The following is a 57,148-nucleotide window of genomic DNA, read 5'->3' as shown; positions in this document are numbered from 1 at the left end:
CTTCGACTCCAACTGGCGCGACCACCTGAGCTCGCTCGATTACCTGCGCCAGGGCATCCACCTGCGCGGCTACGCGCAAAAGCAGCCCAAGCAGGAATACAAGCGCGAAGCTTTCGAGCTGTTCCGCCAACTGATCGACCAGGTCAAGAACGAAGTCACCAAGGTGCTGATGACCGTGCAGGTGCAGTCGCAGGCCCAGCTGGACCAGGCCGCCCAGGACATGGAAAGCCGTGCTGAAAGCATTGCCAACGTGACCTACACGGCGCCCACCGAAACCGGCGATGTGGAAACCACGTTGGAGCAGCGCCAGGCCGCAGGTGCCCAGGAGTTGCCTTTGCCCGAAGGCATGCGCGTGTCGCGCAACGACCCCTGCCCTTGCGGCAGCGGCAAAAAATACAAGGCATGCCACGGCAAGCTGGCTTGATCTTCTGACGATTGCAACACGGGCTTCGGCCCGTGTTTTCATTGGCGCGCCACGGTTTTCCGCATAATCGGACGCAGTTTTTCACGAAAGAGCCTCCTCCCATGCCTGTCCATCTTCTTGCCCCCGTTGCCGCCGATCTGCATGCGATTGCCGGTGTCCGCATTGGTGTCGCCGAAGCCGGTGTCCGCAAGGCCCACCGCAAGGACCTCACCGTGTTCCTGCTCGACGAGGGCGCTAGCGTGGCGGGCGTGTTCACACAGAACCGCTTTTGCGCGGCGCCGGTGCAGGTCGGGCGCGAGCACCTGGCCGGCGGGCAGGGCATCCGCGCGATGGTGATCAACACCGGCAATGCCAACGCCGGCACCGGTGCCGACGGTCTTGCGCGTGCGCGTGCCACCTGCGTGGCCATGGCGCGCCAGCTGGACGTGGCGCCCGAACAGGTGCTGCCGTTCTCCACCGGCGTGATCATGGAGTCCTTGCCCGTTGACCGCATCGAGGCCGGCCTGCCCGCTGCCATTGCCGATGCGCAGCCCGACCACTGGGCGCGCGCCGCTGAAGGCATCATGACCACCGACACGCTGCCCAAGGCTTTTTCGGCCCAGGTGCAGATTGCGGGCACGACGGTGTCCATCACCGGCATCAGCAAGGGCGCCGGCATGATCCGCCCGAACATGGCGACCATGCTGGGTTTCATGGCCACGGATGCCTGCGTGCACCCCTCGGTGATGCAGCAGCTGGCGCGCGAGCTGGCCGATGGGTCGTTCAACCGCGTGACCATCGACGGCGATACCTCGACCAACGATTCCTTTGTGGTCGTGGCCACGAACAAGGCGGCGCACGCTCCGATCACCGATCTGGCCAGTGCCGAAGGCAAGTCCCTGCAGGCAGCCATGCTGCAGGTGGCGCAGAAGCTGGCCCAGGCCATCGTGCGCGATGGCGAAGGCGCCACCAAGTTCATCACCGTGCGCGTCGAAGGCGGCAAGACCGGCGACGAGTGCCGCAAGGTGGCCTACGCCATCGCCCATTCGCCCCTGGTCAAGACGGCTTTCTTCGCCAGCGACCCGAACCTGGGCCGCATCCTGGCGGCCGTGGGCTACGCCGGCATTGACGACCTGGACCAGACCGGGATCGATTTGTACCTGGACGACGTGCACGTGGCCGTGAAGGGCGGGCGCAACCCGGCCTACCGCGAGGAAGATGGCCAGCGCGTGATGAAGCAAAGCGAGATCACCGTGCGCGTGGTGCTGGGCCGGGGTGATGCGGCCGACACCGTGTGGACCTGCGATTTCAGCCACGAGTACGTGACCATCAACGCGGATTACCGCTCCTGAACACGCGAGCCTCTGGCACATGAACCAAGCACTGGAACACCTGATCGCGCGCGCGGAGCAACTGATCACCCGCATCGAGGCGGCCTTGCCGCAGCCGCTTTCCGCGCCGGACTGGACGGCCTCGATCGCCTGGCGCTACCGCAAGCGCAGCAGCGGCCATGGCACGCTGGAGCCCGTGCGCCATGTGGCGGCCATGGCCCTCAGCGAGCTCAAGGAGATCGATGGTCAAAAGGACAAGATCGAGCGCAACACGCGCCAGTTCGTGCAGGGCAAGCCGGCCAACAACGTGCTGCTCACGGGCGCGCGTGGCACGGGCAAGTCCTCGCTGATCAAGGCCTGCCTGAATGCCTACGCGCCGCAGGGCCTGCGCCTGATCGAGGTGGACAAGGCCGACCTGACAGACCTGCCCGACATCGTGGACGTGGTCTCGGCACGGCCCGAGAAGTTCATCGTCTTCTGTGACGACCTGAGCTTTGAAGAGGGCGAGCCGGGCTACAAGGCGCTCAAGTCCATCCTCGATGGATCGGTGGCCGCAGCCACGCCGAACGTGCTGATCTATGCCACCAGCAACCGCCGCCACCTGCTGCCCGAGTACATGACCGAGAACCTGACCTATACGCACAGTGAGGACGGCGAGGTACACCCCGGCGAGGTGGTCGAGGAAAAGATCTCGCTGTCGGAACGCTTTGGCCTGTGGGTGAGCTTCTACCCGTTCAGCCAGGACGAGTACCTGGCCATCGTGGCACAGTGGCTCTCGTCGCTGGGCGTGGATGCCCCGGAGATTGCAGCGGCACGCCCCCAGGCCCTGGTGTGGGCGCTGGAGCGGGGCTCGCGCAGCGGCCGCGTGGCCTACCAGTTCGCACGCGATTATGCGGGGCGCCAGGGTGGCTGAGTTCGTGGTTGGCGAGGCGGCGGTGCGCAAGCACACCGAGGTGGCGGTGGGCATCCTGGTGCGCCCGGACGGCGCGCTGCTGTTGTCCACCCGCCCACCAGGCAAGCCCTATGCGGGCTACTGGGAGTTTCCAGGCGGCAAGCTGGAAGCCGGCGAGACGGTGGAGCAGGCACTGCGGCGCGAGCTGGTCGAGGAGCTGGGCGTGAGCATCGGGCCCGCTGAGGTCTGGAAGGTCACCGAGCACGACTACCCGCACGCGCTGGTGCGGCTGCACTGGTGCAAGGTGCACGCATGGACCGGGGAATTCGAGATGCGCGAAGGCCAGGAGATGGCCTGGCAGCAGTTGCCCCTGGAGGTCAGCCCCGTGTTGCCAGGGGCCTACCCGGTGCTGCAATGGCTGTCCGAGGAGCGCGGCCTGGCGTTCGCGGCGCCGGAGCTTCCGAAAGCCTGAAGCCGAGGGCCCCTACCTGCTGCCCATACGGATTTGCCTTCAGCCGTATAACGAGGCGGGAAGCCGCAGACAGTGCTGTAGCACGGCAAGGCGGACCAACGAAGTTAGACGGCTAAAGGCAAATCCGTATTCAGTGCTGTAGCTTGGGGTCGCCGTACTGCGCGTCTGCTGGCGGCGCTTCGGCGGGCATGCGGAAGTCTTCGCTGGCCCAGGCGCCCAGGTCCACCTGCTTGCAGCGTTCGCTGCAGAACGGCCGGTAGGCGTTGGCGGGGCTGTAGATGCTGTCGCCCCCGCAGGTGGGGCAGACAACGATGCGGGCAGTGGTGCTGCCAAGGGGTGTTTTGGGGGCCATGGTGGGCGTCTCCTTCACGCGCACAGGGTCAGTTCAAACGCGGCATCCTCCGCGCAGGAGTGCAGGCGGCCATCGGCCTCCTGGCGCATGAGCCGCACTGAGACGATCAGGCGGTTGCCGCTGATCTCGGGAATGAGCCCCAGCGATGGGTCCATGCGCAAGCGCAGCAACTGGAAGGTGCGACCCTGGGGCAGGTTCTGCTGGAACTGGCCGCGCTCGGCGGCCACCTTCTGCGGCACGCCCGAGTCGCGCAGCAGCTTGAGCAGCACGTAGATGGATTCGGCCATGGGCGCGAGGGTGGAGGCCCATTCCTGCAAGGCGTTCTGGCGGTAGGCCACGTCCCGGTGCTGCCAGGCGTAGTAGGCAGGCAGATCGAACCCGCAGGTTCCGCCCGGAATCCCGACGCGGCTGCGGATGCTCATCAGCCAGTCGTTCTCGGTGAGGGCATGGCCTGACTTGCCGTTCTGGGTGTTCAGGGCGGTGAAGCAGTGGTCGAGCTGCGCGATCACGGCGTCCAGCGCCGCCTCGGAGATGGAGGGGTTGCCGCGGTAGCTGTCGAGCTGGTGCTTGTGCTTTTCGATGTCCTTGAGCACGTCCGACTTCAGGTCGGCCCGGGCGGCCACATCCATGATTTCGAAGATCGTGACCAGCGCAAAATGGTGGTCCAGGGCGTGGGAGCGCGGGATCAGTTCGCCGAGCCGGCGAAACAGCTGCTCCAGACGCAGGTACGTTCTGAGGCGCTCGTTGAAAGGGTATTCGTAAAGGATCACGCTGGCGGGTTCCCGGGGCTCTCAGGGGTATTCTGTGGCACCGTTGGCGTGCACCCTGCAGAAACAGGGCGCAACAGGCTGCGCGTGCATCATAGCCCGAACAGCTGCCCAAGCTGCGCGGCCTGGGCCTGCAATTGCGTCAATGTGCAGTGCGGGCCGTTGAACACCACGGTATCGGCCGCTGCGCGGCGCACCGGACGGCTCGCCTGGTGGGAGAGGATGGCCTGCACGGCCTCCCTGGTGAGGCCGCTGCGCTGCGCCACGCGCTCGATCTGGGTTTCGGGAGGGCAGTCGATCACCACCACGGCATCAAGCTGCCGGGCCCAGCGCCCCGACTCCACCAGCAAGGGGATGTCGTGCACGATCAGCCGCTTGCCGTCCTGCAGGGCCTGGCGGGCTTCGTCGGCGCTGCGTTGGGTCACCAGGGGGTGCACGATGGATTCCAGGCGCACCCGTGAATCGCTGTCCGAGAAGGCCAGGGCGCGCATGCGTGCCCTGTCGAGCGCTCCGTCCGCATCGACATAGTCGGCGCCGAACGCCTGCCGGATCGCTTCGATGGCCGCACCGCCGGGCCCTGTGACTCTGCGCGCAATCTGGTCGGCATCGATCAGTGCTGCGCCCAGGGCGGCCAGCAGCTGGCCGAAGGTACTCTTGCCGCTGCCGATGCCCCCGGTCAGACCGATGCGCATGGGCTACAGCCCCATCAGGCCCAGCACCGCCTGGAAGACGGCGTCGGGGGTGAACACCATGGACACCAGGCCCGCGCCGACCAGGAAGGGGCCGAAAGGAATGTAGCCACCTTCGCGCAACCGGTTTCTGAATTTCATGAACAGGCCCACGATGGCGCCGATCACCGAGGCCATGAGGATGATGGGCACCAGGGCCTGCCAGCCAAACCAGGCGCCGAGCGCGGCGAACAGCTTGAAGTCGCCATAGCCCATGCCTTCCTTGCCGGTGACGAGCTTGAAGCCCCAGTAGACGAGCCACAGGGACAGATAGCCGGCAGCAGCACCTGCCACCGAGGCAGCAGGCGGTATGCCTGTCCACCCCACAGTGGAGGCAATCAGTCCAGCCCAGAGCAAGGGCAGGGTGATGTCATCGGGCAACAGGGTCGTATCCCAGTCGATCAGGGCAAGCGCCACCATGGCAGCGGCAAAGACACACCAGACCAGGGTCGGAGCCGACAACCCTCCCCAGTGGCCCAGGAAGGCAAACAGGGCTGCGGTGCCAAGTTCCACCAAGGGGTAGCGCACACTGATGTGAGCCCCGCAGGAAGAGCATTTGCCGCGCAGGAACAGATAGCTCAGAACGGGAATGTTTTCGTACCACCGGACCATGTGCCCACAGGTTTGGCAGCGTGACCGGGGAACCATGAGATTGAATGGCTCTGCTGCGGGTGGCTGATGTCCTTCGACGGCTCTTTCCGCCTCGCTGCCAGGTGCCTGCCGCGCCGTCTGCTCTGCGGCGTATGCGGCCACTTCAGCATCCCACTGCCGCTCCATCATCTTGGGCAACCGGTAGATCACCACATTCAGGAAACTGCCGATCAACAAGCCCAGGACGCCGACCAACGCGGCGCTCCACCATGGATCCAGAAGCATTAAACGACCTGGCCGAGCTTGAAGATGGGCAGGTACATCGACACCACGATCCCGCCAATCAGTGTGCCCAGGAACACGATGATGATGGGCTCCATCAGGCTGGAAAGGCCGGCGACCATTTCATCCACTTCGGCTTCGTAGAAATCGGCGGCCTTGCCCAGCATGTGATCGATGGAGCCGGACTCTTCACCAATCGCGCACATCTGGATCACCATTGATGGAAAGATGTTGGCGTTGCCCATGGCTGCCGTGAGGCTGGTGCCGGTCGAAACTTCCTGCTGAATCTTTTCGGTGGCTACAGCGTAGACCGAGTTGCCCGAGGCGCCGCCGACGGAGTCAAGCGCTTCGACTAGCGGAACACCGGCGGCAAACATGGTGGCCAACGTCCGCGTCCAGCGGGCTACGCAGGACTTGTCAATCAACGCGCCAAAAATAGGTATCTTCAGCAGGGCGCGGTCCATGAACTTCTGCATCTTTTCGTTACGGCGCCATGCCTCCATGAAGAAATAGAAGCCGCCGCCAATAACCCCGAAGATCAGCCACCACCATTTGACAAAGACGTCGCTGATGGCCATCACGATGAGTGTGGGTGCCGGTAGCTCAGCCCCAAAGGATGAAAAGACTTCCTTGAATGCTGGGATTACAAAAATCATGATTACAGTCACCACGACAAAGGCGACGATCAGCACGGAAATCGGATACATCAATGCCGACTTGATCTTGGACTTGATGGCCTCCGTCTTTTCCATGTAGGTCGCCAAGCGATCCAGCAGCGCTTCCAGAATACCGGCGGCCTCACCGGCTTCCACCAGGTTGCAGTACAGGGTGTCGAAGTACAGGGGATGCTTGCGAAACGCTGCATTCAGCGACGTCCCTGTTTCCACATCGGTGCGGATGTCGTTGAGCAGCTTGGTGACGCTGGCATTGGTATTACCGCGGCCGACGATGTCGAACGATTGCAGCAGGGGCACGCCGGCCTTCATCATGGTGGCCAACTGGCGCGTGAACAGGGCGATGTCCTTGGGCTTGATCCTCTTGCCCGACTTCATCCGCCGTTTCTTGATCTTGGTCGGGAACACGCCCTGGCGGCGCAGCGTGGCCTGGACCTGGTTTTCGCCGCCCGCACGGATTTCGCCGCGCACGATCTTGCCGGCGCGGTCCTTGCCTTCCCACTCGAAGACGAAGTCCTTGATGTCCTTCGCTGCTGCTGCTGTCGCCATGGTATTCCCCGTCGCTATTCTGTAATGTTTATTCGTTGGTCACGGCCAACACCTCTTCAAGAGAGGTCTGCCCCAGCTTGGCCTTGTAAAGGGCTGCATCGCGCAGGGATCGCACCCCCTCCGACCGGGCCTGTTCGGCGATTTCCAGCGCACTGCCGTCGCGCAGGATGATGCGCTGGATTTCCTCGGTGATGGGCATCACCTGGTAGACCCCGACGCGGCCTTTGTATCCGTTGTTGCAGGCAGAGCAACCCACCGGACGGTAGGGGACCCAGGATCCATCCAGCTCTTCCTCGGAGTAGCCCGCATCCACAAGCGCCTCATGAGGAATGTCTGCAGGCACCTTGCACACGGGGCACAGTCGCCGTGCCAATCGCTGCGCAGTAATCAGGATCACGCTGGACGCGATATTGAAAGGTGCGATGCCCATGTTGCGCATGCGCGTGAGCGTCGTGGGGGCATCGTTGGTGTGCAGCGTGGACAGCACCAAGTGACCCGTCTGGGCCGCCTTGATCGAGATATCGGCTGTTTCCAGATCGCGGATTTCCCCCACCATGATGATGTCTGGATCCTGGCGCAGAAAGGACTTGAGCGCCACGGCAAAGGTCAGCCCGGCCTTGTCGTTGACGTTGACCTGGTTCACACCGGGCAGGTTGATTTCCGAGGGGTCTTCTGCCGTGGCGATGTTCACCCCCGGCTTGTTCAGCAGGTTCAGGCAGGTGTAGAGCGACACCGTCTTGCCCGAGCCGGTGGGACCGGTCACCAGAATCATGCCGTAAGGGCGGCTGATCGCGTCCATCAGGCGCGCCTTTTCTTCGGGTTCATAGCCCAGTGCGTCGATACCCAATTTGGCGCTGGAGGGATCGAGAATACGGATCACGATCTTTTCGCCAAACAGTGTGGGCAGGGTGCTCACCCGAAAATCGATCACCCGGTCGGGGCCGATTTTCAGTTTCATCTTTCCGTCCTGCGGCACGCGCTTTTCGGAAATATCCATGCGCGAGATCACCTTGATGCGCGAGGCCAGCTTGTCCTTGATGGCAATCGGAGGCGATGTGATTTCGCGCAATTCACCGTCAATGCGAAATCGCACGCGGTACTGGTGCTCATAGGGTTCAAAATGCAGATCGGATGCCCGCATATTGAAGGCATCGAGCAACATCTTGTGCAGGAATTTGACAACCGGGGCATCCTCGACGTCGGAGGCGCCTGCATCGGCTGGATCTGCCGCTTCTTCGATGGGGACATCGTCGAACTCAAAATCGCCCCCGCTGGTCATGCTCTCCATCGACTCACTGGTCGATTTGGTGCTACTTTCTACCAGTCGATTCAGTTTGTCATATTCGGCAATAATCCAGTCCACCCCCATCTGGGTCGTGAACTTGATTTTCTCGGCGGCTTCCTGGTCCGTGGGATCGGCCGTTGCAACGATCAGGCGGTTGTTGCGCTTGCTCAGCACCACCACCCGGTAGGACTGGCAGATTTTGGCGTCCAGCAGGTCCTTGGGCAGCCGCAGAGGGTCGATGGCTTCCAGGTCCAGCAACGGGGCGCCGAATACGGCCGATACCGTGTGGGCCAGGTCCGTCGCGGACACCACCCCCGAACCTGTCAATTCCGCAATAAAACTGGTGCGGCTGACTTGTGACTTTTTGTAAATATCTTCGGCTGCCTTTTGGGTCAGCTTTCCCGCAGACATCAACGCCCGCCCCAAGCCCGGAAGGGCTATTGCAGGTGTTTCTTTCTGAGCAGTATCTACAGCAGCCATGTAACCGGTAATGTGTTAAGGGTGGACAACGAGCCATCCTATCATCGCCTATTGGCATTGACCTGTACAGCGCTGCATATTGGCGCTGGCACCACACCTTGAGCGTGATTTTGTGCAGGCAGGAAGATGTGGTCGGGGTGAGAGGATTCGAACCTCCGGCCTCTACGTCCCGAACGTAGCGCTCTACCAGGCTAAGCTACACCCCGCATGGCGCCCGCAAGAGGCGCCGGGACCGCACGCTGCATGAGGGTGTGGCCTATGCGCGACGGTCCAGCAATTGCGATGCCAAGTGTAGCAAGCCGGCGGTGAAATCGTTGTCGGGCAAGGTCTTCAGGGCGGCGATGGCCCGGTGGGCTTCCGAGACGGCTGCGGCGCGGGTAACTTCCAGTGCGCCGGTTTCCCGGACGATGGCGACAATGGCTGGCAACTGCTCGGTGGACCCTTGCTCGATGGCTTCCCGGATGATGGTGGCCTGGGCGCTGGTGCCGCGCTGCATGGCCGCGATCAGAGGCAGGGTGGATTTGCCTTCGCGCAGGTCGTCACCGAGGTTTTTCCCCATCTCGCTGGCATCGCCATCGTAGTCGAGCACGTCGTCGATGATCTGGAACGCCGTGCCCAGCGCCTGGCCGTACATGGCGCAGGCTTCTTCGAGTTCGGGCGGGCTACCCGCCAGGATGGCGCCCAGCCGGGCGCTGGCCTCGAAGAGCTTGGCAGTCTTGGAGCGGATCACGCGCAGGTAGCCCTCTTCATCCAGCGAGGCGTCGTGCATGTTCATCAGCTGCTGCACTTCGCCCTCGGCGATCACGTTGGTGGCCTCCGAGAGGATCTCCATGACACGCATGCTGCCGGTTTCCACCATCATCTGGAAGGAGCGCGTGTGCAGGAAGTCGCCCACGAGCACGCTGGCCGGGTTGCCGAAGGCCTCGTTGGCCGTCGCGCGGCCGCGCCGCAGGGTGGATGCGTCCACTACGTCGTCATGCAGCAGCGTGGCGGTGTGGATCAGTTCCACCACGGCGGCCAGGCCAAAGCGATGCGCGCCGCGGTAGCCGAGGGCGCCACAGACCAGCAGCAGCAGCGCAGGGCGCAGACGCTTGCCGCCCGCCGCGATGATGTACTGCGAGATCTGCGCGACCAGGGGGACGGAGGAAGTGAGGCGTGCTGCAATCACCCGGTCCACCTCGTGCATGTCGGCGGCGATGAGCGTGAGTGCGGGCGTGGCGGCTGTTTGGGAATGGTCAGTCAAGATAGGAGCGCTCAGAGTGCAGCGGATTATAGGAACGGCCATGGCCTTCCCGTCCTGGCGATGTGCTGCGTACGGTGCAGATGTCGCTGGCTTGCTACGATCCATGGGCTATGCTAAACTAGCGGGCTCTGCAGAAATTCGTCTGCGGAACTCATATCAAGAGGTCAACATGTACGCGGTCATAAAAACCGGCGGCAAGCAGTATCGCGTTGCTTCCGGCGAAAAAATTAAAGTAGAACAGATTGCTGCGGACGTAGGCCAGGAAATTGTGATCGACCAGGTTCTGGCTGTCGGCAACGGCGCTGAACTGAAGGTGGGTACGCCCCTGGTGTCCGGTGCAACGGTCAAAGCCACTGTCGTGGCGCACGGCAAGCACGACAAAGTGCACATCTTCAAGATGCGCCGTCGCAAGCACTATCAGAAACGTCAAGGTCACCGTCAGCAGTTCACCGAACTGCAAATCGGCGTGATCGCTGCTTAACAGGGAGCTGATGTCATGGCACAGAAAAAAGGCGGCGGCTCTACGCGAAACGGACGTGACTCCAAGCCAAAGATGCTGGGTGTCAAGGCGTTCGGTGGTGAACTGATCAGTGCTGGCTCCATCATCGTGCGCCAGCGCGGTACCCGTTTCCACCCCGGTACCAACGTGGGCGTGGGCAAGGACCACACCCTGTTCGCATTGGTGGACGGCCACGTGTCGTTCGGCACCAAGGGTGCCCTGTCCAAGTCGACGGTCAATGTGACGGCCGCCTGAGGGTTTTCACCCCGGCAGCAAACGAAGCCCCGCCTGGTCGGGGCTTTGTTGTTTGGACAGCCTGGTACTTCCTGCCGGCGCGTCCTGTCGGCGTATTGCACGCCCCTCGAAAAGAGCAAAGCCCTGCTGCTCCTTCACCGGTGATTTTCTTGCGCAGCGCTCTTTTGTAAACTGGATACCCATGAAGTTCGTCGATGAAGCCTATATTGACATTGCCGCCGGTGATGGTGGCAATGGCTGCGTGTCGTTCCGGCACGAAAAATACAAGGAGTTCGGCGGTCCCAATGGGGGCGATGGCGGCCGGGGCGGGCATGTGTTTGCCGTAGCCGACCCGAACCTGAACACCCTGGTCGATTTCCGCTACTCGCGCCGGCACGAGGCCAAGCGCGGCGAGCATGGCATGGGCTCCGACATGTTCGGCGCCGCTGGCTCGGACATCACGCTCAAGGTGCCCGTGGGCACCATCTTCACCGACGCCGAAACCGGCGAGGTGCTGTTTGAGCTGCTCACCCCGGGCGAGGTGGTCACCATTGCCAAGGGCGGCGATGGCGGCTTCGGCAACATGCGCTTCAAGAGCGCCATCAACCGTGCGCCGCGCCAGAAGACGCCCGGCTGGCCCGGCGAGAAGAAGAACCTCAAGCTCGAACTCAAGGTGCTGGCCGACGTGGGTCTGCTGGGCATGCCCAATGCAGGCAAGTCCACCTTCATCGCCGCCGTGTCCAATGCGCGGCCCAAGATCGCGGACTACCCTTTCACGACCTTGCACCCCAACCTGGGCGTGGTGCGCGTGGCTCCCGAGCAGAGCTTCGTGATCGCCGACATCCCTGGCCTGATCGAGGGTGCCTCCGAAGGCGCGGGCCTGGGCCACCAGTTCCTGCGTCACCTGCAGCGCACCCGCCTGCTGCTGCACATCGTGGATCTGGCGCCGTTCGACGACGCGGTCGACCCGGTGGCGCAGGCCAAGGCCATCGTGGGCGAGCTCAAGAAGTACGACCAGCAACTGCACGACAAACCGCGCTGGCTGGTGCTCAACAAGCTGGACATGGTGCCGGCCGAAGAGCGCGAGGCGCGCGTGAAGGATTTCGTCAAGCGCTTCAAGTGGAAGGGCCCGGTGTTCCAGATCTCCGCGCTCACCCGCGAAGGCTGCGAGCCGCTGATCCATGCCATCTACCGGCATGTGCAGACGCAACAGCGCGTGGAAAACACGCCCGAGGAAATCGATCCGCGCTTTGCGGGCGATGCGCCCGACTGAAAAACCGGGCAGCACAGGCCCATGACCATGGGCCTGTACAGAACAATGCAGTGATGGCAGCCATCCTGGCCGCCCAGCGACAGAGGCAAAAGAAGCAAAAATGGTTTCCAGTGTGCTGCGGGATGCCCGCCGAATCGTCGTCAAGGTAGGCTCCAGCCTGGTCACCAACGAAGGCCGCGGCCTGGATGAGGCGGCCATCGGCGAGTGGAGCCGGCAACTCGCTGCGCTGGTGCGCGGCGAGGGCGGTGGGGTGCCGCGCGAGGTGATCATGGTCTCCAGCGGCGCGATTGCCGAGGGCATGAAGCGCCTGGGCTGGACCACCCGCCCGCATGAAGTGCATGAGTTGCAGGCTGCCGCCGCCGTCGGCCAGATGGGCCTGGCCCAGATGTACGAGACCAAGCTGCGCGAGCAGGGCATGGGCAGTGCCCAGGTGCTGCTCACCCATGCCGACCTGGCCGACCGTGAGCGCTACCTGAACGCGCGTTCCACCCTGCTCACCCTGCTGCGCCTGGGCGTGGTGCCGGTGATCAACGAGAACGATACAGTCGTCAACGACGAAATCAAGTTCGGCGACAACGACACCCTGGGGGCTCTGGTGGCCAACCTGGTGGAGGCCGACGCGCTCGTTATCCTCACCGACCAGAAGGGCCTGTACACGGCCGACCCGCGCCGTGACCCCGCCGCACAATTCGTGCACGAGGCCAAGGCCGGAGACCCCGCGCTTGAAGCCATGGCCGGCGGCGCCGGCTCCAGCATCGGCAAGGGCGGCATGATCACCAAGATCCTGGCGGCCAAGCGCGCGGCCGGCTCGGGCGCCTCCACCGTCATCGCCTGGGGGCGCGAGCAGGACGTGCTCGTGCGCCTGGTCAAGGGCGAGGCCCTGGGCACCCTGCTGGTGGCGCAGACGCAGAAAAAGCAGGCCCGCAAGCAGTGGATGGCCGACCACCTGCAACTGCGCGGTGCCGTGCTGGTCGATGCCGGCGCCGCTGCCAAGGTGCGCGACGAAGGCAAGAGCCTGCTGCCCATCGGCATGACGGCCGTCGAGGGAGATTTCTCGCGCGGCGACGTGATCGCCGTGCGCGACCTGGCTGGCGTGGAGATCGCCCGGGGCCTGGCCAACTATGCCAGCGCCGAGGCCCGCCTGCTGTGCCGCAAGTCTTCCTCAGAGTTCGAACGCCTGCTCGGCTACGTGGCCGAGGCCGAGATGGTGCACCGCGACAACATGGTGCTGACAATCAAGTAGGCGGTCAGTAGGCGATCCACAGCCTGCCAGGGCAATTCTGGTCAGAAAAATGTCCCGGTCGGGGCGTATCTCCCGCCAGTACGCTCGGCTGCATGGGGCAGACACCCGGTATGGCTGCCTCGGGCGCGGAGCATGGCAAGCCGCCAAGGCCTGCCTGCACACGCATCGGTGCTTGTTATTTGGGCGTGGGAGGGAAGCTGCTGCTGCTCCCCGTGTCTGAAGAAATGGCAGGCAACTCTTCCAGCGCCATGGGCCGGCTGTTTTGTGGATCGGGGTCGAAACTCGCACCCGGCGGAAGCTCCATGCCCGGGTTCACCAGCAGTGAACCGGTGCGGAACATGGCACTGCCCGCGTGTTCATCGCGCGCACGCATGCCGCTGCGCAGGTAGCGGTTGCGCTGCTCGTTGCGGGGCAGGAAACGCGCCAGCTCCGTCAGCGCCATTTCGTAGACGCCGCGCTTGAACTCCACCACCACGTCCAGCGGCACCCAGTAGTCGTTCCAACGCCAGGCGTCGAACTCCGGGTGGTTGGTGGCACGCAGGTTCAGATCCCAGTCGTGTCCGACCAGTTGCAGCAGATACCATATCTGCTTCTGGCCCTTGTAGTGTCCGCGCGCATCGCGGCGGATGTACCGGTCAGGCACCTCATAGCGCAACCAGTCCCGTGTACGGGCCACCAAGCGCACGTGGTTGGGGTGCAGGCCCACTTCTTCGTGCAGCTCCCTGAACATGGCCTGTTCCGGGGTTTCCCCCCGGTCAATGCCACCCTGTGGAAACTGCCAGCTGTGGGTGCGGATGCGTTTGCCCCAGAACACCTGGTTCTTCTGGTTGAGCAGGATGATGCCGACGTTCGGCCGAAAGCCGTCCCGGTCAAGCATAATCAAACCCCAAATTTTTAAACTGTGTCCATTATGCACGGCGCTTTGAGCGCAGCAAGTGGGCTGCACCCAGACGCCCTCTGCCGAAGCCGATGAAAGCCTCCCAATTCTTTATTTCCACCCTCAAGGAAGCGCCTGCGGACGCCGAGGTGGTCAGCCACCAACTCATGACGCGGGCCGGCCTGATCAAGAAGCTGGGCGCCGGCATCTACAACTACATGCCCATGGGCCTGCGCGTGGTGCGCAAGGTCGAGGCCATCGTGCGCGAGGAAATGAACCGTGCCGGCGCCGTGGAGCTCGCCATGCCCGTGGTGCAGCCCGCCGAGCTCTGGCAGGAGACAGGGCGCTTCGAGAAAATGGGCCCTGAACTCCTGCGCATCCAGGACCGCCATGGCCGCGACTTCGTCATCCAGCCTACCAGCGAAGAAGTGATCACTGACATCGCTCGCCAGGAGCTGCGCAGCTACAAACAGTTGCCAAAGAATTTCTACCAGATCCAGACGAAGTTCCGTGACGAGCGCCGTCCCCGCTTCGGCTTGATGCGGGGGCGCGAGTTCACCATGAAGGACGCCTACAGCTTCGACCGCGACCAGACTGCTGCCAAGGCGAGCTACCAGGTCATGGCCCAGGCCTACCGCCGCATCTTCGACCGCTTCGGCCTGACCTACCGTGCCGTGGCCGCCGACAGCGGCGCCATCGGCGGCGACCTGAGCGAGGAGTTCCAGGTCATCGCCGCCACCGGCGAAGACGCCATCGTCTACTGCCCCGGCAGCGACTACGCCGCCAACATGGAAAAGGCCGAGGCCCTGGCGCCCGCGGGCCCACGCGGCGCCGCCACCCAGGCCCTCGCCAAGACCCCCACGCCCGGCAAAAGCACCTGCGCCGACGTGGCCCAACTGCTGAACGTTCCGCTGAACACCACCGTCAAGTCGCTGGTGCTGGCCACCGACGAGACCAACGATGCGGGCGAAATCGTCAAGACGCAGGTCTGGCTGCTGCTGCTGCGCGGCGACCATGACATGAACGAGATCAAGGCCGGCAAGGTGCCAGGCCTGGCGGGCTTCCGCTTCGCCACCCTCGGCGAAATCGAGGAGCACTTCGGCTGCAAGCCCGGCTACCTGGGCCCCCTGGGCCTGAAAAAGCCCGTGAAGACCGTTGTGGACCGCGACGTGGCCCTCATGGCCGACTGGATCTGCGGCGCCAACGAGGCCGATTTCCACATGACCGGCGTGAACTGGGGCCGCGACCTGCCCGAGCCCGACGCCGTGGCCGACCTGCGCAACGTCGTGGCCGGCGATGCCTCGCCCGACGGCAAGGGGGAACTGGCGATCGAGCGCGGTATCGAAGTGGGCCATGTGTTCTACCTCGGTACCAAGTACAGCCGCGCCATGAACGCCACCTTCCTTGACGAGAACGGCAAGCCCCAGCCGCTGGAGATGGGTTGCTACGGCATCGGCATCACCCGCCTGCCGGCCGCAGCCATCGAGCAGAACCACGACGAGCGCGGCATCATCTGGCCCGACGCCATCGCCCCCTTCACCGTGGTCATCTGCCCCATTGGCATGGACCGCAGCGAAGAGGTCAAGGTCGCGGCGGACAAGCTGTACGCCGAGTTCCTCGCGGCCGGCGTCGATGTGCTGCTGGATGATCGGGGCGAACGCCCAGGCGCCATGTTCGCCGATTGGGAACTGATCGGCGTGCCCCACCGCGTGGTGATTGGTGACCGGGGCCTCAAGGAAGGCCAGGTCGAGTACCAGCACCGCCGCGACAGCGCTGCCACCAAGGTGGCCATCACCGACATCTGGGCCCATGTGAAGGGCCGCATGGCGGTATGAGTGGGGTGCACGGCTTCGGTGGCGGGGGCCCTGGCCTGTCCCGTCGCACCTGCCTTGCCGCGTCGCTCCTGGGGCCGTCGGCGTGGCTGGCTGCGCCCACGCTGGCGCAAGCTGGGGGCCAGCTCGAAGAGCCGTTGATGGACTCGGTGCGCACCGCGCTGAGCTCGGCCATCGCCAACCAGGCCCCACCCGAGCCCGAGTTCTTCACCACCGACACCCGCCTGCACTACACCCGCTGGCTGGCCGCGATGAGCGACCGCCTGCGCCGGCGCAAGCCCGAGTGGGAGGTGCGCCGCGACTTCTTGCAGACCGTCTGGTACGAATCCAAGCGCGCAGGGCTCGATGTGTCCCTGGTGCTGGGCCTGATCCAGGTAGAGAGCGGGTTCCGCAAGTTCGCCGTCTCCAGCGTGGGCGCGCGCGGCTACATGCAGGTCATGCCGTTCTGGACGCGCGTGATCGGCGACGGCGACGCCGGCAAGCTGTTCCACATGCAGACCAACCTGCGCTTTGGCTGTGTGATCCTGCGCCACTACATCGACCGCGAGCGCGGTGATCTGTTCATGGCGCTGGGCCGCTACAACGGCAGCCGGGGGCGCCCGCCCTATCCGAATGCCGTCTTCGGTGCCCAGCGCAGCTGGGAGTATGTCGACCGGCCCGCAGCAGGCTGATCTCTCGCGGGAGCTAGACGATGGTTCCGGGGGTGTTGGCGTTGTCCTGGCTGCCGGCCTGCGACAGGCGCGAAACCATCACCTGGTCGATGCGGTAGCTGTCCACGTCCAGCACCTCGAACTTGTAGCCACCCCAGCTCACACTGTCCGTTCTGCGCGGTACGCGGCGCAGCATCACCATCAAAAAGCCGGCCAGGGTCTCGTACTCCTCGGCATGGGGCAGCTCGTCGAGCGACAGGGCGCGCAGCACGTCGCCGATGGGCGTCACGCCGTCGATGAGCCAGGAATTCTCGTCGCGCCGCACGATCTGCTCCTCGTCCAGTGGGGATACGAGATCGCCCATCACCGTGCTCATCACGTCGTTGAGGGTCACCACGCCCACCACCAGGCTGTACTCGTTGACGATGACCGCGAAATCCTCGTGCACCTGGCGGAACTGTTCGAGCACCTCGGAGAGGGTCAGCCGGTCCGGCACGATCAGCACCTTGCGCACCAGGCTGTCGTCGGCCAGCGAGATGGGCTGGTTGTTGAGCACGCGCTGGAACAGGTCCTTGGCGTCCACATAGCCCACCACATGGTCGATGTCGCCCTCGCACACCGGGTAGGTCGAGAACGGCTCTGCCGCGATGCGCAGGCGTATCACCGCGTCTGACTCGTCGCGCAGGAAAAAGGAGACCCGGTCGCGCTGCGACATGGCGCTCGACACCATGCGTGTGTCCAGCTCGAACACGTTGGTGATCACCTGCTGCTCACGCGCTGCCAGCACGCCGGCCCGGGTGCCGGCCTCCATCATGGCCAGGATGTCATCCGAGGTGATGCGGTCATCGCGCAGCGAAGACAGCCCCAGCACGCGGAACAGCGCATCTGCCAGCCGGCTGTAGAACCACACCACCGGGCGCAAAATCGTCATGCACCAGGCCATGGGCTTGGCCAGGCGCACCACCAGCCGCTCGGGCTCGGCCATACCCAGGCGCTTGGGGAACAGGTCGGCAAACAGGATGAACAGCGAGGTGATGACCAGGAACGAGGCCAGAAAGCCCGTCGTCTGCGCATTGCCCTCGCTGAGCCACCAGCCGAACAGCGTGCTGAAATGCGGGCTCAGCGCCCCCTCGCCGACGATACCGCCGAGGATGGCCACTGCGTTCTGCCCGACCTGCACCACCGTGAAATAGTCGCCCGGCTGCTCCTGCATGCGCAGCACGCGATCGGCGCGCGCGTCGCCTTCGTCCGCCATCTGGCGCAGGCGCAGGCGGCGCGCGGCCGCGAGCGAAATTTCGGCCATGGAAAAGAAGGCGCTGGCTGCAATCAGCAGCCCGATCACGAAAAAGCTTTGGGTCAGGGACATGAAGAGCGACAGAACGTGGCGCTGCGGCACACCGGGCTACAGAGTGTATCTGCCTGCCCGGTGCACCACGGCGCCCTTTGGCGCGCTACCGCTGCGGGACTGCGGCCTGGCCGCCTACTGCACGAAGCCGATGCGCCCACGCCCGGCGGCGGCCCGCGGCAGATCGGCCACCTCCACCGTGGAGCGCCGTTCCAGCCGCGCATTGCCGAAACCGGTCATCAGCGCCCGGCGCATCTCGCGCGGTGGCATCGTGGCCAGCAGGTCCAGCACATCGCCCTGCGGCTCGGGGTCGATCAGGCGGCCCCAGTCGTGCCCGGCGCGTATGCCCTGGTAGAGGTTGCGCGCGATGGTGCGCGCCTGCGCCAGCGTGGGCGCTTCCACCTCGAACACGTTCATGCGGTTCAGGATCGGGTCGGGGATGCCCCGCGTGTCGTTGGCCGTGGTAATCCAGATGACCTGGCTCGCGTCGATGGCCACCTCGGCGAACTCGTCGGTGAAGCTCTGCGCCGTGTCGTGCTCGAGCAGGCTGTACAGCGCGCCCAGCGGGTCGTACTGCGCGTCCGACGCGGCCTTGTCGATCTCGTCGACCACGATCACCGGGTTCGCGTATTCGCCCTCCACCAGGGCCTCGAAGACCTTGCCGGGGCGTGCCCCCTTCCACTGGGCCGACGAGCCCGACAGCAGCCAGCCTGCGGTCATGGAGCTCATGGGCAACAGGTTCATGCCCGTGCCCAGCAACTCGGCCAGGTGGCGCGCGAAATGGGTCTTGCCGATGCCCGGGGGGCCCAGCAGCAGCATGGGCGTCACTTCCAGCCCGTCGCAGCTGTCCTGGGCCAGGGCCACATGGCGCTTCACGTCGTCCAGCACGTCCGTGAAGTTGGGCAACTGCTCGTAGAGGCTCACCATGTCGGGCACCCCCGAGGGCTTGACCTGGAAGCGTTCCGGCCCGCGCTCCAGCATGCGCTCGTAGACAGTGCGCAGGGTTTCGTACTCGCGCTGGTTGCCCGACTCCTGCAGCCGCGAGAGCTTGCGCTCGACGTCGCCGGGGTGGAACACATTGCGCATCTGGGCCACCGGCAGGCGCAGGGCGGGTGGTTGGGGAACAAGGCTATGGCTGGTCATCGCATGCTCTCCTTGTGAGTTGCAAAAGCGTCACGTCACACAAGTATTCAAGCACACAACATGCCCGGCCAAGCGCAGGAAAAGCCCTGACAACCGGTTTTGCGCAGCTGTTACCTTCGTTTGTTGCCGCCATGCAAAAGGCCGCCCGAAGGCGGCCCCACCGAAGGTGCCGGTACAGGGCGCAATTACTCGCCGGTGCCCAGCACCTGCTTGAGTTCACCCGATTCGTACATCTCCATCATGATGTCCGAGCCGCCGATGAACTCGCCCTTGACGTACAGCTGCGGGATGGTGGGCCACTGGCTGTATTCCTTGATGCCCTGGCGGATCTCGTCGTCTTCGAGCACGTTCACCGTGACCACGGACTTGGGGTCCACGCCGCTGGCCTTGAGGATCTGGATCGCGCGGCCCGAAAAACCGCACATGGGGAAGCTGGCGTTGCCCTTCATGAACAGCAGGATGTCGCTGGATTTCACGAGGGCGTCGATGCGTTGCTGGGGGTCGCTCATGGGAATACTCCTTGAAAGGGCTGGCGGGCCTCGGAGACCCGCAATAACCAGATTATTTCACTGTCGGCCATTGTCCGCCGGAGCAGCGTGCTATGCCGGCCAGATCCATGCGGCTTTGCACCTCGCCGAACCCCTCGGCGCGCAGCAGTTCGCACACGGCATGCGCCTGGTCGTGGCCATGCTCCAGCAGCAGCCAACCCCCCGGTGCAAGGTGATTGGGGGATTGCACCACAATGGTGCGTATGTCGTCCAGCCCATCGACGCCGCTGGCCAGGGCCTGCAGCGGCTCGTGGGTCAAGGCGGCCAGGTGTGGGTCGGCGGCAGCAATGTAGGGCGGGTTGGAGACGATGGCATCGAAGCGGCCTTCCACGCCCTGCAGCCAGTTGGCCTGTGCAAACTGCACGGGCAGTGCCAGGCGGTGCGCATTGGCCTGCGCCACGGCCAGTGCGTCGGCGCTGGCGTCCACGGCCAGCACGCGCGCGGCCGGGCACTGGTGCTGCAGTGCCACGGCGATGGCGCCGCTGCCTGTGCCCAGGTCCAGCACGCGGGGGGCGGGCATGGGGGAGATGATCTCCAGGGCCCAGTCCACCAGTGTTTCGGTGTCGGGGCGCGGGTCCAGCACGCGGGCGTCCACTTGCAACGCCAGGCCGTAGAACTCCTTGTATCCCGTGAGGTAGGCCACCGGCTCGCCCGCCGCGCGGCGCAAGCACAGGGTCTGGTAGCGATCCGAGGCATCCGGTGCGAGCACATCGGTGTCGTGCGCCAACAGCCAGGCGCGGTCGGTGGTGGCGCGGCCCAGCACGTGCAGCAGCAGCAGTTGTGCGTCGATGCGCGCCAAGCCCAGGGTGCGGGCCTGGCCCAGGGCGTCAACCACGGTGGCGGGTGGATTAGCGGTGGTATCCATGGCGGCGAGGGCGGGTGCCGGCCGTCAGGCGGCAGCTCCCATCTCCAGCTCTTCGAGCTGCTCGGCCTCGCGCGCATGCGCCATGGCCTGCAGCACGTCGGCCAGGTCGCCTTCCATCACCAAGAGCAGCTTGTACAGCGTGAGGTTGATGCGATGGTCCGTGAGCCGGCCCTGCGGGAAGTTGTAGGTGCGGATGCGGTCGCTGCGGTCGCCGCTGCCGATCAGGCCCTTGCGCAGCGCGGCCTCCTTGGCGGCGCGCTCGCTGCGCTCCTTTTCCTGGATGCGCGCCTGCAGCACCTGCAGTGCCTTGGCCTTGTTGCTGTGCTGGCTGCGGCCGTCCTGGCATTCGGCCACGATGCCGGTGGGCAAGTGCACCACGCGCACGGCCGAGTCGGTCTTGTTGATGTGCTGCCCGCCGGCGCCGCTGGCGCGGAAGGTGTCGATGCGCAGGTCTGCCGGGTTGAGCTTGATGGCCTCGGTCTCGTCGGGTTCGGGCATCACGGCCACCGTGCAGGCGCTGGTATGGATGCGGCCCTGCGTCTCGGTCGCAGGCACGCGCTGCACGCGGTGGCCGCCGGATTCGAACTTGAGGGTGCCGTAGACGTTGTCGCCTTCGATGCGCAGCACGATTTCCTTGTACCCGCCGAGCTCGGCCGCGTTTTCGCTCACCACCTCGACCTTCCAGCCCACATTGGCCGCGTAGCGCGAGTACATGCGCGTGAGGTCGCCCGCGAACAGGGCCGACTCGTCGCCGCCCGTGCCCGCGCGGATTTCCATGAAGGCGTTGCGCGTGTCGTCCGGGTCCCTGGGCAGCAGCAGGCGCTGCAGCTCGTCCTCCAGCTGCAGCAGCTCGGCTTCGGCGCCGGTGACCTCTTCCTGCGCCATCTCTGTCATGTCGGGGTCGGCCAGCATCTCGCGCGCGCCGGCCAGGTCGGCCTCGCGCTGCACGTAGCGCGCATAGCGGCCTGCCACCTGGGTCACCTCGGCGTGCTCGCGCGACAGCAGGCGGTACTGGGCCATGTCGCCCATGATGTCCTCGCGCGAGAGCAGGAAATCGAGCTCGCCCAAGCGCTGGGCATAGCGCTCCAACTGGTTTCTGAGAAAAGTCTTCATGCGTTGAAAAAGGGGGGAGGGGCTGCGTGTTCGCAGCGGGCGCTGCCCTTGCGGCGGGCAACGTGCCTGGTGGAGCGGAGGGCGCCGCTACAGGCCGCTGTTCTTGCTTTGCGAGCGCAGGAACAGGCGCGAGACGGTCTGTGCCGTCTGGGCGCGCATCTCGGCGTCGCCCGCATGCAGCTCGGCCATGGTGCCGTGCAGCATCTTCTGCGTGATGCCGCGCGACAGGGCTTCCAGCACCGCGTCCACGTCCTCGCCACGCGCCAGCAGCTTCTTGGCGCGCGCGATCTCGGCCGCGCGCCAGCTGTCGGTCTGGGCGTTGAGCTGCCGGATCAGGGGCACCACGCCGCCTTCGGGATGGCGCTGGTCCATCCAATGCATGAAGCTCTGCACACCGGCATCGATGATGGCCTCGGCCTGCTCCACGGCCGCCTGGCGGTTGGCCTGGGCCGTCTGCACCACGCTGGCCAGGTCGTCCACGGTGTACAGGTAGACGTCGCCCAGGGCCTTGACCTCGGGCTCGATGTCACGCGGCACCGCCAGGTCGACCATGAACATGGGGCGGTGGCGGCGCTTCTTGAGCGCGCGCTCCACGGCTCCGAGGCCGATGATGGGCAGGCTGCTGGCCGTGCAGCTGATCACCGCGTCGAACTCGTGCAGCCGCTCGGGCAGGTCGGCCAGGCGCATGACCTCGCCGCCAAAGCGCGTGGCGAGCTTTTCGCCGCGCTCCAGCGTGCGGTTGGCAATCGCGATCTGCTTGGGGTTCTTGGCCGCGAAGTGGATGGCGCACAGTTCGATCATTTCGCCCGCGCCCACGAAGAGCACGCGGGTCTTGCCCAGGTCTTCGAACAGCTGGCCCGCCAGGCGCACGGCGGCAGCCGCCATGCTGATGCTGTGCGCGCCGATCTCGGTGGAGGTGCGCACTTCCTTGGCCACGGCAAAGCTGCGCTGGAACAGCTGGTTCAGGGTGGTGCCCAGGGCTCCGGCGGTCTCGGCGGCGCGCACGGCGTCCTTCATCTGGCCCAGGATCTGGGCTTCGCCCAGCACCATGGAGTCAAGGCCGCTGGCCACGCGGAAGGCATGGCGCGCCACCAGGCTGTCTTCGAGCGAATAGGAGTGCGAGCGCAGCAACGCCGGGCTCACGCCGCCGCTTTGCGCCAGCCAACCCAGGGTATGGTCGATGGCCGCCTGCTCACCCGCGCAGTAGATCTCGGTGCGGTTGCAGGTGGAAATGATCGCGGTTTCCACACCGGGGTGGCGGCTTTCCTGGCCCAGCGACTGGCGCAGGCCGTGCAGCGTGGGGGCGATCTGATCGAGCGCGAACGCGAACCTGCCGCGCAAATCGAGGGGCGCGGTGGTGTGGTTGATGCCGAGGGCCCAGACTGCCATAGACGCTGATTATAAAATTGTTGGCACATCCCGGTACAACTGCCTGGGAAAGCCTTGATCTGGGTCAATTCCTATGGGTCCTCTGGACACGCTGAACCACCTGCTGAATTTCCTCGCGCCCGCTGCCGCCATGGCCGTGCTGATGGTGCTGGGCGCGCGCCTGTTGAGCTGGAAATCCAACGCATACCGCGCCACATGGGCCCAGGCTGCTATCCAATTCGCAGTGGGCAGCGCCGTGCTGCTGGCCGGCCTGGTGCTGCTGGGCCGCGACGGCAAGATGGCGACCTATGCCGCGCTGGTGCTGGCCTGCGCCACCTGCCAGTGGGCCATGGGCAAGAGCTGGAGGGGCTGAGCCCCCTTTTCTCGCAGGCCGATCAGGCCTGTGCGACCGGCGCCAGCGGCGTATCTGCCCCTTGGGCACGGGTTCCATGCGTGATGGCCGTTGTAGCGGGTGGTGACAGCGCCAGGCCCGCATCGCGCAGGCTGTCCAGGATGGAGAACAGCAGGTCGCTGCGCACCCCGCCCGCATTGCGCGGGTTGCTCACGTAGCCGATCGCCAGAAAGGTCAGCGTGCCGTTCAGGATGCCTTCGAGCTGCACGATGGGCTCGGGGTCGGCCATGATCCCTTCGTGGGCCGTGAAGGCCGCCAGAATCACCTCGCGCATGCGCTGGGCATCGGTATCGAGCGGTGCCGGCAAGCGCAGCAGCACGCGCCCGGGGGCGCCGGTGAGCGTCATGTTGCGCACGGTCTTGGTGATGAACTCGGAGTTGGGCACGATCACGGTGGAGCGGTCGCCGAGCTGGATCTCGGTGGCGCGCACGTTCACGCGGCGCACGTCGCCCTCGGTCTCGCCCAGCACTACCCAGTCGCCCACGCGCACCGGCCGCTCGGCCAGCAGGATCAGGCCCGAGATGAAGTTCTGCACGATGGCCTGCAGCCCGAAGCCGATACCCACCGAAAGGGCGCTGGCCACCCAGGCGATGCGCTCCACGCTGATGCCCAGGCCCGCCAGCGCCACCGCGACCACTGCCACACCGCCCACATAGCCCAGCAGGGTGACGATGGAGCTGCGCATGCCGGGCTCCAGCGAAGTGTTCGGAAAGAACTGGTCGCTGAGCCAGCGCTTCAAGATGCGGATCATCACGAAGCCGGCGCAGGCGATCGCCAGTGCCGTCAGCAGGGCCTGCGGCGCCAGCGTGACGCTGCCCACCTGCAGGGTCTGGTTCACGCTGCCACCGCGGCGGAACACTTCGTCCGGTGCCGTGCCCAGCGGGGCCAGCAGGGCAATCACCATGTAGAACAGCAGCACCACGCGCAGCGCACCCGAGGCCACCACGGCGCTCTGGTCCAGCAGCTTGCCATCGATGCCCAGGCCCTTGTGCAGGCGCTGGCCGAAGCCTCCGCGCGAGGACAGCACGGCCTGCGCCAGGTCTTCCACCAGCTCGAACAGGAGGTAGGTGGTGGCGAACACCACCCCGGTCCAGACCATCTGGCCGGCCAGCATGTGGGCCAGGGCCACAAAGCCCAGCACCAGCAGCAGCAAGATGGCGCAGGCCGTGGCGGCTGCCGCTGCCACCAGCAGGCCCACCCAGATAGGCCGGGGCGTGGTCGGCGGCTCCTGCGCAGGGATTTCAGTGGCTGGCGCGTCTCCGGTGGCCGGCTGCGCAGCCGCCGGCGCGCGCAGGTGGCGCAGGGCGCACAGGATGACCAGCGCCATCAGCAGGGCCGACAGGGTGTGCGCTGACACCTCGGCCGAAAGGCTGGCGCCCACCACGCGGTTGACCTCGATGATGAGCCCGCCCAGCAGGGCCGTGAGCGCCATCCACCAGGGGTAGGGGGCCAGGCGCGTGGCCAGCTCGTCCGACAGGGCCGTGAGGCGCCAGGAGCTGCGCTTGCGCGAGATCAGCGCATGGCCCAGCGCGATCATGAAGGCGGCGAACACCACCAGTTGCATGGTGGCCCGCTCAAGCGCCTGCAGGCGCGGGCCCAGGCCGCCGTCCACCGTGAGGCTGCTCCACGCCAGTTGCGCCGCCAGCCCGAGCAGCAGGGTGTGCACCACCACCGAGGCAAAGGCCAGCAGCGAGCGGCGCAGCCGGCCCTGCGGCAGGCGGGCCGGGGCCAGGCGCAGCAGCAGGCGTTCTGCCAGCCAGGTGCCGGCCATGGCCACGAAGAGCGCCATGGCCAGGCTCACTGCAAAGCCTGTGCGGTGCCGGGGCTCCCAGGCTTTTTCCACCGCCTCCTGCATTTCGTAGCCCAGGGACTGCAGGCGCATCCAGTCGCTGGGGAACGAGCTGCGCACATTGCGCCAGAAGGTGCCGGTCAGCGGCGAGTCGATGCGTGTCGTCAGCGCCGTCTGGAACAGCTCGCGCCGCTGGCGGATGATGTCGGCGCTGCGCTGCTCGGCATCCACCGCGATCAGGCGCGCCAGCTTGAGCTCGGAGTCGATGCCGCTGCGCTCCTTGGTCAGCGCGCTGCGCTGCTGCGCCACGTCCGGCGCCTCGGCCGATGCGCCCTTGTCCGGCGCGGGGCCCAGGCCCGCGAGCCGGGAGTCGACGTCCGCCAGCGCCTCGGCGCGCCGCGCGGCCACCTGGTTCGCGGCCGTACCGATGGCCGAGACATCGCTGAGCCATTGGCGGTAGTCGTCGTCTTCGCCGATCTTGGCGGGGATGGCATCGAAGCGCTCGCGCAGCGCATCCACGCTGGGCAGTTCGGGCTTTTCGCCGGCGGCGCTGCTGGCCGCGGCGGCGGGTGCCGTGGCTCCACGGCCCTGGGCCCAGGTGGACGGGAGGGCGAGCGGTCCGATCAGCAGCGCCAGGAGGGCGACCCGCAGCAGGCCGGTCAGGCGGCCGGAATGCCAAGGCGCAGGAAGGAAGGCCGTGCAGGCCGCAAGGCGGTCACGGAAGCGGTGCAATGTCATGCGTGCATTGTGGCGTGCCCACCGCACCACTTGTGAGAGAGTGTTCCAGCCCGGCAGGCTGGAACGGTGGGTCAGCCCGCAGGGCTGAACAGATCGACCCGGTCGGTGATGATGCCGTCCGTGCCCAGTGCGATCAGGCGCTGCGCGGCCCAGGGGTCGTTCACGGTGTAGCTCAGCGTGCGCATGCCCTGGCCATGCACGGTGGCCACCAGCGCGGCATCCCACAGCGCGTGGTTGCAGACGATGGCCACGCAACCCAGGCCGTGGGCTTCGTCCACGAAGCCCTGGCGGTGCACATCGACCAGCAGTGCGCGCGGCAGATGCGGCGCCATGGCGCGCGCGCTCGCCAGCGCGGCTGGCTGGAAGGACGACAGCAGCGGCGGCACGGCCTGGCCCTGCCACAGGCGGGCGGCGGTCTCGGCCACCACGCGGCCAGTGGTCTCTTCCAGTCCGGGCGTGGGCTTGATCTCGATGTTCAGGAAGTAGGCATTGGCGATGCAGTAGCGCGCCAGGGCCTCCAGGGTAGGCAGGGGCTCGCCCGCATGGGCGCGCGAATGCCAGCCACCGGCGTCGAGCTGGGACAGGGCGCTCCAGTCCAGGTCGCCGCCGGTGCCCTGGCCATTGGTCGTGCGCTGCAGCGTGGCGTCGTGCATCAGGAAGGGCACGCCGTCGCGGCTGAGCTTGGCGTCGCATTCGAACATGCGGTAGCCATGCTGGGCCCCGAGGCGAAACGCTGCCAGGGTGTTCTCGGGCGCGAGTTTGCCCGCGCCGCGGTGCGCGATCCAGCGCGGGTAGGGCCAGGCGGAGGTCGCGTCGGCCTTGGTTGGCGCGTCACTCATGGCGCTCAGCCCGGAATGCGCTTGCCCGTGGAGACGTCGAAGGCGTGCAGGCGGTCGGCGCGCGGCACGACGTGGATGACCGCGTTGGGTGCTGGCGAATGCGTGCCTTCTTCTACGCGCACGATGAGCTGCTCGCCGTGTACGCGGCCGTAGATCAGGCGCTCGGCGCCCAGCAGCTCCACGGTTTCCACCGTGACTTCCCAGCCCTCGCTGCGCACGTCCAGGTGTTCGGGGCGGATGCCCAGGATGGTGCCGGGCTTGCCGCTCGGTGCGTTCTTGAGCAGGTTCATGGGTGGCGAGCCGATGAAGCTGGCCACGAAGGTCGAGGCTGGCGTGTGGTAGACCTCTTCGGGCGTGCCGAACTGCTCCATGTTGCCGGCGTTCATCACGATCATGCGTTCAGCCAGCGTCATGGCTTCGACCTGGTCGTGGGTCACGAACAGGCTGGTGATGCCCAGCTCGCGGTGCAGCTTCTGGATCTCCAGGCGCGTCTGGGCGCGCAGCTTGGCGTCCAGGTTGGACAGCGGCTCGTCGAACAGGAACACCTGGGGCTGGCGCACGATGGCGCGGCCCATGGCCACGCGCTGGCGCTGGCCGCCCGAGAGTTCGCGCGGCTTGCGCTCGAGCAGGTGACCCAGCTCCAGGATCTTGGCGGCCTTGTCCACGCGCGCCTTGATCTCGTCCTTGGGCACCTTGGCGATCTTCAGGCCATAGGCCATGTTCTCGAAGTTCGTCATGTGCGGGTAGAGCGCGTAGTTCTGGAACACCATGGCGATGTCGCGCTGGGCCGGTTCCAGGTCGTTCACCACGCGGTCGCCGATGCGCAGCTCTCCGCCGGAGATTTCTTCGAGGCCCGCCACCATGCGCAGCAGGGTGGATTTGCCGCAGCCCGAAGGGCCGACGATGACGACGAACTCGCCGTCCTTGACCTCGGCGTTCACGCCATGGATGACCTGGTTGGCCTTGGGGCCGGTGCCGTAGCGCTTGACGATATTGCGAAGGGAGATGGATGCCATAACAACTTTGGGATCTGGGTTGTGTCTGGGCGGCACGGGTGGGTGGCCGCCACGGTCATTGGGTTGCGGGGTGGTCGCCTTACTTTTCGGTATCGACCAGGCCCTTGACGAACCAGCGCTGCATGAACACCACCACCAGCGCGGGCGGCAGCATGGCCAAGAGGGCCGTGGCCATCACGATGTTCCATTCGTTGCCGGTATCACCGCCGGCGATCATGCGCTTGATGCCGATCACCACGGGGTACATGTCTTCCGAGGTGGTCACCAGCAGCGGCCAGAGGTACTGGTTCCAGCCGTAGATGAACTGGATCACGAACAGCGCGGCGATCGAGGTGCGCGACAGCGGCACCAGGATGTCCTTGAAGAAGCGCATGGGTCCGGCGCCGTCCACGCGGGCGGCCTCCACCAGCTCGTCCGGCACCGTGAGGAAGAACTGGCGGAACAGGAAGGTGGCCGTGGCCGAGGCGATCAGCGGCACCGTCAGGCCCGCATAGCTGTTGAGCATGCCCAGGTTGGACACCACCTGGTAGGTGGGCCCGATGCGCACTTCCACCGGCAGCATCAGCGTGATGAAGATCAGCCAGAAGCAGATGCCCTTGAAGGGAAAGCGGAAGTACACGATGGCGAAAGCCGACAGCAGCGAGATCGCGATCTTGCCCACGGTGATCACGATGGCGGTGACGAAGCTCACCCACATCATGCGCGCAACGGGTGCGGTGGAGCCTGCGCCCGAGCCGCCGCCGAACAGCGTGTCGTGGTAGGTCTGCCAGAAATTGCTGCCGGGCAGCAGGGGCATGGGCGCCTGCACGATGTCCTGGGCCGTGTGCGTGGAGGCCACGAACGCCAGGTACAGCGGGAAGCCGACAATGATCACCCCCAGCACCATGATCAGGTGCGAGAAGAGTTTGAGATAGGGACTGCGCTCTACCATGGTCAGTACTGCACTTTCTTTTCTACATAGCGGAACTGGATCACCGTCAGGGTCACCACGATGAACATCAGCACCACCGACTGCGCGGCCGAGCCGCCCATGTCCATGGCCTTGAAGCCGTCGTAATACACCTTGTAGACCAGGATCGAGGTGTCACGGCCCGGGCCGCCCTGCGTGGTCGAGTCCACGATGGCGAAGGTATCGAAGAAGGCGTAGACCACGTTGATCACCAGCAGGAAGAACGTGGTGGGCGAAAGCAGCGGGAACTGGATGCTCCAGAACCGGCGCCAGGGGCCGGCCCCATCGATGGCGGCGGCTTCGATGAGCGACTTGGGGATGGACTGCAGGCCCGCCAGGAAGAACAGGAAGTTGTAGGAGATCTGCTTCCACACGGCTGCCACCACGATCAGCGCCATGGCGTGGTCGGAGTTGAGCATGTGGTTCCAGTTGAAGCCCGACTGGCGCAGCATGTACGTCACCACGCCGAGCGAGGGCGAGAACATGAACATCCACAGCACGCCGGCCACGGCCGGGGCCACGGCATAGGGCAGCAGCAGCGCGGTCTTGTACGCCAGGGCGCCCTTCACGATACGGTCGGCAAAGATGGCCAGGATCAGGGACAGGCTGATGCCGCTGACCGCCACCAGGATGGAGAAAAACGCCGTGGTCTTGAACGAGGCCAGGTAACCCTCGTCCTGGAACAGGGCCTTGAAGTTGTCGAAGCCCACCCACTCGTTGGAGAAGCCGAAGGTGTCCTGCACCTGGAACGACTGCACCAGGGCCTGGCCCGCAGGCCAGAAGAAGAAGACGCTGATGATGACCAGCTGGGGTGCCAGAAGCACCCACGGCAGCCACGCAGAGCGGAAGAGAACGCGTTTTTCCATGTCCAGACTCTCAAAAAGACAACCCGCCACCCAGCAAACCGGGTCGGTTTGCGCGGGAGGCGGGCTTTCGGCAGCGCCCCGGCCGGTGTGCCGGGGCTGCTGCCATGAGCGCTCGGAGAGCGCTTACTTGTTGGCGCGTGCGAAGCGCACCAGTTGCTCGTTACCGCGGGTGGTTGCGGCGTCCAGGGCTTCCTTGGGGGACTTCTTGCCGGACCAGATCTGTTCGGTTTCCTCGTCGATGATGGTGCGGATCTGCACGAAATTGCCCAAACGGATGCCGCGCGACTTGTCGGTGGCCTTGCGGATCATCTGCGTCACGGCCACGTCGGTGCCGGGGTTCTTTTCATAGAAACCGGAGGCTTCGGTCAGCTTGTAGGCTGCCGTGGTCACGGGCAGGTAGCCGGTGCGCTGGTGGCTGGCGGCCTGCACCTTGGTGTCGTTCAGGAAGTTCAGGAAGTCGGCCACGCCCTTGTACTCCTCGGCCTTCTTGCCAGACATCACCCACAGACTGGCGCCGCCGATGGCGGTGTTCTGGGGCGCGCCCTTCACGTCGTCGTAGTAGGGCAGGGGAGCGATGCCATAGGCAAACTTGGCTTCTTTGGCCACGCGGGCGTACAGGCCCGACGAACCGGTGATCATGGCGCACTCACCCGATGGGAAGGATGCGTCTGGCGCGTTGGCACGGCCCTTGTAGACGAAGCTGCCGTCCTTGGATGCCTTGGCCAGGTTCTCGAAGTGGCGCACATGCAGCGGCGTGTTGATCTGCAGCTGGGCGTCGTTGCCGTCAAAACCGTTGTTCTTGGATGCGAACAGCGTGTTGTGCCACAGCGAGAAGCTTTCCAGCTGCGTCCAGCTGATCCAGCTGGTGGTGAAGGGGCAGCTGTGGCCGCTGGCCTTGAGCTTGGAGGCGGCAGCGAACACTTCGGGCCAGGTCTTGGGCGGCTTGTCGGCGTCCAGGCCGGCTTTCTTGAAGGCGTCCTTGTTGTAGTAGAAGATGGTGGTGGAGCTGTTGAGCGGGTAGCTCAGCATCTGGCCGTTGGGCGCCGTGTAGTAGCCGGCCACGGCCGACACGTACTGGGTCGGGTCGAACTTGAAGCCGCCGTCGTTGAGCACCTTGGCCGCCGGCACGATGGCGCCCTTGCTGGCCATCATGGTGGCGGTACCCACTTCGAACACCTGGATGATGTGGGGGGCATTGCCCGCGCGGAAGGCCGCGACCGCACCGGTCATCGATTCGTCATACGTGCCCTTGTACGTGGGGACGACCTTGTACTTGGTCTGGCTGGCGTTGTACTGCTTGGCCAGGTCGTTCACCCAGTCACCCAGGGCAGCGCTCATGGAGTGCCACCATTGGATTTCTACTTGTTGGGCCTGCGCGGGCGCGCAGACGGACAGGGCGACGGCAGCAGACAGTGCCAGGTGCTTGAGTTGCATGGATGGTTCCTTCCGGGGATGGCGAAATGCACAAAGGGCGGATGCTAGGCACCCCTTGTGACAGTGATGTGTCGTTGTCGCACAGCACTGTAGTGGTCACAACTGGGGAAATCCCCTTGCACAGGTTGCAATGTGTCCAATTGTGACGCTTTTGTGACAGCATTTTGCCATTCACGGAGCCCTGCAAGGTTTTGTGCATTGCACCATCCTTGGTGCATAGTGGGTGCATGCGCTGCACACATCCGGTGCGCGGCCGCATGCCCTGACCTGTTCCGATTTCATACGCAACCACCAACTGCCATGGCCAACAACTCTCTGGACAAGAACAAGATCAAATTCCTGCTGCTCGAAGGCATCCACCCGTCCGCGGTGGACGTGCTGCGCTCCGCAGGCTACACCCAGATTGAAACCATCTCCGGGGCCCTGTCCGACGAGGAGTTGAAGGCCAAGATCGCCGATGTGCATTTTCTGGGCATCCGCTCGCGCACCCAGCTGACCGAGGAAGTCTTCGCCAAGGCCAGCAAGCTCGTGGCCGTGGGGTGCTTTTGCATAGGCACCAACCAAGTGGACCTCGATGCAGCGCGCGAGCGCGGCATCGCCGTATTCAACGCCCCGTATTCCAACACCCGCTCCGTGGCCGAGCTGGTGCTGGCCGAAGCCATCCTGCTGCTGCGCGGCGTGCCCGAGAAGAACGCCGTGGCGCACCGTGGCGGCTGGCTCAAGTCGGCCGACAACGCCTATGAGATCCGCGGCAAGACCCTGGGCATCGTCGGCTACGGCTCCATCGGCACGCAGCTGTCGGTACTGGCCGAGGCCCTGGGCATGCACGTGGCCTTCTTCGACGTGGTCAACAAGCTGCCCCTGGGCAATGCGCGCCAGGTGCACAAGCTGCATGACCTGCTGGCGCAAAGCGACATCGTGACCCTGCACGTGCCCGAGCTGCCCTCCACGCAATGGATGATCGGCGCCGCCGAGATCGCCGCCATGAAGCAGGGCGGCATCCTGATCAACGCCGCGCGCGGCACGGTGGTCGAGATCGAGCCGCTGGCCGAGGCGCTCAAGTCGCGCAAGCTGCTGGGCGCCGCCATCGACGTCTTCCCCGTGGAGCCGCGCACCAACAAGGACGAGTTCCTGTCGCCCCTGCGCGGGCTGGACAACGTGATCCTGACCCCGCACGTGGGCGGCTCCACCATGGAGGCGCAGGCCAACATCGGCCTCGAAGTGGCCGAAAAACTCGTGAAATACAGCGACAACGGCACCAGCACCTCGTCGGTCAACTTCCCCGAGGTGGCGCTGCCCGCCCACCCCGGCAAGCACCGCCTGCTGCACATCCACCGCAATGTGCCGGGCGTGCTGTCCGAAATCAACCGCATCTTCTCGGACAACCAGATCAACATCTCGGCCCAGTACCTGCAGACCAACGAGAAGGTCGGCTACGTGGTGATCGACATCGATGCCGCCTCGTCCGACCTGGCGCTGGACAAGCTGGCTGGCGTCACCGGCACGCTGCGCAGCCGGGTGCTGTTCTGAACGGCGCCTGAGGGGGTGCGCGGGGTGGGGCAGGGGCCCGCCCTGCGCCCGCCGGGCCTCTGGCGTAAAATCACGCCCCCGAGGCTCATGGGCGCGCAGCGCCCACCCCAGGTAGACCCCCATGAATGTTCCGATAGCGTTGGCTGCCTTGCAGACGCAGGCCGCCGAGCCTGTGCGTCTGCGCGAGATCCCCTATAACTACACCTCGTTCTCCGACCGGGAGATCGTGATTCGCCTGCTGGGGTCCCCGGCCTGGGAGGTTCTCGATCAACTGCGCAAGGAACGGCGCACCGGGCGATCCGCCCGCATGCTCTACGAGGTGCTGGGCGACATCTGGGTGGTGCAGCGCAACCCCTACCTGCAGGACGACCTGCTGGACAACCCCGGCCGGCGCAAGCAGCTGGTGGAGGCCCTGCAGCACCGCCTGGCCGAGATCGACAAGCGCCGCACCCCGGGCGACGACGCCGGGCGTGACCGCCTGGTGGGCGAGCTGGTGCAGGCCGCAGGCAAGGCCGTGGCCGCGTTCAACGCCACCTTCGTGCAGGCCACCGAGCTGCGCCGGCGCATCCAGCGCACGCTGGGGCGCCTGACGGCCAAGGACAACATCAAGTTCGACGGGCTCTCGCGCGTGAGCCACGTGACCGACGCCACCGACTGGCGCGTCGAATACCCGTTCGTGGTGCTGGTACCCGACACCGAGGTCGAGATGGCCCTGCTGGTCAAGGGCTGCATCGAGCTGGGCTTGACCATCATCCCGCGCGGGGGCGGCACCGGCTACACCGGCGGCGCCATCCCGCTGACCTGGAAGAGTGTGGTCATCAACACCGAGAAGCTCGAAGCCATGACCGAGGTGGAAATGCGCCGCCTGCCGGGCATGGACAGCGAGGTGGGCACCGTCTGGACCGAGGCCGGCGTGGTCACCCAGCGCGTGGCCGATGCGGCCGAGCGCGCGGGCTTTGTCTTCGCAGTGGACCCGACCAGCGCCGAGGCTTCGTGCATCGGCGGCAACATCGCCATGAACGCCGGCGGCAAGAAGGCCGTGCTCTGGGGTACTGCCCTGGACAACCTGGCCAGCTGGCGCATGGTGACGCCCGAGGCCCAGTGGCTCGAAGTGACCCGCATGGACCACAACATGGGCAAGATCCATGACGTGGAGACCGCCACCTTCGAGCTGCAGTATTTCGAGGCCGACGGCAAGACGCCGGTGCGCACCGAGCGCCTGGCCATTCCGGGCAAGACCTTCCGAAAGGAAGGCCTGGGCAAGGACGTGACGGACAAGTTCCTCTCGGGCCTGCCCGGTATCCAGAAAGAGGGTTGCGACGGCCTGATCACCAGCGCGCGCTGGGTGGTGCACCGCATGCCCGAGCACACGCGCACCGTGTGCATGGAGTTCTTCGGCAACGCCAAGGATGCGGTGCCCAGCATCGTTGAGATCAAGGACTACATGTTCGCCGAGCAAAAGCGCTCCGGCGTGCTGCTGGCAGGCCTGGAACACCTGGACGACCGCTACCTCAAGGCCGTGGGCTACGCCACCAAGAGCAAGAAGGGTAACGGTGGTTTGCCCAAGATGGTGCTGATCGGCGACATCGCGGGCGACAACGCCGACGAGGTGGCGCGCGTGACCAGCGAGGTGGTGCGCATCGCCAACTCGCGCAACGGCGAGGGCTTCATCGCCATCAGCCCCGAGGCGCGCAAGAAATTCTGGCTCGACCGCAAGCGCACGGCGGCCATCAGCCGGCACACCAACGCCTTCAAGATCAACGAGGACGTGGTGATCCCGCTGCCGCGCATGGCCGAGTACACCGATGGCATCGAGCGCATCAACATCGAGCTGTCGCTGCGCAACAAGATCAAGCTGTGCGATGCGTTCACCGACTTCTTCGAGCGCGGCAACCTGCCCCTCGGCAAGCAGGACGACGCCAACGAGATCCCCTCGGCCGAACTGCTTGAGGACCGCGTGGCCCAGGCCATCGCCCTGGTGGCCGAGGTGCGCACGCTGTGGGCCACCTGGCTGCAGAACGTGGACAGCCTGTTTCCCCAATTGCAGGACCACACCCTGCGCGCGAGCTGGAAGACCCAGTTGCGCGCCCCGCTCTCGGGCATCTTCGCGGGCGCGGCTTTCAAGCCCATCCTCGACGAGGCCACGGCCATCCACAAGCGCGTGCTCAAGGGTCGCGTCTGGGTGGCCCTGCACATGCATGCCGGTGACGGCAATGTGCACACCAACCTGCCGGTCAACAGCGACGACTACGAGATGCTGCAGACTGCGCACCGCGCGGTGGAGCGCATCATGGTGCTGGCGCGCAGCCTGGACGGCGTGATCTCGGGTGAGCATGGCATCGGCATCACCAAGCTCGAATTTCTGACCGACGAGGAGCTGCGTCCCTTCGCCGAATACAAGCAGCGCGTGGACCCCGAGGGCCGCTTCAACAAGGGCAAGCTGCTGCGCGATGCCGCGCCGGTACTGGCCATGGACGCCACCCCTGGCGGCCAGGCACGCGACCCGGCGCTGCTGCACGCCGACCTGACCAACGCCTACACGCCGAGCTTCGGCCTCATGGGACACGAGTCGCTGATCATGCAGCAGAGCGACATCGGCGCGATTGCCGATTCCGTCAAGGACTGCCTGCGCTGCGGCAAGTGCAAGCCCGTGTGCGCCACGCACGTGCCGCGCGCCAACCTGCTGTACAGCCCGCGCAACAAGATCCTGGCCACCTCGCTGCTGGTCGAGGCCTTCCTGTACGAGGAGCAGACCCGCCGCGGCGTGAGCATCAAGCACTGGCAGGAGTTCGAGGACGTGGCCGACCACTGCACGGTGTGCCACAAGTGCGAGAGCCCCTGCCCGGTGAAGATCGACTTCGGCGACGTCACCATGAACATGCGCAACCTGCTGCGCAAGATGGGCAAGAAGACCTTCCGCCCCGGCAACGCGCTGGCGATGACCATGCTCAACGCCACCAACCCCGAGACCATCAAGTTCATGCGTTCGGCCATGGTCGGCGTGGGCTTCAAGGCGCAGCGCATGGCCGTCGAGCTGCTGCGCAAGGTGGGCCGCAGGCAGACCGCCAAGCCACCGGCCACCGTGGGCACCGCGCCGGTCAAGGAGCAGGTGGTCCACTTCATCAACAAGAAGCTGCCCGGCGGCCTGCCCAAGCGCACCGCGCGTGCGCTGCTGGACATCGAGGACAAGGACTACGTCCCCATCATCCGCAACCCGAAGGCCACCACGGCCGAGGCCGAGGCGGTGTTCTACTTCCCTGGCTGCGGCTCCGAGCGCCTGTTCAGCCAGGTGGGCCTGGCCACGCAGGCCATGCTCTGGCATGCGGGCGTGCAGACCGTGCTGCCCCCGGGCTACCTGTGCTGCGGCTACCCGCAGCGCGGCAGCGGTCAGTTCGACAAGGCCGAGAAGATGATCACCGACAACCGGGTGCTCTTCCACCGCGTGGCCAACACGCTCAACTACCTCGATATCAAGACCGTGGTGGTCAGCTGCGGCACCTGCTACGACCAGCTGCAGGGCTACGAGTTCGACAAGATCTTCCCGGGCAGCCGCATCATCGACATCCACGAGTACCTGCTGGAAAAGGGCATCACCCTGCAGGGCAAGGGCGCCTACCTCTACCACGAGCCCTGCCACAACCCCATGAAGCAGCAGGACGCCCTGAAGACCGTGAAGGCGTTGGTGGGCGAGCAGGTGCTCAAGAGCGAGCGCTGCTGCGGTGAATCGGGCACGCTGGGCGTGACGCGCCCCGACATCTCCACCCAGGTGCGCTTTCGCAAGGAAGAAGAGATCAAGAAGGGCGAGGCCACCCTGCGTGCCAGCGGCGCCGTGGGCGAGAAGGACAACGTGAAGATACTCACCAGCTGCCCGAGCTGCCTGCAGGGCCTGAACCGCTACCAGGACGACCTGAGCAACGGCCTGCTCGAAGCCGACTACATCGTGGTCGAGATGGCACGCGAGATCCTGGGCGAGAACTGGATGCCCGAGTACGTCGAACGCGCCAACCAGGGTGGCATCGAGCGGGTTCTGGTATGAGCCAGGGGATTTGCCCCCTGTGCGCCGCCGATGGCGGCACACTGGTCTGGCGCGGCACGCGCGTGCGTGTGATTCGCGCGGAAGAAGCCGGCTTTCCGGCCTTCTACCGCGTGGTGTGGAATGCCCATGTGGCCGAGTTCTCCGATCTGCCGGCCGCTGACCGCATGCACTGCATGGAGGCCGTCACGGCCGTGGAGCAGGCATTGCGCCAGCACCTGGCGCCCACCAAGGTCAATCTGGCGGCCCTGGGCAACATGGTGCCGCACCTGCACTGGCACGTGATCGCCCGCTTTGCCTGGGACAGCCATTTCCCGGCGCCGGTGTGGGCTGCGGCCCAGCGGCCCGGCCCAGCGGATGAGGAAGCCGCGCTGCGTGCGCGCCTGCCGGCGGCCGAGGCCGCCATGGTGGCGGCGCTGCAGGCACTGCAGTAACCGCGCAGCCCAGCGGGTTGCACGCTGTGCTGCCTGCGGGTGGGACAATGCAGGCCGGCCTGGCGGTCGTCGCCAAGGCCGTTTTTCACAGGTGGATATCCATGGCAGGTTTGAAAGCGGGTTCGCCCACGCCCCAGGCGCTCACGGTGCATGGCAAGTCGCGGGTGCTCGAAGTGGTGTTCTCGGACGGCGCGGCATTCCGCATCCCCTTCGAGCTGATGCGCGTGTACTCGCCTTCGGCCGAGGTGAAGGGCCACGGGCCCGGCCAGGAGGTGCTGCAGACCGGCAAGCGCGACGTGGCCCTCGAAGGCCTGGAGCCCATCGGCAACTACGCCGTCAAACCCATCTTCTCGGACGGGCATGACACGGGCATCTTCACCTGGGAATACCTGTACGAGCTGGGCCAGCAGGAGGCCGCGCTGTGGGCACAGTACGAAAGTCGGCTGGCCGATGCCGGGGTGGACCGCGATGCGCCCATGGCCCCCAAGGGCCACGAGCACGGCGGCAGCGCCTGCAGCAGCCACTGACCTTGTCAGGGCGTGGCCAGTGTGGCCCGCGCGCACCACTGTCGCGCCAGAAACCCTGGCTTGCCTGCTCTGCTTAAGATAGCGAACCCGGTACGCATGGACAGGCTTCGCCTGCCTTTTGATGTTGCCGTCTTCAAAACCCTTGCGGCAGATGCCCCGTTTCAGTGCGGGGTTGTCGCTGTACCTTGGGCGCCCACGCGCCTAGCATGAATCCCATGAGCACCACCCATTTCGGTTTCCAGTCCGTCGACGAGCAGGAAAAAGCGCGCCACGTGCGCGGTGTGTTCGATTCCGTCGCCTCCAAGTACGACGTCATGAACGACCTCATGTCGGCGGGCCTGCACCGCGCCTGGAAGGCCTACACCGTGATGGTGGCCAACCTGCGCGAGGGCAGCCAGGTGCTGGACATTGCGGGCGGCACGGGCGACCTGGCCCTGGCGTTTTCGAAGAAGGTCGGCAGCACCGGCCGCGTGGTGCACACCGACATCAACGAGGCCATGCTGCGCACCGGGCGCGACCGCCTGATCGACGCGGGCGTGGTGCTGCCCACCCTGGTCTGCGATGCCGAAAAGCTGCCGTTTCCCGATACCCAGTTCGACGTGGTGAGCGTGGCGTTTGGTTTGCGCAACATGACGCACAAGGATGTTGCGCTCAAGGAAATGTGCCGCGTGCTCAAGCCCGGCGGCAAGCTCCTGGTGCTCGAATTCTCCAAGGTGGCCAAGCCGCTCACCAAGGCCTATGACTGGTACTCCTTCAAGGTGCTGCCGCAACTGGGCAAGCTGGTGGCTGGCGATGACTCGAGCTACCGCTACCTGGCCGAGTCCATTCGCATGCACCCGGGCCAGGAAGAGCTCAAAAGCCTCATGCAGCAAACTGGCTTTGGGCATGTGGACTATCACAACATGACTGGCGGCATAGTGGCCTTGCATGTTGGAATCAAGTGCTGAGCAGCAAAGTTCAGCCGTATACAAGATGGAGATGACATGATGAAACTGTGGTCTGTGGTTCTGGTGGCAATGCTGGCGTTCGCGCATGCGGATGCCGACGCCCGCCGCCTGGGTGGCGGCAACTCCGTGGGCAAGCAGTCCAGCAACGTGACGCAGCGCGAATCTGCGGCACCCGGCGGCCCCGCGCAAAACGCCAACAGTGCGGCCAGGCCAGCCGCGCCCGCTGCCGCGCCTGCCGCTGCAGCCCCCAAGAAGCCCTGGGGTGCCATGCTCGGTGGCCTGGCTGCGGGCCTGGGCCTGGCCTGGCTGGCCAGCTCGCTGGGCCTGGGTGCAGGCTTTGGCAACATCCTGATGATCCTGCTGCTGGCCGTCGCGGCCTTCGCCATCTTCAAGATGGTCATGCGCTCGCGCAACGGTGCTGGCAACCAGGGTGGTGCAGCGGCTGGTGGTTCGCCCTTCGCCTTCCAGGGTGCCGGTGCAGCCACGCCGGCTGCGGCCCAGGTGCCTGCGCAGTACAGCCCCAACAATGTCGGCAACGATGCATCGGCCCGTCCCTGGGAGCGCAACAGCATGGCCTTTGATGCAGCACGCGCCCAAGCCGGCGCCACCGGCGCGGGCACGGTGATCGGCTCCGGACTGACCGGCGCTGCAGCAGGTGCGGCCGGCTCGGCTTTGTCGGGTTCGCAGAACTGGGGTGTGCCCGAGGGCTTCGATACGCCCGGTTTCTTGGCTGCAGCCAAGCGCAACTTCGTGACCTTGCAGGCCGCGTGGGACCGCTCGGACATCACCACCCTGCGCTCCATGATGACCGATAGCATGCTCGAGGAGATCCGCTCGCAGCTGGCCGAGCGCGAGACGCACCGCGGTGCCGAGCCCAACCACACCGACGTGGTGATGATCGACGCGCAACTGCTGGGCATTGAGGAGCTGGACGATGGCTACATGGCCAGCGTGGAGTTCTCGGGCATGATCCGCGAAGAGCCCTCGGCAGGCCCGAGCCCCTTCCGCGAAGTGTGGAACATGACCAAGTCCCGCAGTGGCGCCAGCGGCTGGCTCGTGGCCGGCGTGCAGGCCCTGCAGTGAGCACGGCTTTGTAAATCACCCCGGATCGGTCCAAAACCCATGTTTTGGGCCGAGTTCAGGGAATAATCGGGGACTATGGCAACACAGTCCCCTTTTTCGTTCCTGGATGGCCTCTTTGAACGGCTGGCCGCCGGCCCGCAACCGCCGCAATGGCTCGTGCACGAGGTGCAGCAGCGGCTGGTGCTGTTCCTGAACCATGTGCTCATGCAGGAGAAGGAAGCCATGGACCGCCTGGTGCGCCAGCGCGGGCGCGTGGCACGCGTGCAGTGGCGCGCGTTCTCCATGGCGCTGGTGATCACGCCGGCCGGCCTGCTGAACCTGGCCGCCGAAGGCGCCACGCCCGACCTGCAGCTCGAAGTGACCGAGACCTCGCCCCTGGCGCTGGCCCAGGTGGCGCTGCGCGGCGACAAGCCCGCCATCCGCATCGAGGGCGACGTGCAGCTGGCGGCCGAGATCAACTGGCTGGTGGACAACGTGCGCTGGGACCTGGAGGAGGACCTCTCGCGCGTGGTGGGTGATGCGCCTGCGCACACCATCAGCGAAGTGGCCCGCAAGGCCGCGCAGGCGCTGCGCCAGTTCGTGGGCTCGCGCGTGCCCCCAGCCGATGGCAGCGCCACCGCCGCCCCGTACCCGGCGCCTGCGGCCCATGTGCCCCCAGCCCCGGCAGGCAGCAGCAACAGCCCTGGCGCTGACCGGACCGGTCCATGAAGCGTTTTCTCCGGGGTGTGGCCATCCTCTGGGTGGTGTTCCGCTATGGGCTGGACGGGCTGGTGCTCGACAGTTTCCAGAAGCCGTGGCTGCGCCTGGTGTCCCGCGTCGTCTCCATCGGGCGCAACCTGGATGCCCCGCGTGGCCAGCGCCTGCGCGAGGCGCTGGAGCGCCTGGGCCCCATCTTCGTCAAGTTCGGCCAGGTACTGTCCACCCGCCGCGACCTGCTGCCGGCGGACATCGCCGACGAGCTGGCGCTGCTGCAAGACCGCGTGCCGCCGTTCCATTCCGACATCGCCATTGCCACCATCGAGCGCGCCTTCCGCCGCCCGGTGGACGAGGTCTTCACCTTTTTCGACCGCACACCGGTGGCCAGTGCCTCCATCGCCCAGGTGCACTTTGCCACGCTGCGCGACCGCCACGGCATCGAACGCGAAGTGGCTGTGAAGGTGCTGCGCCCGGGCATGCTGCCGGTGATCGAAAAAGATCTGGCGCTGATGCGCATGATGGCCGGCTGGGTGGAGAGCCTCTCTGCCGACGGCAAGCGCCTGAAGCCCCGCGAGGTGGTCGCCGAGTTTGACAATTACCTGCACGACGAGCTGGACCTGGTGCGCGAAGCGGCCAATGCGGCGCAGCTGCGGCGCAACATGTCGGGCCTGGACCTGGTGTTGATCCCCGAGATCTTCTGGGACTTCTGCCACGCCGAGGTGATGGTGATGCAGCGCATGAACGGCGTGCCTATCAACCAGATCGAGCGGCTGCGCGATGCGGGGGTGGACATCCCCAAGCTGGCGCGCGACGGCGTCACCATCTTCTTCACCCAGGTCTTCCGCGACGGCTTCTTCCACGCCGACATGCACCCGGGCAACATCCAGGTGAGCCTGGATGCGGCCACCTTCGGGCGCTACATCTCTCTGGACTTCGGCATCGTGGGCACGCTCACCGAGTTCGACAAGGAGTACCTGGCGCAGAACTTCACGGCCTTCTTCCGGCGCGACTACAAGCGTGTGGCCGAGCTGCACATCGAGAGCGGCTGGGTGCCGCCGGACACACGGGTGAACGACCTCGAATCGGCGATCCGCACCGTCTGCGAGCCGTACTTCGACCGGCCGCTCAAGGAGATTTCACTGGGCATGGTGCTGATGCGACTGTTCCAGACCTCGCGCCGCTTTCACGTCGAAATCCAGCCGCAGCTGGTGCTGCTGCAAAAGACGCTGCTCAACATCGAGGGCCTGGGCCGCCAGCTCGACCCGGAACTGGACCTGTGGAGCACCGCCAAGCCCTTTCTTGAAAAATGGATGCTCGACCAGATGGGGCCGCAGCGCCTGTGGCGCGAAATCCAGGCCGAGGGCCCGCACTTTGCCAAAATGCTGCCCGAGCTGCCGCGCCTGCTGCACGACTATTTGCGCCACAAGCCCCAGGACCATCGGCGTGAACTGCTGGAGCTGATGGCGGAGCAAAAGCGCACCAACCGCCTGCTGCACGCCATCATCTACACGGGCGCGGGCTTCGTGCTGGGCCTGCTGGCCCTGGTGCTGGTACAGCAGTTGCAAGTGCTTTTCCGCTTCCGGATTTTTTAGGTTCCACTTCCCCCACCCCTTCGCGACATCGAGGAGCATGCCGTGCTGTTGACCCTGGTCATTGTCTATCTGTTGATCACCATTGCCATCGGCCTCGTGGCGGCCCGGCGCGTGAAGAACGCGGCGGATTTCGCCATTGCCGGGCGGCACCTGCCGCTGTACATGATCATCACCACCACGTTCGCCACGTGGTTCGGCTCGGAAACGGTGCTGGGCATCCCGGCCAAGTTCATCGAGGGGGGGCTCGGGAACGTGGTCGAAGACCCCTTCGGCGCGGGCTTCTGCCTGATCCTGGTGGGCCTGTTCTTCGCGGGCAAGCTCTACCGCATGACGCTGCTCACCATCAGCGACTACTACCGCGAGCGCTATGGCCGCCTGGTGGAAGTCGTCTGCTCGCTGATCATCATGCTCAGTTACCTGGGCTGGGTCTCGGCGCAGGTCACGGCGCTGGGGCTGGTGTTCAACCTGCTGTCGGGTGACGCTATCAGCATCCCCATGGGCATGGCCATCGGCGTGGTGTCCATCCTGGCCTACACGCTGTTCGGCGGCATGTGGTCGGTGGCGGTCACGGACTTCATCCAGATGATCATCCTGGTGGTCGGGCTGGCCATCATCGCGGTGTTCGCGGGCAACATGGCCGGCGGGGCCGACAAGGTGATCGAGTTCGCCTCGAACCGCGAACTGTTTCGCTTCCTGCCCGAGCCCAAGTTCCACGACGTGGTGTTCTTCATCGCGGCGGGCCTCACCATGATGTTCGGCTCCATTCCGCAGCAGGACGTGTTCCAGCGCGTGATGTCGGCCAACAACGTCAAAGCCGCCACGCGCGGCCCGGTCATCGGCGGCATCTGCTACATCCTGTTCGCCTTCGTGCCCATGTTCCTGGTGGCCAGCGCGCTGATCATCATGCCCGGCGAGACGGCGGCGCTGCTCAAGGAAGACCCGCAGAAGGTGCTGCCCACGCTGGTGATGGCCAAGATGCCCTTCATCATGCAGGTGCTGTTCTTCGGCGCGCTGCTCTCGGCGCTCAAGTCCACCGCCTCGGCCACCCTGCTGGCGCCCAGCGTCACCTTCACCGAGAACATCTGGCGCCAGTTCCGCCCCACGATGACGGACAAGGAACACCTGCGCACCATGCGCATCACCACCCTGGTGTTCAGCGGCTGCGTGCTGGCCTATGCGATCCGCATGCAGGGCACGTCCATCTACGAGCTGGTCTCGGGTGCCTACCAGGTGCCGCTGGTGGGGGCTTTCGTGCCGCTGGTGGCGGGTCTGTACTGGAAGCGCGCCACCACGCAGGGCGCCGTCTTCGCCATCGTACTGGGCATGGGCGTCTGGCTGTTGCTGCTCAACACCCCCTGGGGTGAAGTGTTCCCGGCCCAGCTCGCCGGCCTGCTGGCCGCCGTCGTGGGCATGCTGCTCGGTTCGCTGCTGCCGCAACTGCTGGCCAACCGCCACGCCGGGCACCACCGCATGGTGGGCGTGGAATAAGCCGGCGCACGCGGGCCAAAGCCCCTGCAAACCCCGCATGCACGGGGAGAAGTGGGGTGCGCCGGCCTGCACGCCTATAATTGAAGGTTTTGCACTTTGCCTTCAACGACACGCCCGACATGCCTATCTACGCCTACAAATGCAGTTCCTGTGGCCATGCCAAGGACGTGCTGCAAAAACTCTCCGACGCACCACTCTCGGTGTGCCCGGCGTGCGGCGCCGAGGCGTTCTCCAAGCAGGTCACCGCTGCGGGCTTCCAGCTCAAGGGTTCGGGCTGGTACGTGACGGATTTTCGCGGTGGAAACACAGCCGGCGCGCCTGCGGCAGCACCCGCTGCCGATGCCAAGGGCGGCGATGCCCCCGCAGCGGCGCCAGCGGCCGCCAGCACGGACACCGCCCCCAAGAAGGAATCCACCCCTCCTGCCAGCGCTCCTAGCGCCAGCACGGGCTCCACCCCCAAAACCTGAGTCTCAGCGGATGCCTTCCTTGCGCAAATGGTTGTTCACCGGTCTGCTGGTCATCGTGCCCGGTGTCATCACCGCGTGGGTGCTGCACTGGATCGTCAGCACGCTGGACCAGACCCTGCAGATCCTGCCGGAGAACTGGCACCCGGACAAGGTGCTGGGTGTGCACGTGCCGGGCTTCGGCGTGGTGCTGACCCTGGTGATCCTGCTGGTGGTGGGCGCGGTGGCCAGCAATTTTGCCGGCCGCAAGCTGGTGCAGTGGGGCGATGCCCTGGTGCACCGCATCCCGGTGGTGCGCTCGATCTATTCCAGTGTCAAGCAGGTCTCCGACACCTTGTTCGCCGAAAATGGCAACGCGTTCCGCAAGGCGGTGCTGGTGCAATGGCCGCGTGAAGGCGTCTGGACGGTGGCCTTCGTCACCGGTGCGCCCAATGGCGAGATTGCGGCCTACCTGCGCGATGAATTCGTGAGCGTGTACGTGCCCACCACCCCGAACCCCACGGGCGGCTATTTCGTGATGCTGCGCAAGAGCGACTGCGTCGAGCTCGACATGAGCGTGGACTCGGCGCTCAAGTACATTGTTTCGATGGGCGTGGTGGCCCCGGTCGACCCGACCATCCAGCTGCCTCCCAAGTAACCCTTTCTCTCTCAATGCGCCCGAGGGGCGCCGGAAGTTCTGCCATGGCCATGCGTTCCCACTATTGCGGTCTTGTGACCGAAGCCCTGTTGGGCCAAACCGTCACCCTGTCTGGCTGGGTGAACCGCCGCCGTGACCACGGTGGTGTGATCTTCATCGACCTGCGCGACCGCGAAGGCTATGTGCAGGTGGTGTGCGACCCGGACCGCGCCGAGATGTTCAAGATCGCCGAAGACGTGCGCAACGAGTTCTGCGTGCAGGTCAAGGGCGTCGTGCGGGCCCGTCCTGGCGGCACCACCAACGACAAGCTCAAGACCGGCCAGATCGAAGTGCTGTGCCACGAACTGAACGTGCTCAACCCCTCGGTCACGCCTCCGTTCCAGATCGACGAGGAAAACCTCAGCGAAACCACGCGCCTCACGCACCGCGTGCTGGACCTGCGCCGCCCCTACATGCAGAACAACCTGATGCTGCGCTACCGGGTGACCATGGAAGTGCGCAAGTTCCTCGACGCCAACGGCTTCGTGGACATCGAGACCCCCATGCTCACCAAGAGCACGCCCGAAGGCGCGCGCGACTACCTGGTGCCAAGCCGCGTGCACGATGGCCACTTCTTTGCGCTGCCCCAGTCGCCCCAGCTGTTCAAGCAACTGCTGATGGTGGCCGGCTTCGACCGCTACTACCAGATCACCAAGTGCTTTCGCGACGAAGACCTGCGTGCCGACCGCCAGCCTGAGTTCACCCAGATCGATATCGAAACCTCGTTCATGGAAGAGCAGGACATCCGCGACATGTTCCAGGGCATGATCAAGACGGTGTTCCAGAACACGCTGGGCGTGGACCTGGGCGAGTTCCCGGTCATGACCTACCAGGACGCGGCCTACCGCTTCGGCTCGGACAAGCCCGACCTGCGCGTGAAGCTCGAGTTCACCGACCTGACCGACGCCATGAAGGACGTGGACTTCAAGGTCTTCTCCGGTGCGGCCAACATGAAGGGCGGCCGCGTGGTCGCCCTGCGCGTGCCCGGCGGTGCCAAGGAAGGCACGGGCCTGTCGCGCGGCGAAATCGACGCTTACACCGAGTTCGTCAAGATCTACGGCGCCAAGGGCCTGGCCTGGGTCAAGGTCAACGACCTGTCCAAGGGCCGTGACGGCCTGCAGAGTCCCATCGTCAAGAACATCCATGACGCGGCGATCGCAGAGGTCGTCAAGCGCACCGGCGCCCAGGACGGCGATCTGATCTTCTTCGGTGCCGACAAGGAAAAGATCGTCAACGACGCCATCGGCGCGCTGCGCATCAAGATTGGCCACAGCGAGTTCGGCAAGAAGAACGGCCTGTTCGAAGACCGCTGGGCCCCGCTGTGGGTGGTGGACTTCCCGATGTTCGAGTTCGACGAGGACAACCAGCGCTGGAACTCGGTGCACCACCCCTTCACCAGCCCCAAGGATGGCCACGAGGACTGGATGGTCACGGCGCCCGAGAAGTGCATCTCCAAGGGCTACGACATGGTGCTCAACGGCTGGGAAATGGGTGGCGGCTCGGTCCGTATCCACCGCGCCGACGTGCAGCAGAAGGTGTTCGACGCCCTGAAGATCAGCCCCGAGGAAGCCCAGGAGAAGTTCGGCTTCCTGCTGGACGCGCTGCAGTACGGCGCGCCCCCGCACGGCGGCCTGGCCTTCGGCCTGGACCGCATCGTGACGCTGATGACCGGTGCCGAGTCGATCCGCGACGTGATCGCCTTCCCCAAGACCCAGCGCGCCCAGTGCCTGCTCACGCAGGCCCCGTCGCCCGTGGACGAAAAGCAGCTGCGCGAGCTGCACATCCGCCTGCGCAATGTGGACGCCGTCAAGGCGGCCTGAGCCGGGTCCACCCCGTCACTCCCATGACTGGGTATCTCTGACAAGAAGCGGTAGCGGCCATTGGCCGGTGCCGCTTTTTTCATGGCCCATGCCTACCGTGTCCTTCCCCTTTCGAATCGAGTCGAGGTTCCCCATGCGCTCTTCGGTGAAAGCCCCCCTGGCCCTGCTGCTCGTGGCCCTGCTGCTGGCCGGCTGCGGTGAAAAGAAGACCGAACTGGGCCAGGGCGGCTCGGTCGTGTCCGGCTCCGCCGGGCCTGCGGGCGCCAAGGATGCCGCCAAGGAGCTCACGCAGTGCACCCAGCCCGTGGCCACGCTGGCCCTGGCCGAGAACCCCAACGGCTACACCGTCTCCAGCAGTTACCAGCTGCCGGCATCGCCCGTGCCACTGATCCGCCTGATCGCCCAGCAAAGCGGCTGCTTTCGCATCGTCGACCGGGCGGCCGGCCTGCGCGGCACGGTGCAGGAGCAGGAGCTCAAGGACGCGGGCATCCTGCGCAAGAACTCTACCGTGGCCAAGGGCAAGGGCTACGAGGCGCAGTACACGCTGACGCCGAGCCTGACCTTCAGCGAGCAGGACGCGGGCCGCAGCATCGCCGGTGTGATCGCCATGATCCCCGTGCTGCGCGACATCGCGGGCCTGGTCGGTCTGGCCGAGCAGGTCAAATTCAAGGAGGCGCAGACCGCGCTTTTGCTCACCGACAACGAGACCACCGAGCAGGTGGCCGCCGCCACCGGCGCCGCGCGCACCACCGACCTGGGCGCGGCAGGCCTGCTCTGGGGGCGCATGGGCGGGGCCGGCGGCGCGGGCTGGAGCAACACCAACGAAGGCAAGGTCATCGCCGCCGCCTTCCTTGATGCACACAACAAGCTCGTGACCCAGGTGCAGCAACTGCAGGCCAAGGAACTGCCGCCACCCGTGGCGACCAAGTCAAAGCCCTGACCTCGGGCCCATGGGCCTGTTGACGATCTATCCGGGCCCTGGCCAGGTCGTCTTGGTGTGCCCCGAAGCAAGGTCTCGCCGCATGCTGCGGAGTCCCTGCCGTCAGCCTTGCGCCAAGCTGGGCAATATATTTGCAAAAGGCATGCAATATGCTAGTTGGAGGGCAGCAGGCCCCGCCGCACAATGCAGCGTCACCGGGCCCATCGCGCAAAGGACTTTTCCCGTGCAATCCTCCCCGAATTCCTCCGAACAGTGGCTGCGCTACATGCCCTCCGCCCAGCACCAGCGCCAGGAGCTTCGCCTGGTCGAAAGCGCCTGGGACCAGCTCTCGCTGCTGTCCTCGCTGTCGCTGCTGTCGTCCAAGGCCTCATCGGGCGGTGACCTGGCCCAGGCGCGCAGGGACTTCGCGGCCCTCTCCAGCGACCTGATGCAGGGACTGGTCAGCGAGGCCCTGAAAAACCGCACCGAAGACCTGGCCGCCCGCGCCCAGGTGTGCATCGACGTGCTGGTGCGCAACCTGTTCGAGCGCACGGCCGACATCGGCTTCTTTGCCACCGACGTGGGTGTGGCCGAGTACCTCGCCGACCCGGACCCGTCCCTGCGCCCGCTGATCGAGGCGCGCCTGGCCGAGTACGCCAGCAAGTACACGGTCTACGGCAACATCTTCCTTTTCGACACCGACCTGCAGCCCTGTGCCAGCCTGCGTGCCGTGAGCCCGGTGGGCGGGCTCGACCAGGTGGATGCCGACGCCGCCTTCCTGCGTTCGGTGCTGCAAAGCGATGCGGGCTATGTCGAGCACCACGCCGTGCATGGCTTTTGCGGCACCGGTGCCGAAACCCTGGTCTATGCCCGGCGTGTGCACTCGGGCGGGCGCATCGTGGGCCTGCTGTGCCTGGAATTCAAGCTGGCTGACGAGATGCCGGCCATCTTCGACTCGGTGCAGCAAGAGGATGCACAGGGCACCCTGCAAGGCAGTGATGTGGTGCTGGCCCTGGTCGATGCTTCGGGGCGCGTGCTCGTGTCGGGCGACCCGCTGCAGCTGCCGGCCGGCTGGCTATTGCCCCAGGTGGGCAGCGCTGGGGTGCATGCGGTGCGCCATGCCAGCCGGCGCTACCTGATGGCCGTGCGCGATACCCAGGGCTTCCAGGGCTACCAGGGGCCGGGCTGGCGCGGCGTGGCGCTGCTGCCGCTGGACATCGCTTTCGACGAGGCCTCGCACGACGAGCGCAGTGCGCTGGCCAACGAGCTGTCGGGCCAGGCACAGCTGCTGTCGCAGGAACTGCGCGAGATTCCGCGGCGCTCGGCCGCCATCCAGTCGGCGCTGGAGCGCTCGGTCTGGAATGGGCTGCTGGAGCTCAACCAGATCGGCGATGCGGGCGATGGCGGTGGCCGGGATACGGCGGCCCCGCGCGAGCTGTTGTTTGCCAAGACCCTGCTGTCCGAGATCGGTGCCACCGCGCGCAAGACCGCGCAGGCCTTTGCCAGTGCCCTGCAAGACCTCTACAGCGTGGTGCTGCGCTCCCTGCTGCGCGATGCCCAGGGCCGCGCCGCACTGGCCATGCAGATCCTGGACCGCAACCTCTACGAGCGGGCCAACGACTGCCGCTGGTGGGCGCTCACGCCGCAGTTCGCCCGCACCCTCGCCGCAGGCACCCAGGGCTGCAGCCAGGCCACGGCGGTGCTGGCGGAGATCAACAGCCTGTACACCGTGTATGCCTGCCTGGTGCTGTTCGGCACCGATGGCCGGGTCGTCGCCGTCTCGCAACCGGGGCAGGCCCACCAGGTGGGCACCCGGCTGGACGAGGACTGGGCGCAGCGCTGCCTGCGCCTGCAGGGTAGCCAGGCCTACACCGTGAGCCGCTACGAGGCCAGCCGCTTCTACGCCGAGGGTCCCACCTTCGTTTATGCCGCAGCCGTGCGGGCCGATGTCGGCGACGGGATGGGGCGCAGTGCGGGTGGACCGGTGCTCGGCGGCATCGCCATCGTCTGGGATGCTGCCAACCAGCTCCAGTCCATCCTGGATGACTGCGCCGTGGGCACGGGCGCGCGAGACACGCTGGCCTTCGTCGATGCGCAGGACCGCCTGGTGCGCGCCAGCGGTGATGCGGCGGTTCTGCAGGCACCCGAGGCCATCGCCACCAGCCGACAGGGCGGACGCACGGCTGCGCTCGGCGGCCATCTGTACGGCATGGGCCAGGCGCGCGGCCAGGGCTACCGCGAGTTCCGCACCAGCGATGGCTACGACCATGGCCTGGGCTGCCTGGTGCTTCGCCACCTGTGCGAGCGCCGCCTGGCAACCCCTCCCGCGCCCATGGTCGATGCGCATGCGGGCGCTGCACGGGTGGAGGCCGGCCACCGCGTGCAGATGGCGACCTTCCTGATCGGCTCCCACTGGCTGGGGGTCGAGGCGGCCCAGGTCGTCACGGCCGCCCCTGACGTGGCGGTGCTCCATGGCGGGGGATCGCGCGTTCCTTTCCTGGGGCTCGCGCAGATCGGCGAGCGTGTCTACTCCGTGGTGGATCTGCGCAGCGTGGTGGCAGCGGGGCCGGGCGATGCGCCCGTGCTGCGTGCGGCCGACCCCAACCGCCAGATGGTGCTGGTGCGTGTGCCGCTGGAAGGCGGCGGCACGCGCGAGTTCGTCCTGCGCGTCGATGCACTGGGCGCCATGCTTGACCTGGACCGGCGTGCGCTGCGCCCCGTGGGCATGGCCGCAGGGCCTGGGGGCACTGCGTTGATCGATGCCGTGATCCCGGTCCCCACCGCCGGCGGCAAACAGGCCCCCGGCTTGCTGTGCCGCATCTCCCCGCAGTGGCTGCTGCAGTGCGCCCTGGGCGCGCTGGCCGAAGGCCCTGCGCACGACGTCGACGCGCTCGTGGCTGCGGCATGAGTGGCCAGGAGGCCGGGGCGCGGCCTTTCAAGCTGCCGCAGTCGGTGCTGGTCGTGGTGCACACGCCAGCCCTCGACATCCTGCTCATCCGGCGTGCGGACGGGGGTGAGCACTGGCAGTCCGTCACCGGCAGCAAGGACCGCGAGGACGAACCCTGGGAAGCCACCGCCGCGCGCGAGGTGCAGGAGGAAACCGGCATCGACGTGCGGGCCAGTGGCTGCGTGCTGAGCGACTGGCTGCTGGAGAATGTCTACGACATCTGGCCCCAGTGGCGCCATCGCTATGCGCCAGGCGTGGTACTCAACCGTGAACGCGTCTTCGGCCTGTGCGTGCCTGCAGGCACGCCCGTGGTGCTGAGCCCGCGCGAGCACGTTGCCTGGCAGTGGCTGCCCTGGCGCGATGCGGCGGACCGCTGCTTTTCTGCCAGCAACGCCGAGGCCTGCCTGCTGCTTCCCCGCTTCAGCGGCGCTGGGGCAGCACCTTGACCAGGTGCTCCGCAAAGCCCTCGGCCGCCGGGGACGTGGCGCGCTGCGTGGGGCTGTACAGGCACACGTAGCGCATGGCCTCGGGCGCCAGGATGCGCCGGCGCACCAGCCCGAGCGGCTTGGCCAGTGCGCCCACGTAGTCGGGTGCCAGCGTGGCGGCCACGTCGGCGGCGGCCAGGCCCAGCGCGGTGGAGATGTTGTCCACGATCTCCACCGGCGTCACGCGCTGTTCGCTGGGCAGGCCGGTGTGCATCTGCGCCACGCTGCGCTCGTGGTCGCGTCCGGCGGCCACCAGCGGGTGGGCATGCAGCTGCTGCCAGGTCACGCTGCGCTGGCGCGCCAGCGGGTGCGTGGGGGCGCACCACAGCACCCACGGGCTCTGAAACAGCTGCGTGCGCGCCACGTCGTCGCCGCAGGCCCGGTCCGGGCCCAGGGCCAGGTCGGCATCGCCGCTGGCGACCGCATCCACCAGTTTTTCCACCGGCACGTCGCGGATGTGGATGCGCACCTTGGGGCGCTCCTGCAGGTAGGCCTTGATGGCCTGGGGCAGGATCACGCTGGCCACGACCAGGGGCGCCGCAATGCGCACGATGCCCGCCGCGCGGTTGCGCACGTCGCTGGCGGCCGATTGCGCCATGCGCAGGTGCTTGAGCACCGACTCGGCCGAGCCCAGGAACTCGCGCCCGGCGCTGGTGATGGCCACGCGGCGCGTGCTGCGCTCGAAGAGCTTGAAGCCGAGCGCATCCTCCAGCTCGCCCACGAGCTGGCTCACGGCCGAGGGCGTGAGCGCCAGCCGGTCCGCCGTGGCCGTGAAGCTGCGCATCTCGGCCACGGTGACAAAGGCTTCGAGCTGGCGCGGCGTGAAGTGGGGCAGGGAGATGGCCATGGCCATTCATTAGACCATCTTCACAATCCATAAGAAAGCATTGATTGTGGTCCGCAAGGTCGCTGCAGATACTTCGCGGCAAGGCGCAGAACGCGCCAGCAACGAGACAAGCAACACCCGATGATCTCCGCCCCCACCGCAAGCACCCTGGCCTCCCTGCGCGCCGCCTATGCCGGCCGCCTGTGGACCGAGCCTGCGGATGCCGCACCGTTCCTGACCGACTGGCGCGGCAAGTGGAGCGGCCCGGCCCTGGCCGTCGCACAGCCGGCGGACACCGCCGAGGTGGCGCAACTGCTCGCCTGGTGCCATGCGCACGGCGTGCCTGTGGTGCCGCAGGGCGGCAACACGGGGCTGTCGGGCGGGTCGGTCCCCGAGGCAGCAGGCCAGCCACTGCCACTGCTGCTGTCCCTGACCCGCCTGAACCGCGTGCGCCATGTCGATGCGCTGAACAACACCCTGGTGGTGGAGGCCGGCGCCACGCTGCAGCAGGTGCAGGACGCTGCGCGCGAGGCTGGGCGCCTGTTTCCGCTGAGCCTGGCGGCCGAGGGCTCGTGCACCATCGGCGGCAATCTGGCCACCAATGCCGGCGGCGTGCAGGTGCTGCGCTACGGCAATGCGCGCGAGCTGTGCCTGGGGCTCGAAGTCGTGACGCCCGAGGGCGAGGTCTGGAACGGCCTGCGCACCCTGCGCAAGGACAACACCGGCTACGACCTGCGCGACCTGTACATCGGCTCCGAGGGCACGCTGGGCGTCATCACCGCTGCCGTGCTCAAGCTCTTCCCGCTGCCTGCGGCCCAGGTGGTGGCGCTGGTGGCCGTGCCCTCGCCGGGCGATGCCCTGCAAGTGCTGGCGCTGGCCCAGCAGCGCCTGGGCGCATCGCTCACCGCGTTCGAACTGCTGTCGGATACCTGCATGGCGCTGGTGCTGCACCATGTGCCGGGCAGCCGGCGCCCGCTGGCCGAGGCATCGCCCTGGTACGTGCTGCTGGAGATTTCTGTCACCGGAGCCGAGGCGAGTGCCCAGGCCCACGCGGCGCAGGCCATGGAAGATCTGCTGGAGTTAGCGATGGAGCAGGGTTTCGTGCTGGACGCGGCCCTGTCCACCACGCTTGCGCAGTTCGAGGCCCTGTGGGCGCTGCGCGAGAACATCTCCGAGGCGCAGGGCGCCGAGGGCCCGACCATCAAGCATGACATCGCGCTGCCCATCGCGCGCGTGCCCGAGTTCATCGCCAGCACTGATGCCCTGGTGGGCGCTGCCTTTCCACAGGTGCGCCAGGTCACCTTCGGCCACCTGGGCGATGGCAACCTGCACTACAACGCGTCGCCCGTCGCCGCCGGCCCGCTGGATGCCGCCGCCAAGGCCGCCTTCCTGGCGCTCGAAGGCCCGTTGAACCGGCTGGTGCACGACGCCGTCCACGCCCTGGGTGGCTCCATCAGCGCCGAGCACGGCCTGGGCGTGCTGCGGCGTGATGAATCGGCGCGTTACAAGGCGCCGCTGGAGCTGCGCCTGATGCAGCGCATCAAGGCTGCGCTGGATCCCAAGGGCCTGATGAACCCGGCCAAGCTGCTGCCCGAAACCCCTGTGGCCCATCGCCCCTGATGGCCTTGTCATCCCCCTGGAGAAACGCCCTGTGAGCACCGACACGCTGAACGTCGCCGGCATCGCCGTATCGCCCCACCACTACATCGACGGCCAGCGCGTGGCGTCGGACCTGCGCTTTGACCTGCACTCGCCCATCGACCAGGCGCTGCTGGGCCGCATCAGCGAGGGCTCCCCGGCCCATGTGGATGCCGCCGTCACTGCCGCAGCGCGCGCCTTTCCGGCGTGGAGTGCGCTCACGGCCGCCGAGCGCAAGCCCTACCTCGACCGCTTCGCGGCCGAGATCGGCCAGCGCGCCGAGGCCTTCTGCACGCTCGAATCCAGCGACGCGGGCGTGCTGCTTTCGCGCATGAAGCACGGCGTGGTGCCGCGCGCCATGCTCAACATCACCTGGTTCGCCGAGCATGCACTGAACCTGCAGGACCGGCCCATCGAGACCGAGCAGGCCACCCACCTCGTGCGCCACGACCCGGCCGGCGTGGTGGCCATCATCACGCCGTGGAACGCGCCGCTGATGCTGGCCACCTGGAAGCTCGGCCCGGCGCTGGCCGCAGGCAACTGCGTCATCATCAAGCCGCCGGAATGGGCGCCGCTGACCAGCAGCCTGCTGGCCGACTGCGCGCACGCTGCCGGCCTGCCGCCCGGGGTGTTCAACATCGTGCAGGGCGCGGGTGCCAGCACCGGTGCGCGCCTGGTCAGCGACCCGCGCCTGGCACGCATCTCGTTCACCGGCTCGGTGCCCACGGCCAAGTGGATCGCGCAGTCCGCTGGCGCCAACCTCGTGCCCTGCAGCCTGGAGCTGGGGGGCAAGTCGGCCTTCATCGTGCTGGAAGATGCCGACATCGACAACGCCGCCGCCACCGGCGCGCTGATGTACCGCAACGCCGGCCAGGTGTGCCTGGCGGGCACACGCTTCCTGGTGCACCGCAAGGTGCACGACGCCTTCGTGACCGCGCTGCGCGGCTATGTCGAAAAGCTCACCGTGGGCGACCCGCGCGAGGCGGCCACCGAGGTCGGCCCCATCATCCACCCGCGCCAGGTCGAGCGTGTGCACGGCTTCGTGCAGCGTGCCGTGGCCGATGGCGCCACGCTGCTCTGGGGCGGCGCGCAGCACCCCTTCGGCGCGCAGTATTACCAGCCCACCCTGCTCACCGATCTGCGCCAGGACAGCGAGATCGTGCAGAACGAGGTCTTCGGCCCGGTGCTCACCTTGCAGGCCTTCGACAGTGACGAGGAAGCCATCGCCCTGGCCAACGGCACCGACTACGGGCTGGGCGGCGTCTGCTACGGCGAAACGCAGCACGCCAGTGCCGTGGCGCAGCAGGTGCGCACCGGCTTCATCTGGGTCAACAGCTTCGGCATCCGCGACCTGGCCGCGCCCTTCGGCGGCATCAAGCGCAGCGGCGTGGGCCGCGAGGGCGGGGACTGGAGCTTCGAGTTCTTCTGCGACGTCAAGGATGTCGTCATCCCCAAAAAGCCTTTCCGCGCCAGCTTCAGCCACCGCTGAGCATTACCTACACACAGGAGACACACCCCATGGGAAGCATCGTTGGCGCCGCCATCGTCTCGCACCACCCCGGCCTGATGCAGTGCGAAGAGTTTCGCGTGCTGCAGGGCGCGGGGGCCGACTCGGACCTGATACCCGGCTATGCACGCCTGCGCGAACGCATCGCTGCGGCCCGGCCCGACGTGGTCATCATCTTCGACTCGCACTGGTTCACCACCGGCTACCACCTGGTGGACGGCGCGCCGCGCTACCAGGGCATGTTCATCTCCGACGAGATGCCCTGGTACCTGCACGGCGTGCCCTACGACTACCGGGGCCACCCCGACCTGGCGCTCGAGATCGAGGCCGTGTCGCGCGAGCACCAGGGCTACAACCGCGTCATCAACCACCCCGACCTGGGCAAGCAGTACGCCACCATCAACCTGGTCAAGCACCTGCGCCTGGAGCGCAGCGACACGCCGGTGGTCACCGTGAGCTCGTGCCAGAACTGCGACTGGCGCCATTTCCTGAAATCGGGCGAGGCGATTGCCGAGGCCGTTCGCCGCAGCGACCTGCGCGTGCTGCTGCTGGCATCGGGCGCGCTGAGCCACAAGTTCAACCCCATCGACTGGAAGCCGAACCACCCCCGTATCTTCCACGAGAGCAATGTCTCGCGCCCCGAGAACATCGTGAGCGACAAGGGCGCCATCGCTCTCATGGAGCAGGGCCGCCACGACATGGTGCTCGACCGTTGGCAGGACGAGTACCGCAAGATGCCCTGGGAGGCCTTCGGCGCGCACTACCTGCAGATGCTGGGCGCCATGGGCGGGGCCGACTGCCGCGCGCGCGGCGTGGCCCTGTCGGCCTACGAGAACGCACGCGGCACGGGCAACGTGCACATGTGGTTCGATGGCGAAACGCAAGCGGTGGAGGTGGCGGCATGAACTTCGAATTCCCGGTTACCGAACTGCCCGCCGTGATGCGCGGCCCGCGCGTGGAGCGCCGCCGCGTGCTGGTGGGCGGCAGCGCCTGCTGGGGCACCATCGTGGAAGAGGGCGCGCGGCAGGGGCAACTGCGCCTGGACGATGGCCGCGTGGTGGACCCGGCCAGCCTGCAGCACCTGCCGCCGGTCGCGCCCAGCAAGGTCATCGCCGTGCACATCTCGTACAGCTCGCGCAGCTTCGAGACGCGCAACCAGCCCAAGCCGACCGAGACGCCCACCTACTTCACCAAGCCACCGACCTCCGTCAACGGGCATGGATGCGAAATCCACAAGCCCGCCGACAGCCTGTACCTCAACTACGAGGGCGAGTACGCCGTGGTCATCGGCAAGACCTGCCGCAACGTGCTGCCCGACGAGGCCTGGGACTACATCGAAGGCTTTTGCCCGGCGCTCGACATGGGCCTGCAGAACTACCGCGACACCGACCAGGGCAGCATGCTGCGCGTGAAGGGGGCGGACACGCTGCTGCCCATCGGCCCCGGTATCGTGCGCGGCGTGAACCTGTTCGCACAGACGCTGCGCACCTACCGCAACGGCCTGGTGGTGCAGGAGGCACACATCGGCGACGAGACCATCTGGGGCCCGCACTACGTGGTGGCTGACATTGCGCGCCACATCACCCTGGTGCCGGGCGACGTGATCCTGATGGGCACGCCCTGCCATTCGCGCTCAGTCGACCCGGGCGACTTGGTGGAGTGCGAGATCACGGGCCTGGGTCGCCTGGCGGGCACCGTGGTCGCCATCGATGCGCCGCGCGCCTCGGCACTGGGCGTGGGCCACCAGCCCACCGACAGCCCCGAGGTGCGGCGCGTGGCCTGCGGCTTCGACGAGCGCGTGCCCGAGCATCTGAAGGCCAATTACCGCCAGGCTGCGAAGAAGTAATCCATAAGAACCATCGGAGACAGAGCATGAAGAACCTTTCCCCCACAACATCCCGCCGCAACGTACTGCACCTGGCTCTGGCCAGTGCAGCGGGCGCCGTGCCCTTCCTGGCCCAGGCCCAGGCGCTCGACACCGTGAAGATCCTGGCCGGCTTTGCTGCCGGCGGCACGGTGGACACCCTGGCGCGGCGCGTGGCCACCCAGATCACGGGCGGTTACGCCAAGTCGGCCGTGGTGGAGAACAAGACCGGCGCGGGCGGGCAGATCGCCATCACCACACTCAAGGCCGCTCCGGCGGACGGCGCCACACTGCTGGCCACGCCCATGTCCATGCTGGGCATCTACCCCCACACCTACAAGAAGCTGCCCTACGACCCCGTGGCCGACGTGACGCCCGTCTCCCTGGGCGTGGTGTTCGACATGGGTTTTGCCGTGGGCCCGCAGGTGCCCGCCTCGGTGAAGACGGTGCCCGAGTTCCTCGAATGGTGCAAGGCCAACCCCACGGGCGCCAACTTCGGCTCGCCCGCACCGGGCTCGGTGCCGCACTTCGTGGGCGAGCTGATCAGCCGCGCCGGCAAGGTCGACATGCGCCACGTGGGCTTTCGCGGC

At 66.3% G+C, this 57,148-nt stretch carries 52 protein-coding genes and 1 tRNA gene (1 of these 53 running past the window's edge); 31 read left to right on the top strand and 22 right to left on the bottom strand.

The features are described 5' to 3' along the window. The 4 genes from secA to ASE31_RS25545 all read left to right on the top strand — a co-directional run. Nucleotides 1–424: the end of a preprotein translocase subunit SecA gene (gene secA / locus ASE31_RS25560; protein ID WP_057204998.1), read on the top strand. Its footprint begins 2,342 nt before the window's first position; the window shows 424 of its 2,766 coding nt (coding positions 2,343–2,766); the start codon falls outside the window, past its left edge; it ends in the stop codon at nt 422–424. A gap of 101 nt (nt 425–525) precedes the next feature. Beyond that, a complete protein-coding gene (argJ, locus tag ASE31_RS25555; RefSeq protein ID WP_057204996.1) occupies nt 526–1,755 on the top strand; it encodes a bifunctional glutamate N-acetyltransferase/amino-acid acetyltransferase ArgJ in 1,230 nt (409 codons plus the stop codon). A 19-nt stretch (nt 1,756–1,774) separates the two neighbouring features. Further along, complete coding sequence (locus tag ASE31_RS25550) at nt 1,775–2,647, top strand: ATP-binding protein (RefSeq protein ID WP_057204993.1); 873 nt, start codon at nt 1,775–1,777, stop codon at nt 2,645–2,647. After that, nucleotides 2,625–3,098 (top strand): NUDIX domain-containing protein, encoded by a 474-nt coding sequence (locus ASE31_RS25545; RefSeq protein ID WP_057204991.1) that lies wholly within the window; start codon nt 2,625–2,627, stop codon nt 3,096–3,098. Before ASE31_RS25550 ends, ASE31_RS25545 begins: the two co-directional genes overlap by 23 nt. 130 nt (nt 3,099–3,228) lie before the next feature. On the opposite strand, the gene ASE31_RS25540 is transcribed toward ASE31_RS25545, so the two are convergent. From ASE31_RS25540 to ASE31_RS25505, 8 genes are all read right to left on the bottom strand, one after another. Next, entirely contained in the window at nt 3,229–3,450 is a 222-nt protein-coding gene (locus ASE31_RS25540; RefSeq protein ID WP_057205235.1) for a DNA gyrase inhibitor YacG, read from the bottom strand. A gap of 14 nt (nt 3,451–3,464) precedes the next feature. Then, nucleotides 3,465–4,220, bottom strand: a complete 756-nt coding sequence (zapD, locus tag ASE31_RS25535; RefSeq protein ID WP_057204989.1) for a cell division protein ZapD — start codon at nt 4,218–4,220, stop codon at nt 3,465–3,467. Between the two features lie 89 nt (nt 4,221–4,309). After that, nucleotides 4,310–4,909, bottom strand: a complete 600-nt coding sequence (gene coaE, locus ASE31_RS25530) for a dephospho-CoA kinase (RefSeq protein ID WP_057204988.1) — start codon at nt 4,907–4,909, stop codon at nt 4,310–4,312. A 3-nt stretch (nt 4,910–4,912) separates the two neighbouring features. After that, entirely contained in the window at nt 4,913–5,821 is a 909-nt protein-coding gene (locus ASE31_RS25525) for an A24 family peptidase (protein ID WP_057204985.1), read from the bottom strand. Next, complete coding sequence (locus tag ASE31_RS25520) at nt 5,821–7,041, bottom strand: type II secretion system F family protein (protein WP_057204982.1); 1,221 nt, start codon at nt 7,039–7,041, stop codon at nt 5,821–5,823. The genes ASE31_RS25525 and ASE31_RS25520 overlap by 1 nt, the downstream gene beginning before the upstream one ends. 28 nt (nt 7,042–7,069) lie before the next feature. Then, the gene (gene pilB, locus ASE31_RS25515; RefSeq protein WP_057204979.1) at nt 7,070–8,806 is read right to left on the bottom strand and encodes a type IV-A pilus assembly ATPase PilB; all 1,737 of its coding nucleotides are present in this window, start codon (nt 8,804–8,806) and stop codon (nt 7,070–7,072) included. A 129-nt stretch (nt 8,807–8,935) separates the two neighbouring features. Continuing rightward, nucleotides 8,936–9,012: transfer RNA gene (locus ASE31_RS25510), tRNA-Pro, on the bottom strand. 50 nt (nt 9,013–9,062) lie between these two features. After that, nucleotides 9,063–9,992, bottom strand: a complete 930-nt coding sequence (locus ASE31_RS25505; RefSeq protein ID WP_057205233.1) for a polyprenyl synthetase family protein — start codon at nt 9,990–9,992, stop codon at nt 9,063–9,065. A gap of 226 nt (nt 9,993–10,218) precedes the next feature. Here ASE31_RS25505 and rplU point away from each other — a divergent pair, with 226 nt between their 5' ends. From rplU to proB, 4 genes are all read left to right on the top strand, one after another. Continuing rightward, entirely contained in the window at nt 10,219–10,530 is a 312-nt protein-coding gene (gene rplU / locus ASE31_RS31260; protein WP_024814187.1) for a 50S ribosomal protein L21, read from the top strand. 15 nt (nt 10,531–10,545) lie between these two features. Continuing rightward, on the top strand, nt 10,546–10,803 hold the full coding sequence (gene rpmA, locus ASE31_RS25495) for a 50S ribosomal protein L27 (RefSeq protein ID WP_007854552.1): 258 nt from the start codon (nt 10,546–10,548) through the stop codon (nt 10,801–10,803). Nucleotides 10,804–10,984: 181 nt separating this feature from the next. Next, the gene (cgtA, locus tag ASE31_RS25490; RefSeq protein ID WP_057204973.1) at nt 10,985–12,055 is read left to right on the top strand and encodes an Obg family GTPase CgtA; all 1,071 of its coding nucleotides are present in this window, start codon (nt 10,985–10,987) and stop codon (nt 12,053–12,055) included. A 100-nt stretch (nt 12,056–12,155) separates the two neighbouring features. After that, the gene (proB, locus tag ASE31_RS25485) at nt 12,156–13,298 is read left to right on the top strand and encodes a glutamate 5-kinase (protein WP_057204970.1); all 1,143 of its coding nucleotides are present in this window, start codon (nt 12,156–12,158) and stop codon (nt 13,296–13,298) included. A gap of 175 nt (nt 13,299–13,473) precedes the next feature. Here proB and ASE31_RS25480 read toward each other — a convergent pair whose 3' ends face one another. Continuing rightward, entirely contained in the window at nt 13,474–14,175 is a 702-nt protein-coding gene (locus tag ASE31_RS25480; protein ID WP_057204967.1) for an RNA pyrophosphohydrolase, read from the bottom strand. 92 nt (nt 14,176–14,267) lie between these two features. On the opposite strand from ASE31_RS25480, the gene ASE31_RS25475 reads away from it, so the two are divergent. Continuing rightward, entirely contained in the window at nt 14,268–16,010 is a 1,743-nt protein-coding gene (locus ASE31_RS25475; RefSeq protein WP_057204964.1) for a proline--tRNA ligase, read from the top strand. Beyond that, nucleotides 16,007–16,678, top strand: coding sequence for a lytic transglycosylase domain-containing protein (locus ASE31_RS25470; RefSeq protein ID WP_057204960.1), 672 nt, complete (start codon nt 16,007–16,009; stop codon nt 16,676–16,678). The genes ASE31_RS25475 and ASE31_RS25470 overlap by 4 nt, the downstream gene beginning before the upstream one ends. 13 nt (nt 16,679–16,691) lie before the next feature. On the opposite strand, the gene ASE31_RS25465 is transcribed toward ASE31_RS25470, so the two are convergent. The 6 genes from ASE31_RS25465 to hemA all read right to left on the bottom strand — a co-directional run bounded on the left by ASE31_RS25465 (nt 16,692) and on the right by hemA (nt 23,060). After that, a complete protein-coding gene (locus tag ASE31_RS25465; protein WP_057205230.1) occupies nt 16,692–18,023 on the bottom strand; it encodes a hemolysin family protein in 1,332 nt (443 codons plus the stop codon). Nucleotides 18,024–18,137: 114 nt separating this feature from the next. Then, nucleotides 18,138–19,145 carry an AAA family ATPase gene (locus tag ASE31_RS25460; protein ID WP_057204957.1) on the bottom strand — a complete coding sequence of 336 codons (1,008 nt, stop codon included), beginning with the start codon at nt 19,143–19,145 and terminating at the stop codon, nt 18,138–18,140. Nucleotides 19,146–19,330: 185 nt separating this feature from the next. Continuing rightward, nucleotides 19,331–19,654, bottom strand: a complete 324-nt coding sequence (gene grxD / locus ASE31_RS25455; RefSeq protein WP_057204954.1) for a Grx4 family monothiol glutaredoxin — start codon at nt 19,652–19,654, stop codon at nt 19,331–19,333. Nucleotides 19,655–19,706: 52 nt separating this feature from the next. Then, the gene (gene prmC, locus ASE31_RS25450) at nt 19,707–20,558 is read right to left on the bottom strand and encodes a peptide chain release factor N(5)-glutamine methyltransferase (protein WP_057204951.1); all 852 of its coding nucleotides are present in this window, start codon (nt 20,556–20,558) and stop codon (nt 19,707–19,709) included. Between the two features lie 24 nt (nt 20,559–20,582). Further along, nucleotides 20,583–21,671 carry a peptide chain release factor 1 gene (prfA, locus tag ASE31_RS25445; protein ID WP_057204949.1) on the bottom strand — a complete coding sequence of 363 codons (1,089 nt, stop codon included), beginning with the start codon at nt 21,669–21,671 and terminating at the stop codon, nt 20,583–20,585. Between the two features lie 87 nt (nt 21,672–21,758). Beyond that, nucleotides 21,759–23,060 (bottom strand): glutamyl-tRNA reductase, encoded by a 1,302-nt coding sequence (hemA, locus tag ASE31_RS25440; protein WP_057204946.1) that lies wholly within the window; start codon nt 23,058–23,060, stop codon nt 21,759–21,761. 73 nt (nt 23,061–23,133) lie between these two features. Between hemA and ASE31_RS25435 the strand changes: the two genes are divergently transcribed. Continuing rightward, nucleotides 23,134–23,412 (top strand): hypothetical protein, encoded by a 279-nt coding sequence (locus tag ASE31_RS25435; protein ID WP_057204943.1) that lies wholly within the window; start codon nt 23,134–23,136, stop codon nt 23,410–23,412. A gap of 22 nt (nt 23,413–23,434) precedes the next feature. Here ASE31_RS25435 and ASE31_RS25430 read toward each other — a convergent pair whose 3' ends face one another. From ASE31_RS25430 to ugpB, 6 genes are all read right to left on the bottom strand, one after another. After that, nucleotides 23,435–25,978 carry a DUF3772 domain-containing protein gene (locus ASE31_RS25430; RefSeq protein WP_057204940.1) on the bottom strand — a complete coding sequence of 848 codons (2,544 nt, stop codon included), beginning with the start codon at nt 25,976–25,978 and terminating at the stop codon, nt 23,435–23,437. Nucleotides 25,979–26,049: 71 nt separating this feature from the next. Next, nucleotides 26,050–26,817, bottom strand: a complete 768-nt coding sequence (gene ugpQ / locus ASE31_RS25425) for a glycerophosphodiester phosphodiesterase (protein WP_057204937.1) — start codon at nt 26,815–26,817, stop codon at nt 26,050–26,052. A 5-nt stretch (nt 26,818–26,822) separates the two neighbouring features. Then, complete coding sequence (gene ugpC, locus ASE31_RS25420) at nt 26,823–27,833, bottom strand: sn-glycerol-3-phosphate ABC transporter ATP-binding protein UgpC (protein WP_057204933.1); 1,011 nt, start codon at nt 27,831–27,833, stop codon at nt 26,823–26,825. A 79-nt stretch (nt 27,834–27,912) separates the two neighbouring features. Next, entirely contained in the window at nt 27,913–28,764 is an 852-nt protein-coding gene (gene ugpE / locus ASE31_RS25415; RefSeq protein ID WP_057204931.1) for a sn-glycerol-3-phosphate ABC transporter permease UgpE, read from the bottom strand. Between the two features lie 2 nt (nt 28,765–28,766). After that, on the bottom strand, nt 28,767–29,648 hold the full coding sequence (ugpA, locus tag ASE31_RS25410) for a sn-glycerol-3-phosphate ABC transporter permease UgpA (RefSeq protein ID WP_057204929.1): 882 nt from the start codon (nt 29,646–29,648) through the stop codon (nt 28,767–28,769). Between the two features lie 123 nt (nt 29,649–29,771). Beyond that, entirely contained in the window at nt 29,772–31,082 is a 1,311-nt protein-coding gene (gene ugpB, locus ASE31_RS25405; protein ID WP_057204926.1) for a sn-glycerol-3-phosphate ABC transporter substrate-binding protein UgpB, read from the bottom strand. Nucleotides 31,083–31,382: 300 nt separating this feature from the next. On the opposite strand from ugpB, the gene serA reads away from it, so the two are divergent. The 15 genes from serA (at nt 31,383) to nudB (ending at nt 50,684) form a co-directional block, all read left to right on the top strand. Next, entirely contained in the window at nt 31,383–32,612 is a 1,230-nt protein-coding gene (gene serA / locus ASE31_RS25400) for a phosphoglycerate dehydrogenase (RefSeq protein WP_057204923.1), read from the top strand. Between the two features lie 121 nt (nt 32,613–32,733). Further along, nucleotides 32,734–36,648, top strand: a complete 3,915-nt coding sequence (locus ASE31_RS25395) for an FAD/FMN-binding oxidoreductase (protein ID WP_057204920.1) — start codon at nt 32,734–32,736, stop codon at nt 36,646–36,648. Continuing rightward, nucleotides 36,645–37,079: an HIT family protein gene (locus ASE31_RS25390; protein WP_057204917.1), complete on the top strand. Its 435-nt coding sequence runs from the start codon at nt 36,645–36,647 to the stop codon at nt 37,077–37,079. Before ASE31_RS25395 ends, ASE31_RS25390 begins: the two co-directional genes overlap by 4 nt. Nucleotides 37,080–37,180: 101 nt before the next feature. Continuing rightward, on the top strand, nt 37,181–37,606 hold the full coding sequence (locus ASE31_RS25385) for a gamma-butyrobetaine hydroxylase-like domain-containing protein (protein ID WP_057205228.1): 426 nt from the start codon (nt 37,181–37,183) through the stop codon (nt 37,604–37,606). Between the two features lie 215 nt (nt 37,607–37,821). Beyond that, a complete protein-coding gene (ubiE, locus tag ASE31_RS25380; protein WP_057204914.1) occupies nt 37,822–38,553 on the top strand; it encodes a bifunctional demethylmenaquinone methyltransferase/2-methoxy-6-polyprenyl-1,4-benzoquinol methylase UbiE in 732 nt (243 codons plus the stop codon). Nucleotides 38,554–38,589: 36 nt separating this feature from the next. Beyond that, a complete protein-coding gene (locus tag ASE31_RS25375) occupies nt 38,590–39,636 on the top strand; it encodes a Tim44 domain-containing protein (RefSeq protein WP_057204912.1) in 1,047 nt (348 codons plus the stop codon). 75 nt (nt 39,637–39,711) lie between these two features. After that, on the top strand, nt 39,712–40,344 hold the full coding sequence (locus tag ASE31_RS25370) for an SCP2 domain-containing protein (protein WP_057204909.1): 633 nt from the start codon (nt 39,712–39,714) through the stop codon (nt 40,342–40,344). Then, nucleotides 40,341–41,924, top strand: a complete 1,584-nt coding sequence (gene ubiB, locus ASE31_RS25365; protein WP_057204907.1) for a ubiquinone biosynthesis regulatory protein kinase UbiB — start codon at nt 40,341–40,343, stop codon at nt 41,922–41,924. Before ASE31_RS25370 ends, ubiB begins: the two co-directional genes overlap by 4 nt. Before the next feature lie 42 nt (nt 41,925–41,966). After that, nucleotides 41,967–43,412 carry a sodium:solute symporter family protein gene (locus ASE31_RS25360; protein ID WP_057204904.1) on the top strand — a complete coding sequence of 482 codons (1,446 nt, stop codon included), beginning with the start codon at nt 41,967–41,969 and terminating at the stop codon, nt 43,410–43,412. Nucleotides 43,413–43,531: 119 nt separating this feature from the next. Beyond that, entirely contained in the window at nt 43,532–43,879 is a 348-nt protein-coding gene (locus ASE31_RS25355; protein WP_057205226.1) for an FmdB family zinc ribbon protein, read from the top strand. Between the two features lie 10 nt (nt 43,880–43,889). Beyond that, entirely contained in the window at nt 43,890–44,513 is a 624-nt protein-coding gene (locus ASE31_RS25350) for a DUF502 domain-containing protein (protein ID WP_057204902.1), read from the top strand. 44 nt (nt 44,514–44,557) lie between these two features. Further along, nucleotides 44,558–46,372, top strand: a complete 1,815-nt coding sequence (gene aspS, locus ASE31_RS25345) for an aspartate--tRNA ligase (RefSeq protein ID WP_057204900.1) — start codon at nt 44,558–44,560, stop codon at nt 46,370–46,372. Between the two features lie 133 nt (nt 46,373–46,505). Next, nucleotides 46,506–47,312, top strand: a complete 807-nt coding sequence (locus ASE31_RS25340; protein ID WP_057265101.1) for a CsgG/HfaB family protein — start codon at nt 46,506–46,508, stop codon at nt 47,310–47,312. Between the two features lie 223 nt (nt 47,313–47,535). Continuing rightward, on the top strand, nt 47,536–50,199 hold the full coding sequence (locus tag ASE31_RS25335) for a chemotaxis protein CheW (protein ID WP_235514766.1): 2,664 nt from the start codon (nt 47,536–47,538) through the stop codon (nt 50,197–50,199). Then, nucleotides 50,196–50,684 carry a dihydroneopterin triphosphate diphosphatase gene (gene nudB / locus ASE31_RS25330; protein ID WP_057204894.1) on the top strand — a complete coding sequence of 163 codons (489 nt, stop codon included), beginning with the start codon at nt 50,196–50,198 and terminating at the stop codon, nt 50,682–50,684. Before ASE31_RS25335 ends, nudB begins: the two co-directional genes overlap by 4 nt. On the opposite strand, the gene ASE31_RS25325 is transcribed toward nudB, so the two are convergent. Further along, on the bottom strand, nt 50,659–51,564 hold the full coding sequence (locus tag ASE31_RS25325) for a LysR family transcriptional regulator (protein WP_057205221.1): 906 nt from the start codon (nt 51,562–51,564) through the stop codon (nt 50,659–50,661). The genes nudB and ASE31_RS25325 overlap by 26 nt on opposite strands. A 126-nt stretch (nt 51,565–51,690) precedes the next feature. Between ASE31_RS25325 and ASE31_RS25320 the strand changes: the two genes are divergently transcribed. The 5 genes from ASE31_RS25320 to ASE31_RS32835 all read left to right on the top strand — a co-directional run. Then, nucleotides 51,691–53,169: an FAD-binding oxidoreductase gene (locus ASE31_RS25320; RefSeq protein WP_057204892.1), complete on the top strand. Its 1,479-nt coding sequence runs from the start codon at nt 51,691–51,693 to the stop codon at nt 53,167–53,169. Nucleotides 53,170–53,200: 31 nt separating this feature from the next. Then, the gene (locus tag ASE31_RS25315; protein ID WP_057204889.1) at nt 53,201–54,676 is read left to right on the top strand and encodes an aldehyde dehydrogenase family protein; all 1,476 of its coding nucleotides are present in this window, start codon (nt 53,201–53,203) and stop codon (nt 54,674–54,676) included. Nucleotides 54,677–54,705: 29 nt separating this feature from the next. Further along, on the top strand, nt 54,706–55,599 hold the full coding sequence (locus ASE31_RS25310) for an extradiol ring-cleavage dioxygenase (RefSeq protein WP_057204886.1): 894 nt from the start codon (nt 54,706–54,708) through the stop codon (nt 55,597–55,599). Next, nucleotides 55,596–56,540 (top strand): fumarylacetoacetate hydrolase family protein, encoded by a 945-nt coding sequence (locus tag ASE31_RS25305; RefSeq protein WP_057204883.1) that lies wholly within the window; start codon nt 55,596–55,598, stop codon nt 56,538–56,540. The genes ASE31_RS25310 and ASE31_RS25305 overlap by 4 nt, the downstream gene beginning before the upstream one ends. Nucleotides 56,541–56,566: 26 nt before the next feature. Beyond that, a partial coding sequence (locus ASE31_RS32835; protein WP_255357709.1) for a tripartite tricarboxylate transporter substrate-binding protein occupies nt 56,567–57,148 on the top strand: 582 nt, incomplete at its 3' end.

The organism is Acidovorax sp. Root217, from assembly GCF_001428645.1.
Classification (GTDB): Bacteria; Pseudomonadota; Gammaproteobacteria; order Burkholderiales; family Burkholderiaceae_C; genus Acidovorax.
Note: the sequence above shows the minus strand (reverse complement) of the source record. Positions and strands in the feature narration are given on the sequence as shown.

Coding starts and splice junctions, on each gene's coding strand:
- argJ (WP_057204996.1), top strand. CDS start 526: ATGCCTGTCCATCTTCTTGCCCCCGTTGCCGCCGATCTGCATGCGATT.
- ASE31_RS25550 (WP_057204993.1), top strand. CDS start 1,775: ATGAACCAAGCACTGGAACACCTGATCGCGCGCGCGGAGCAACTGATC.
- ASE31_RS25545 (WP_057204991.1), top strand. CDS start 2,625: ATGCGGGGCGCCAGGGTGGCTGAGTTCGTGGTTGGCGAGGCGGCGGTG.
- ASE31_RS25540 (WP_057205235.1), bottom strand. CDS start 3,450: ATGGCCCCCAAAACACCCCTTGGCAGCACCACTGCCCGCATCGTTGTC.
- coaE (WP_057204988.1), bottom strand. CDS start 4,909: ATGCGCATCGGTCTGACCGGGGGCATCGGCAGCGGCAAGAGTACCTTC.
- ASE31_RS25525 (WP_057204985.1), bottom strand. CDS start 5,821: ATGCTTCTGGATCCATGGTGGAGCGCCGCGTTGGTCGGCGTCCTGGGC.
- ASE31_RS25520 (WP_057204982.1), bottom strand. CDS start 7,041: ATGGCGACAGCAGCAGCAGCGAAGGACATCAAGGACTTCGTCTTCGAG.
- pilB (WP_057204979.1), bottom strand. CDS start 8,806: ATGGCTGCTGTAGATACTGCTCAGAAAGAAACACCTGCAATAGCCCTT.
- ASE31_RS25505 (WP_057205233.1), bottom strand. CDS start 9,992: ATGCACGAGGTGGACCGGGTGATTGCAGCACGCCTCACTTCCTCCGTC.
- rplU (WP_024814187.1), top strand. CDS start 10,219: ATGTACGCGGTCATAAAAACCGGCGGCAAGCAGTATCGCGTTGCTTCC.
- rpmA (WP_007854552.1), top strand. CDS start 10,546: ATGGCACAGAAAAAAGGCGGCGGCTCTACGCGAAACGGACGTGACTCC.
- cgtA (WP_057204973.1), top strand. CDS start 10,985: ATGAAGTTCGTCGATGAAGCCTATATTGACATTGCCGCCGGTGATGGT.
- proB (WP_057204970.1), top strand. CDS start 12,156: ATGGTTTCCAGTGTGCTGCGGGATGCCCGCCGAATCGTCGTCAAGGTA.
- ASE31_RS25480 (WP_057204967.1), bottom strand. CDS start 14,175: ATGCTTGACCGGGACGGCTTTCGGCCGAACGTCGGCATCATCCTGCTC.
- ASE31_RS25475 (WP_057204964.1), top strand. CDS start 14,268: ATGAAAGCCTCCCAATTCTTTATTTCCACCCTCAAGGAAGCGCCTGCG.
- ASE31_RS25470 (WP_057204960.1), top strand. CDS start 16,007: ATGAGTGGGGTGCACGGCTTCGGTGGCGGGGGCCCTGGCCTGTCCCGT.
- ASE31_RS25465 (WP_057205230.1), bottom strand. CDS start 18,023: ATGTCCCTGACCCAAAGCTTTTTCGTGATCGGGCTGCTGATTGCAGCC.
- ASE31_RS25460 (WP_057204957.1), bottom strand. CDS start 19,145: ATGACCAGCCATAGCCTTGTTCCCCAACCACCCGCCCTGCGCCTGCCG.
- grxD (WP_057204954.1), bottom strand. CDS start 19,654: ATGAGCGACCCCCAGCAACGCATCGACGCCCTCGTGAAATCCAGCGAC.
- prmC (WP_057204951.1), bottom strand. CDS start 20,558: ATGGATACCACCGCTAATCCACCCGCCACCGTGGTTGACGCCCTGGGC.
- prfA (WP_057204949.1), bottom strand. CDS start 21,671: ATGAAGACTTTTCTCAGAAACCAGTTGGAGCGCTATGCCCAGCGCTTG.
- hemA (WP_057204946.1), bottom strand. CDS start 23,060: ATGGCAGTCTGGGCCCTCGGCATCAACCACACCACCGCGCCCCTCGAT.
- ASE31_RS25435 (WP_057204943.1), top strand. CDS start 23,134: ATGGGTCCTCTGGACACGCTGAACCACCTGCTGAATTTCCTCGCGCCC.
- ASE31_RS25430 (WP_057204940.1), bottom strand. CDS start 25,978: ATGACATTGCACCGCTTCCGTGACCGCCTTGCGGCCTGCACGGCCTTC.
- ugpQ (WP_057204937.1), bottom strand. CDS start 26,817: ATGAGTGACGCGCCAACCAAGGCCGACGCGACCTCCGCCTGGCCCTAC.
- ugpC (WP_057204933.1), bottom strand. CDS start 27,833: ATGGCATCCATCTCCCTTCGCAATATCGTCAAGCGCTACGGCACCGGC.
- ugpE (WP_057204931.1), bottom strand. CDS start 28,764: ATGGTAGAGCGCAGTCCCTATCTCAAACTCTTCTCGCACCTGATCATG.
- ugpA (WP_057204929.1), bottom strand. CDS start 29,648: ATGGAAAAACGCGTTCTCTTCCGCTCTGCGTGGCTGCCGTGGGTGCTT.
- ugpB (WP_057204926.1), bottom strand. CDS start 31,082: ATGCAACTCAAGCACCTGGCACTGTCTGCTGCCGTCGCCCTGTCCGTC.
- serA (WP_057204923.1), top strand. CDS start 31,383: ATGGCCAACAACTCTCTGGACAAGAACAAGATCAAATTCCTGCTGCTC.
- ASE31_RS25395 (WP_057204920.1), top strand. CDS start 32,734: ATGAATGTTCCGATAGCGTTGGCTGCCTTGCAGACGCAGGCCGCCGAG.
- ASE31_RS25390 (WP_057204917.1), top strand. CDS start 36,645: ATGAGCCAGGGGATTTGCCCCCTGTGCGCCGCCGATGGCGGCACACTG.
- ASE31_RS25385 (WP_057205228.1), top strand. CDS start 37,181: ATGGCAGGTTTGAAAGCGGGTTCGCCCACGCCCCAGGCGCTCACGGTG.
- ubiE (WP_057204914.1), top strand. CDS start 37,822: ATGAGCACCACCCATTTCGGTTTCCAGTCCGTCGACGAGCAGGAAAAA.
- ASE31_RS25375 (WP_057204912.1), top strand. CDS start 38,590: ATGATGAAACTGTGGTCTGTGGTTCTGGTGGCAATGCTGGCGTTCGCG.
- ASE31_RS25370 (WP_057204909.1), top strand. CDS start 39,712: ATGGCAACACAGTCCCCTTTTTCGTTCCTGGATGGCCTCTTTGAACGG.
- ubiB (WP_057204907.1), top strand. CDS start 40,341: ATGAAGCGTTTTCTCCGGGGTGTGGCCATCCTCTGGGTGGTGTTCCGC.
- ASE31_RS25355 (WP_057205226.1), top strand. CDS start 43,532: ATGCCTATCTACGCCTACAAATGCAGTTCCTGTGGCCATGCCAAGGAC.
- ASE31_RS25350 (WP_057204902.1), top strand. CDS start 43,890: ATGCCTTCCTTGCGCAAATGGTTGTTCACCGGTCTGCTGGTCATCGTG.
- aspS (WP_057204900.1), top strand. CDS start 44,558: ATGGCCATGCGTTCCCACTATTGCGGTCTTGTGACCGAAGCCCTGTTG.
- ASE31_RS25340 (WP_057265101.1), top strand. CDS start 46,506: ATGCGCTCTTCGGTGAAAGCCCCCCTGGCCCTGCTGCTCGTGGCCCTG.
- nudB (WP_057204894.1), top strand. CDS start 50,196: ATGAGTGGCCAGGAGGCCGGGGCGCGGCCTTTCAAGCTGCCGCAGTCG.
- ASE31_RS25320 (WP_057204892.1), top strand. CDS start 51,691: ATGATCTCCGCCCCCACCGCAAGCACCCTGGCCTCCCTGCGCGCCGCC.
- ASE31_RS25310 (WP_057204886.1), top strand. CDS start 54,706: ATGGGAAGCATCGTTGGCGCCGCCATCGTCTCGCACCACCCCGGCCTG.
- ASE31_RS25305 (WP_057204883.1), top strand. CDS start 55,596: ATGAACTTCGAATTCCCGGTTACCGAACTGCCCGCCGTGATGCGCGGC.